Below are 56,905 nucleotides of genomic sequence, written 5' to 3' on the forward strand. Positions count from 1 at the left end.
TGCCCGGCGGCGGCCCGGCGGCGGTCGCGGCCCGCACCCGCGCCCTGTGCGTCCCGATCCTGCCCGAGGAGGGCCTGCCGGTGGAGGAGGCGCTGTACGGCGTGGCCCGCGCGGCCGCCGAGGGCGCCGCCGACCCCTCCGCCCCCCACTGCGTGGCGCACCTGCACACCCCGCCGCTCGCCGTGGCCGCCGCGGCGGACCTGGCGGCCTCCGCGCTCAACCCCTCCATGGACTCCTGGGACCAGGCGCCCGCCGCCGCGGTCGTCGAGGAGGAGGTCACCGCCGTCCTCGCCCGGCTGGTGTACGCCGGCCGCCCCGATCCCGACGCGGTCATCACCAGCGGCGGGACCGAGTCCAACCTGGTCGCCCTGCTGCTGTTCCGGGAACGGGCGCTCGCCGCCGGGGCCCGCGCGCCGCGGGTGTTCGTCGGCGCCAACGCCCACCACAGCGTGCGCCGGGCCGCGTGGCTGCTCGGCCTTCCCGAGCCGGTGGTCGTCGACTGCCCCGGCGGCCGGATGGACCCCGCCGCGCTCGGCCGGGCCCTGGCCGCGCACGCCGGACGCGACGGGTCCCCGGCGCTGGTGGCCGCCACGGCCGGGACGACCGACGAGGGGCTGATCGACCCCCTGCCCGAACTCGCCGAGGTGGCGCGCGCGCACGGCGCCGAGCTGCACGTCGACGCGGCCTACGGCGGCCCCCTGCTGTTCAGCGAACAGCTGGCGCCGCGGCTGGCCGGGATCGAGCACGCGGTGTCGGTCACCTACGACCTGCACAAGCTGGGATGGCAGCCGGTGGCCGCCGGGGTGCTGGCGGTCGCCGACACCGCCCTGCTGGAGCCGCTGTCGCTGACCGCGGACTACCTCAACGCCGACGACGACACCGAGGCCGGGCTGCCGGACCTGCTCGGCCGCTCCATCCGCACCTCGCGCCGCCCGGACGCGTTGAAGATCGCGGCGACGCTGCGGGCCCTGGGCCGCCGGGGCATGGCCGGCGCGGTCGAGCACTGCGTCGGGGTGGCCGAGGAGTTCGCCCGCGCCGTCGACGCGCATCCGGCGCTGCGCCGCCACGCGGGCTCCCCCGGCATCAGCACCGTGCTGTTCCGGCCGGTGGCGGCCGACGCGCTGGCCGAGGCGGCGGGCGAGGAGGCGGGCGACGAGCTCGTCGCGGGCGTCCGGCGGGAGCTGCTCGCCGAGGGGCGGGCGGTCCTCGGCCGGGCCCGGGTCGCCGACCGCGACGGACGCCGCCGCCTCTGGCTGAAGGTGACGCTGCTGCACCCGCGCACCACCGCCGCCGACCTCGACGCCCTGCTCAAGCTGGTCGCCGAGCGGGCGGAGAACCCCGCCCCGGCCGGTACCGGCCACTAGCGGCCCCCGTCCCCCAGCCGGGGACGCCCGGCGGCCGCGCGCCGCCGGACGCCCCGGCCGACCCCCGGAGAAGGACCATGACCGAACTGCTCACCGACGCGGGCCCCGCCCCCGTCTCCCTCCCGAACGCCCCGGCCCTGCGCATGGAGCGCTTCGACGGCCCGGCGGCCGGGGAGCGGCTCGCGCTGTGGGTGGACGCCTACGAGGACGTCTACGCCCACGCGCTGGACCTCAGCGACCACAACGACCCGTCGATCGCCGAACGCCTGGAACGCCACCGCGGGCGCCCCGGCTTCGAGCTGGTCGCCGCCTTCGACGGCGAGCGCGTCGCCGGGTTCCTCTACGGCTACACCCTCCCCGAGGACTCCCTGTGGTGGAAGGGCCTCACCCCCGCGCCCGACCCGGAGTTCGTCCGCGAGTACCCGGGACGCACCGTCGGGCTCTGCGAGCTCCTGGTCGGAGTGCCCTGGCGGCGGAGCAGCGTCGCCGCCACGCTGCTGGAGTCGTTCCTGGCCCGCCGTCCGGAGGAGCGGGCCGCCGCGCTGGTCGCCGACGGCAACGCCGTCGTCCTCGGCCGCTACGCCGCCTACGGGTTCACCCCCGTCGGCACCATGGAGCCCTACCCCGGCTGGCGCCCCCACACCATGATCGTGCGTTCGCTGCGCCCGGCCTGATCCGCGCCGCGCGCCCCGTCCCTCCCCGCGTCCCCTCCCACCAGCAAGGCAGCCGTCGTGTCCATAGAACTCCCCCCGTCCGCCGCGCCCCGCTCCGCCTACCCCGCCGACGTCGTGCCCGCGCACGTGCGGCAACGCGTCCTCGACCTCGCGCGGGCCGGGACACCGGTCGCGGCCTACCTGTACGACGGCCGGGTCGCGGCGGGGCGCGCCCGCGAGCTGCGCGCGGCGCTGCCCGCGTGGGCGGCCGTCTACTACGCGGTCAAGGCCAACGCCTTCCCGGGGATCGTCGAGGCGCTGGCCCCGCACGTCGACGGGTTCGAGGTCGCCTCGCTGTCGGAGCTGGCCCTGGCCACCGCCGCCAGGCCCGCCGCGCCCGGCTCCCCCGCGCCGGTCGTCGCGGCGGGACCGGCCAAGTCGGTGCCCGTCCTGACCGGGCTGGTCGAGGCCGGGGTCGAGGCGATCAACGCCGAGAGCCCGCTGGAGCTGCACCGCGTCAGCCGCATCGCCCGCGAGCGCGGCACGACCGCGCGGGTCGCGCTGCGCGTCAACCCCGCCGAGATCCCCGTCACCGGGTCCCTGCACATGGGCGGCGAGCCCTCGCAGTTCGGCGTGGCCGAACCGGACGTGGCCGACGCGGTCGCCCTCGCCCGCCGCCTGCCGGGCGTCGACCTGGTCGGCTTCCACATCCACGCCGCCTCCAACAACCTCGACGCCGAGACCCACGCGACCTACCTGCGCTGGTGCGTGGAGTGGAGCCTCGCCACGGCCGCCCGGCACGGCGTGGACCTGCGGCACGTGGACGTCGGCGGCGGCATCGGCGTGAACTTCGAGGGCGAGAAGCCCTTCGACGTGGCCCGGTTCGGGGAGCTGGCCGCCGACGTCGCGGTGCCCGAGGGGGTGAGGGTGGCGCTGGAGCCCGGCCGGTTCCTGGTCGCCGACTGCGGCTGGTACGCCGCCGAGGTCACCGACGTCAAGCACTCCTACGGGCGGTCGTTCGCCGCGCTGCGCGGCGGCATCAACCACTTCCAGCTCCCCACCTCCTGGGACATCGTCCACAACGTCGCGGTCCTGCCCGTCGAGGAGTGGCCGGAGGACTGCCCGCGCCCCGAGGCCGCCGACACCCGCGTCACGTTCGTCGGCGAGCTGTGCACCCCCGAGGACACGCTGCTGCGGGACGTGCGCGTGGACCGCGTGCGCGCGGGCGACATCGCCGTGTTCCCCTACGCGGGCTCCTACGGCTGGGAGTTCGCCATGCACTCCTTCCTCGGCCACCCCGTCGCCGACCGCGTCCTGCTCTGACCGGGCCCCGCCCGTTCCCCTCCCCGGAGTCCCCGATGCCCCTTCCGTCGCCCCCGCCGACCACGGTCGGCCCCGACCCCCTCGACCACCGGACCCCCGCCGGCGGGCCCGACCCGCTCGACCACCCCGACCCGGCGCGCGCCGCCGACGCGGCCGCCGTCGAGACGCTGCTGCGCGCCTACGTCCGGGAGACCGGCACCAGGGTGCCCGCCCCCGGCCGCGACCTGCTGCTCGACCTCCCCGCCAGCGGCCTGCGGCTGAGCGTGCCGGTCCGGTACCGCTCGGCCACCGGCTGGCACCGCTTCGGCGTGCCGGCCGTGCTCGGCACCGGCCGGGACGACGCGCCGCCCGCCGACGTGGCGCTGGTCGCGGCGGCGGCGGTCCGCGAGTCCACGACCGGCCGCGGCCACCCCGCCCACCTGGGCGCCGACGCCGTCGGCCGCGTCATCGACTCCGCCGCGCGGATCGCCGCCCACCTGGCGTCCCGCCGTGCCGAGCCCGACGGGGCCGCCGGGCCGACGCCGTTCCTGGACGCCGAGCAGGCGCTCCTGCTGGGCCACCCCTTCCACCCGGCGCCCAAGAGCCGCGAGGAGGCGACCGAACGGGAACTGGCCGACTTCTCCCCCGAGCTGCGCGGCTCGTTCGCCCTGCACTGGTTCGCCGCCCGCCCCGAGATCGTGGTCGGCGACAGCGCCGACGGCCGCGCGGTGGCCGACCTGCTGCGCCCGCTGGCCGACGGCGTCGACCTGCCGCCGGGCACCGTGCCGGTCCCCGCGCACCCCTGGCAGGCGCGGGAGGCGGCGCACCGGCCGGAGCTGCGGCGGCTCGTGGACGAGGGGCTGCTGATCCCGCTGGGGCCCGGCGGGGCGCCCTGGTTCCCCACCTCCTCGGTGCGGACGGTCCACCGGCCCGACGCCGAGGTGATGCTCAAGCTGTCGCTGGGCATGCGCATCACCAACTCCCGCCGCAACAACCTGCGCGGCGAGATGCGCCTCGGGGTCAGCGCCGCCCGGCTGCTGGCGGCGGGCCCCGCCGACTGGCTGCGCGCCGAGCACCCCGACTTCGCGATCCTGCGGGACTTCGCCTGGGTCTCGGTCGGCACCTCGGGCGCCGAGACCGGCCTGGAGACCGCCGTGCGCGACAACCCGTTCCGGGGCGGCGGCCGCGAGGGACTGTGCGTCGCCGGGCTGCTGGCCGAGCGGACCGGCCCCGGCGACGGGTCGGCGCCCCGGCACCGCAGCCTGCTCGCCGCGGCCGTGGCGCGGGCCGCCCGCGCCCACGGCACCACGGTCGCGGCGGCCGCCGCGCGCTGGCTGGAACGCTACCTGGACGTCCTGGCCGTCCCCCTGATCCGGTTGCAGGCCCGCTACGGGATCGCCCTGGAGCCGCACCACCAGAACACCCTGGTCGCCCTCGGCGACGACGGCCTGCCGGACGCGGGCTGGTACCGCGACAGCCAGGGCTACTACCTCGCCGAGTCCCGCCTCGGCGAGGTGGAGCGCCTGCTGCCCGGCGCGACCGACGACGTCGAGCTGGTCTTCGACGACGCCTTCGTCGACGAACGCGTCGGCTACTACCTCGGCATCAGCAACCTGCTGGGCCTCGTCGGCGCCCTGGGCTCCCAGGGCCTGGCCGGCGAGGGCGACCTGCTGGCCGTGCTGCGCGCGCGGCTGGAGCGGCTGCGCGCCGCCGAGCCCGGCGCCAAGGGCCTGCTGGACCTGCTGCTCGACGCGCCCACGCTGCGCTGCAAGGGCAACTACCTCACCTGCGTGGACGGGCTCGACGAACTCGTCGGCGACGTGCACACCCAGTCCGTCTACATCGACCTTCCCAACCCCCTCGCGGAGGAGCGGCGTTGAACCCCCAGACCCCCCATGACGCCCCGCACGACGCCCCCTACGACCTCGTCGGCGTCGGCATCGGACCGTTCAACCTTTCCCTGGCCGCCCTCGCGGACGGCGTGCCGGACCTGAAGGCGCTGTTCCTGGACGCCAAGCCCGCCTTCTCCTGGCACCCGGGCCTGCTGCTGGACGGCACCACCCTCCAGGTGCCCTTCCTCGCCGACCTGGTCACGATGGCCGACCCCACCAGCCCCTGGTCGTACCTGAACTACCTGCGGCACCACGACCGGATGTTCCCGTTCTTCTTCTCCGAGCGGTTCCTGATCCCCCGCCGCGAGTACGACCACTACTGCCGCTGGGTCGCCGAACGGCTGCCCTCCTGCCGCTTCGACGCCGAGGTCACCGCCGTCACCTGGGACGACGCCGCCGGGGCGTTCGCGGTGACCCACCGGTCGGCCGACGGCGCGACCGGACGGGTGCTGGCCCGGCAGGTCGTCCTCGGCGTCGGCACCACCCCGGTGGTGCCCGAGCCGCTGCGGCCCCTGCTGACCGACGCGCACCGGGGCCGCGTGCTGCACAGCGCCGACTACCGCGACCACCGCGACACCCTGGCGGAGGCCGACGACGTGACCGTGCTCGGGGCCGGGCAGTCCGGCGCCGAGGTCGTCCTCGACCTCATCCGCCGCCAGGACGGGGACGGGCGCGGCGGCCCGTTCGTCCGCTGGCTGGCCCGCACCCCCGCGTTCGCCCCGATGGAGTACTCCAAGATCGGGCTGGAGCACTTCACGCCCGACTACATCCGCTACTTCCGCGGGCTGCCCGAGGAGCGCCGCGAGCGGCTGGTCCGCGAGCAGTGGCAGCTCTACAAGGGCGTCAGCGTCGAGACCCTCGCCGAGATCCACGACGAGATGTACGAGCGCACCATCGGCGGCGGGCGTCCCCGCGTCGACCTGCACCCGGGCGTCGAGCTGCGCGCGGTCGAGGCCGACGGTGACGGGTACGCGCTGACCTGCCACCACGGCCAGCAGGACCGCTCCTTCACCTTCCGCACCTCGGCGATCGTCGCGGCCACCGGCTACGCCGCCACCCGCCCGGCGTTCCTGGACGCCATGGGCGACCTGGTCGACTGGGACGCCAGGGGCCGCTACCGGATCGACGACCGGTACCGGGTCGCGCTCGACCCGCGCGTCGGCGGCACGCTGTACGTCCAGAACGCCGAGATGCACACCCACGGCGTCGGGGCCCCCGACCTCACCCTCGGCGCCTGGCGCGCCGCGAAGATCCTCAACGCGGTGTGCGGGCGGACCGTCCTGCCGGTGCCCGAGCGGGCCGCCTGGACGACGTTCGGCGCGCCCGAGGGCTCCGCCGCCTCCGGCTCCCCCGCCGCCTCCGGCGACGACGTGCCCGTCCCGGCGGAACGCCTGCCGGACCCGATCGGACCCCGGCGGTGACCCCTTCCCGGGCGGCCGGGAAGGCCGACCCCGCGCGGCCCGGGGTGCCGCTGCGGGCCCTCCTGGTCGCGGTGATCGCGCTGTACCTCGTCGCCGAGACCGCGCTCGCCCCGTTCTTCCCCCAGCTGTTCGAGCGCCTCTACGACGTCGACGACCCCGAGGCGACCGGCCTGTACCTGTGGGTCTGCCGCATCATGGGGCTGGTCGCGCTCCCGCTGTGGGGGCTGGCGGCCCGCCGGTGGCCGCTGCACCAGTGCGTGGTCGCCGGGCTGTGCTCGGCCGCCGCGGTGGACGTGGTGCTGGGGTTCGCGCCGAGCTACGTCGCCTTCACCGCCCTGTCGGCCGTCTCGGTGGCGTGCAACGCCGCGCTGCTGCTGGCCTACCCGGCCTTCGTCGCCGAGTGCACCCGGAAGGCGGCCGAGGAGCAGGGCGACGCCGAGCACGCCGAGCTGGCCGCGGTGCGCTCCATCGTCGTGGTGTTCCACGTGACGGCGGTGGCGGCGACCCTGGTCGGGGCGGCCGTGCTCGCGCTGCCCGACCCGCGCCTCGGCGTGTCGGCGTTCGCGGTGGCCGACGTGCTGCTGGCGGTCCTGATCCTGCGGGCGCTGCGGCGGCTGCCGTCCGGCGAGCGACGGCCGGTGCCGTCGTCCGGGAACGCGGGCGGAGGGCGGGCCGCCGTCCCGCGCCGCCGCTGGTGGCTGCTGCTGGCGCAGGCGGCCCTGATCGGTGTCGCGTTCGACTTCGCGCTCGCCGTGGCGCGCCCGTTCTTCACCGAGTTCGCCGAGGGCCTCGGCAGCGGCTCGCTGGGCGGCGCGGTGCTGTTCTTCCTGCCGAGCCTGGGCGCGCTGGCGACGCTGCCGCTGGCACGGCGCTGCCACGACCGGTTCGGCCACCGGCTGCTGCCGGTGGCGGCCACGGTCTGCGCGGCCGGGTTCGTGTGGCAGTACGCGGCCGACGGTCTCCCGGAGCTGGTCTGCGGCCGGCTGCTGACGGGGCTGGGGCTGGGCCTGGCGCAGGTGGCCGTGGAGATGCGGATGTTCCACTCCACCGGCACCGCCGGGCCCGCCTTCACCGCCGTGGAGACCGTGCGTTCGGCCGGGCTGCTGGCGGCCCCGCTGGTGTCGGCGGCCATGGTCTCCCACGGCCTGGCCCTGCCGCTGACGGTCGCCGCCGTGGCGCTGCTGTGCGTCGCCGCGGCCGCCCTGCCGCGGGCGCGGGCGTCCGGTTCCCCCGTCCCCCTTCCGGCCCCGTCCGACACCGCTTTCGCCGCCGTCCCCGGCGAAGCGCCCGTGCACGCCCCCCTGCGAGTCAAGGAGTACGACCGATGAACCCCGTCACCCGAGACGCCTGGGCCGAGGCGGGCCGCCGGCTGCTGGTCAAGGCCGTCGAGGAGTTCGCCTACGAGGAGCTGCTGGTCCCCGAGCCGGATCCGGCGGGTGGCGCCGACGCCTACCGGCTGGACTTCGGCGACGGCGTCCGCTGGACCTTCCGCGCCGCCCGCGGGACCTTCGGCACCTGGCGGCTCGCCGGGCCGCCCGCGCGCCACCCCGACCCGGGCGACGGCGAGGCGGGCCCCGAACGGTTCCTGCTCGACGCCCGCGGCGTGCTCGGCTGGGACGGCCCCACCACCGCCGAGGTGCTGCGGGAGCTGACCGCCACGCGGCGCGCCGACGCCGGGTCCCTCGCCCGCGCCCTGCCCGCCGCCGCCCTGGCCGACCTGGACCACCTCGCCCTGGAGGCCCACCAGGACGGGCATCCCTGCATGCTGCTCAACAAGGGCCGGCTCGGCTTCTCCGCCTCCGACTCGGCGGCCTACGCGCCCGAGACCGCCGAGGCGGTCCGCCTGGTCTGGGCCGCCGTCCACTCCAGCCTCGCCGCCTACTCCGGCGTCCCCGGGCTGGACGCCGAGACCCTGCTGAAGGAGGAGCTGGACGAGGAGGTCCGCGAGCGGTTCGCCGCGGCGCTGGCGGCGGCCTGCGCCGGCGGCCCCCACCGTCCGGCCGACTTCGTCTGGATGCCGGTCCACCCGTTCCACTGGGACGAGGCGGTGGAGACGCTGTTCGCGCCCTACCTCGCCGAGGGCCGCATCGTGCGGCTCGGCGAGGGCCCCGACCGCTACCGCCCGCTCCAGTCGATCCGCACCCTCGCCAACCTCGACCACCCGCACCGCCGCAACGTCAAGGTGCCGCTGCTCATCCGCAACACCCTGGTCTGGCGCGGCCTGTCCACCGAGCCCACCTCCGCCGCGCCGGACGTCACCGCCTGGCTGCACGGCGTCCGCGCGGCCGACCCCTACCTGCGCGACGAGCTGGTCTTCCACCCCCTCGGGGAGGTCGCCGCCGTCGCGGTGGGCCACCCGCTGTACGAGTCGGTCCGGGACGCCCCCTACCGCTACCACGAGCTGCTCGGCGCCGTCTGGCGCGAGCCCGTGGACGCCCTGCTGGGCGACGGGCGGCGCGCCCGCACCATGGCGGCCCTGCTCAAGGTCGGCTCCGACGGCCGCGCCCTGGCCGCCGAGCTGGTCGCGCGCTCCGGGCTGCCCGCCGACCGGTGGCTGGAGGCGTTCCTGTCGGCCCTGCTGCCCGGCCTGCTGCACTACCTGTACCGGTACGGCGTCGCGTTCTGCCCGCACGGCGAGAACACCGTCGTCCTCTACGACGAGCGGGACGTCCCCGTCGGCATCGCCGTCAAGGACTTCGCCGAGGACGTCAACCTGCTGCCCGGCGACCACCCCGAGTACGCCGGCCTGCCCGAACGCGCCGACCGCGTCCTGCTGCGCTGGCCCGCCCACGAGCTGGCCCACTCCCTGCTCAGCGCGGTCTTCGCGGGGCACTTCCGGTTCTTCGCGCCGCTGGCGGCCGAGCACCTGGGCGTCCCGGAGGAGGAGTTCTGGGCCATGGTGCGCCGGGAGGTCGAGCGCTACCACGCCCGCTTCCCCGAGCTGGCCGACCGCTTCGCCGGATTCGGGCTGCTGGCCCCTGAGTTCGACCGGGTCGCCCTCAACCGCGAGCAGCTGCTCGGCGGCGGCTTCCACGACCGCGCCGAACGCGACGAGGGCTTCGACGTCGTCCACGGCCGCGTCGCCAACCCGCTCGCCACCGCGTTCCCCGAGGAGAAGTGATGTCCGCCCCCTCCTTCGACCATCTGCGCGCCGAGGCCGAGGCCGGCCGCCTGGAGGAGGTCGTCGTCGCGGTGCCCGACCTCCAGGGACGGCTGCAGGGCAGCCGCCTGTCGGCGCCCTACTTCCTGGACGAGGCCGCCGCCGGCGGTTTCAACGCCTGCGTCTACCTGCTGGCCACCGACGTGGAGATGGACACCGGCCCCGGCTACGCGATCGACGCCTGGCAGAGCGGGTTCGGCGACTTCGTGCTGCGCCCCGACCCCGGCACCGTCCGGCTGCCGCCCTGGGACCCGGGCACGGCCGTGGTGCTGGCCGACGCCTCCTGGCCCGACGGGCAGCCGGTGCGGGTCGCGCCCCGCCGCGTCCTGCGCGAGCAGCTCGACCGGCTCGCCGCCCTCGGCCTGACCGCCCTCGCCGGGACCGAGCTGGAGTTCCTGGTGTTCGGCGAGTCCTACGCGCAGGCCTGGGAGCACCGCTACCACGGGCTGCGGCCCGCCACCCGGTACAACGTCGACTACTCGTTGCAGGGTCTGGAGGGCGTCGAGCCGCTGGTGCGGCGCGTCCGCCGCGAGATGACGGCGGCCGGGCTGCGGATGGAGACCGCGCGGGCGGAGGTCCACCCCGGCCAGTACGAGATCGTCTTCCGGTACGACGAGGCGATGCGGACCTGCGACAACCACGTCTTCTTCAAGAACGGCGTCAAGCAGATCGCCGCCGCCGAGGGCCGCGCGGTCACGTTCATGCCCAAGTTCGACGAGGGCGAGGGCAACTCCTGCCATGTCCACCTGTCGCTGCGCGGCACCGACGGCGCGGCCGTGCTGGCCGACCCGGCGGCCGGGGACGGCATGTCCGACCTCATGCGGCACTTCATCGCCGGGCAGCTTGCGTGCATGGCCGACTTCGCGCTGCTGATGGCCCCCAACGTCAACTCCTACAAGCGGCTGCGCCCCGGGGCGTTCGCGCCGACCGGCATCGGCTGGGGCCGCGACAACCGCACCTGCCCCGTCCGGGTCGTCGGCGCCGGTCACTCCCTGCGCATCGAGCACCGGGTGCCCGGCGGCGACGCCAACCCCTACCTGGCGGTGGCCGCGATCATCGCGGCCGGGCTGCACGGCGTCGAGAACGAGCTGCCGCTGCCCGCGCCCCACCGGTCCAACGCCCTGGCCGACCCGGCGGTCCCGCGCCTGCCCGGGACCCTCACCGAGGCCCTGCGCCGCTGGGAGAACAGCCCCGTGGCGGGGAAGGTCTTCGGCGACGACGTGGTCGGGCACATCGCCCAGGCCGCGCGCGCCGAGCTGGAGGCGTTCGAGGGCGCGGTCACCGACTGGGAGCGGGTCCGGGGCTTCGAGCGGCTGTGAGGCGGGCCCGGAGGACGAGGGTGGCGGAAAGAAGGCGGCGGAAAGAAAAGGGTGCGGGAGCCGTCCCCCCGGCGACCCCCGCACCTTGACGCCGTGTTGGCGACGTCACCGGTGTCAACGCAGGCAGTAGGGGGTTTGTTCCAGTTGGCGCGGTTTTTACCCGGGCCCGTCGCCGCGCGGCGTCCGGGCGGGCCGCGTCACCGGCCGTGTCACCGGCCGAGGCGGGCCAGCGCGGCCCCGAACAGGCCCCGCGCCGAGGCCGCCAGGAGCGTGGCCCAGTCGAAGTGGTCCCGCCAGAGGGTGATCTCGCCGTCGTGGACCTCGAAGGTGCCGCAGACCCAGAACTCCGCGCGCCAGGGGCCCGCGACCAGGACGTCGGTGCGCTCGGTCAGCACGACCGGGCCGTCGGCGGCGATGTGGTGGACGCGGGCCTCGAAGCCGGTGCCGTAGCGGGCCATCGCGCGCAGCGTCCGTTCCACCGCCTCGCGGCCCCGGGCCGGAGGGAGGGGCACGTTCTGGTAGACGATCTGAGGGGCCGTGAAGGACAGCGCGTGGTCGACGTCCAGGGCCTCCAGCGCTCGGAGGAAGTCGGTGACGGCCTGGATCTCGGTGGGTGCGTCGGTCATGCCTTCGCACGCTAACCCCCCATCCGCGCCTCGTACACCGTGCCGGGCCATACGGAAGAATCGGGCCATGCGGTTCGGCATTCTGGGGCCCGTGGAAGCGCGCCGCGGGGACGACGTCATCGCGGTGGGCGGCCCGCGGGTGCGGGCGCTGCTGGCGTTGCTGCTGCTCGACGCCGGGCGGCTCGTCCCCGTCGAGCGGCTCATCGACGGGCTGTACGGGCAGGAGCCGCCGGCCGGGGCCGCCAACGCCCTGCAGTCGCAGGTGTCGCGGCTGCGGCGGGGGCTCGGGGACGCCGGGCTCGTGGAGGGGCACGCGGCCGGGTACCGGCTGGCCGTCGAACGCGACGACGTCGACGTCCACCGGTTCGAGCGGCTGGCCCGGGAGGGGCGCGAGGCCCTGTCGAAGGGGGCGCCGGGGCAGGCGGCCGCGCTGCTGCGGGAGGCGCTGGAGCTGTGGCGCGGGCCGGTGATGGCCGATCTGGCGGCTCCGTTCGCGGCCGCGCGGGCGACCCGGCTGGAGGAGGCGCGGGCCGCGGTCGTCGAGGACCTCGCCGAGGCGTCGCTGGCGATCGGGCGGCACCCGGAGGTGCTGGGCGCGTTGCGGGGGCTCGTCGCCGAGCACCCGCTGCGGGAGCGCGCCCGCGGGCTGCTGATGCGGGCCCTGTACCTGGACGGGCGGCAGGCCGAGGCGCTGGCCGTCTACGAGGACGCGCGCGCGGCGCTGGCCGAGGAGCTCGGCGCCGATCCGTCGCCGGAGCTGGCCGCGGTCCATCTGGCGGTGCTGCGGGGCGAGGTCGCCGCCGCTCCCCCGGCGTCGGTGCGGTCCCACCTGCCCGCGCAGCTCACCAGCTTCGTCGGGCGCGAGGAGGAGCTGCGGCGCGTGGGGGCGCTGCTGTCGGAGGGGCGCCTGGTGACGCTGCTGGGGCCGGGCGGGGCCGGCAAGACCCGGCTGGCCGTGGAGGCCGGGCAGCGCGAGCCCGGCGAGGTCTGCTTCGTCGATCTGGCGCAGGTCGGCGACGGGCGCGACCTCCCGCAGGCGGTGCTGGGCGCGCTCGGGCTGCGCGAGCACGGGATCCGGGACGGGGCCCCGCAGGGCGACCCGGTGGAACGGCTGGTGTCGGCGCTGGCCGACCGCGCCCTGCTGGTCATCCTGGACAACTGCGAGCACGTCGTGGCCGACGCGGCGCGGCTGGCGCACCGGCTGCTCAGCGCGTGCCCGGCGCTGCGGGTGCTGGCGACCAGCCGGGAGGCGCTGGGGATCACCGGGGAGCGGCTGTGGCCGCTGCCGCCGCTGCCGCTGCCCCCGGCCGGGACGGCGGCGGAGGACGTGCTCGGCTACCCGGCGGTGCGGCTGTTCGCCGACCGGGCGGAGGCGGTGCGCCCCGACTTCGCGGTCACCGCGGGCAACGTCGGGGCGGTGCTGCGGATCTGCGGCGCGCTCGACGGGCTGCCGCTGGCCATCGAGCTGGCGGCGGCGCGGCTGCGGTCGCTGCCGGTCGAGGAGGTCGCGGCGCGGCTGGACGACCGGTTCCGGCTGCTGTCGCGGGGGAACCGGGCCGCCGCGCCCCGGCACCAGACGCTGCGCGCGGTGGTCGAGTGGAGCTGGGACCTGCTGGACGAGGACGAACGGGCCCTCGCGCGGCGGCTGACGGTGTTCTCCGGCGGGTTCACCGCGGAGGCCGCCGCGCGGGTGTGCGGGCTGTCCGGCTTCGCGCTGGACGACCTGCTGGCCGGGCTCGTGGACAAGTCGTTCGTGCAGGTGGACGGGGTCCGGTACCGGATGCTGGAGACGGTGCGGGCGTTCGGCCTGGAGCGGCTGGCCGAGGCCGGTGAGCGGGAGCGGTTCCGGCGGGCGCACGCGGCGTTCTTCCTGGACCTCGCCGAGACCGCCGACCCCCGGCTGCGCTCGGCCGGGCAGCTCGACTGGCTGGCGCGGCTGGCCGCCGAGCACGGCAACCTGCGGGCCGCGCTGCGGTGGGCGGTGGCGGCCGATCCGGGGACCGGGCTGCGGCTGATGGCGGCCGCCTCGTGGTACATGTGGCTGCGCGGGCGGCGCGGCGAGCTCGGCGGCCCGGCGGCCGAGCTGCTGGCGGCGGTCGGGCCCGTGCCGCCGGAGGGGCTGGCCGAGGAGTACGTGACGTGCGTGGTGAACGCGCGCGCCACCGGCGCGCTGGGCGCGGACGGCGCGGCGCACCTGCGGGCGGCCGAGACGGTCATGGCGACGATGCGGGGCGTGCCCCGGCGGCCGGGCTGCCTGGTGCTGTGGGCGATGGTCAACCCGCTGCCCGCCGCCGACGACGTCGCCGAGCGGCGTTCCCACCTGCTGATGTCGGAGGACCCGTGGCTGCGCGCGCTGGACGCCTTCAGCATGGGCTACCAGATCCTGTTCGCCGGGGAGACCGAGCCTGCCGAGCCGCTGTTCGAGCGGGCCACCGTGATCTTCCGGGCGCTCGGCGACCGGTGGGGCATCGCCAACACGCTGGACGCCCAGTCCCAGCTGGCCGAGCTGCGGGGTGAGGTGGAGCGCTCGCTGACCCTGCTGGCGGAGGCCCTGGAGCTGGTCGAGGAGCTGGACGCGCGGGAGGACCAGAGCGACCTGCTGGTCCGGCGCGGCGACCTGCTGCTGCGCGGCGGCGACCTCGACGCGGCCGGGCGCGACTACGAGCGGGCGGCCGAGCTCGCCGCGCGGGCCGGCGCGCAGCCGAAGGCGATGACCGCCCGGCACGGCCTCGCCGAGATCGCGCGGCTGCGCGGCGACACGGCGACGGCGCGCCGCCTGTACGAGGAGGTCCTGGCGGCGCCGATCGCCGAGTGGGGCTGGAGCGGCGGGACGCCGGTGCGCGCGCACGCCGGGCTGGGCTGGCTGGCGCTGGCGGAGGGCGACCCGGAGCGGGCCAGGGGCCTGTTCCGGCGGGCGCTCGACGGGACCGGCGGGACCGGCGGGACCACGGTCGCCTCGCCGGGAGGCGACGCGGCGCTGGGGATGGCCGCGGTCGCCCTCGCCGAGGGACGGCCGGAGCGGGCGGCGGTGCTGCTGGGGGCGGAGCGGACGCTGCGCACCATCGGACGGCTGCTGTCCCCCGACACCGTCCGCGTCGCCGCGGCCGTGCGGGAGGCGCTCGGGGACGCCGCCTACGAGAAGGCGTTCGCCCGGGGAGCGGCGATGACGCGCGAGGAGGCGGCGGACGCGGTGCTGACGGCGTGACCGAGGACGGCGACCAAGAGCGGTGACCGCCCCGCGCCGCCAACGCCGCCCGCGTGAACACCGCGCTCGTCTCCCTCGCGCAAGCGGGACGTCTCCGCGGCACGCGCGTCGACCGTGTCGCCGCCCGCCCTCGTTGCGACGCGCCGCACCGGGCCGTCCCGCGCCGCACCGGGCCGTCCCGCGCCTGACCGCCGTCCCGCGCCCGGTGGCCGGATCGGGCCTCGGCGGGCGCCGCTGACCTCCCGCGCCATGACCGTTCCATCCGTTTCGTGTTGTTCGGTGGGGAATCCCTCTGGCGAAAAGTGATATCACTTTGCTAGATTGATGCCATACCCCAAGGAGGGCTCATGACAGAGCTGAACACGGAGGTCGCGCCGGTGGAGATGCCGCGACCGCAGATCGTGGAGCGTCCGGCGCGCAACGTCAGCGGCTGGCCGATGCTGGGACTGGCGCTGCTGTTGGTGCCGGGAGGGGTCGCGCTGTTCCTCTGGGGGATCTCCGCCGGGGGCGGCGCGGCGGTCGCCGGGGTCGTCGGCGGGGTGCTGCTGTTCCTGGCCGGGCTGGTGGTCGGCGCGGGGCTGACGCCGGTCGCGCCGAACCAGGCCCGCGTGCTCCAGGTGCTCGGCCGCTACACCGGGACGGTCCGCGAGGACGGCCTGCGCTGGGTCAACCCGATCACCGAGCGGCGGCGGATCTCGACCCGGATCCGCAACCACGAGACCGGGCTGGCCAAGGTCAACGATCTGGACGGCAACCCGATCGAGATCTCGGCGGTGGTGGTGTGGCAGGTCGAGGACACCGCGCGGGCGGTGTTCGAGGTCGACGACTTCGTGGAGTTCGTGGCGTTCCAGACCGAGGCCGCGGTGCGGCACATCGCCGGGAGCTTCCCCTACGACGCCGCCGACCGGACCTCGCTGCGCGACAACGCCGACGAGATCACCGGGATGATGTCGCGGGAGCTGTCGCTGCGCGTCGAGTCGGCCGGAGTGAAGATCATCGAGTCGCGGATCACGCGGCTGGCGTACGCTCCGGAGATCGCGCAGGCGATGCTGCGACGGCAGCAGGCCGGGGCCGTGGTCGCCGCCCGCAAGCAGATCGTGGACGGCGCGGTCGGCATGGTCCAGCAGGCCCTGGCCAGGCTGGAGGAGGACGACGTGGTCGAACTGGACGAGGAGCGCAAGGCCGCCATGGTCAGCAACCTGCTGGTGGTGCTGTGCGCCGACCGCGACGCGCAGCCGGTGGTGAACACCGGTTCGCTGTACCAGTGAGCCGCGAGCGCAAGAAGATCCTGCTGCGGCTCGACCCGGCCGTGCACGACGCGCTGGCCCGTTGGGCCGGGGACGAGCTGCGCAGCACCAACGCGCAGATCGAGTTCCTGCTGCGGCGGGCGCTGGCCGACGCGGGACGGATGCCCGGCGACGCCGGGCGGATGCGGCGGCCCGGCCGCCCGCCCAAGAACGACGATCCGGACGAGACCCCCGAGGAATAGGTCATGGTCCCCACCCCCGACTCCCTGCCCGCGAGGATGTTCCTGCTCGCCTACGACCCGAAGAAGCAGCGGCTCACGCGACGCGACAAGCTCGGCTACCTGCTGCGCGCGGCGGCGCTCACCGAGCTGTACCTGGACGGGCGGCTGGTCGACGACGGACGTCGCCCGCGCCCCGACACCCCCGGCGCGGACCCCTACGGGCTGTGCGCGCAGATCGCGGCGTCCCGGCCGAGGTCCTGGCAGCACTGGGTCCGCAAGGACCACCGCGCCATGGTCGCCACGGTCCGCGAGGAGCTGAGCCGGGGAGGCTGGATCCGGGTGGAGCGGCGCAAGGTGCTGGGGCTGTTCCCGGTGCACCGGGTCACCGTCCGCGACCCGCGCGTGGTGAAGACGCTGTGGGGCGGCGCGTCGGCGGCGCTGCGCGGCAAGCCGTCGGCGCACGTCAACAGCTACGACGCGGCGACGGCCGCGCTGGCGGCGGCGGCCGGCCTCAGGACGGTGCTGCCGCGCGGCGACCGGCGGCGGTACAAGCGGCGCATCGCCGAGCTGACGGCCCGTTCCGGTCCGGCGGTCAAGGCCATGCGCAAGGTGATCCAGGCGGAGGAGGCCGCCGCGGCGGCCGGCTGACCGGCGGGCCGGCCCGCGGGGGCACGACGTCACCGGCTCGTAAGATCCGGCGGCCCCCGGCGCGGTTAGCCTGCCGTCATGAACAAGCTCCTTCCCCTGGTCACCGGCGCGATCCTGCTCGCCGGATGCGGGGGCTCCGGCGGATCGGGCGCGGGCGGGGGCACCCCGTCCGCGCCCGTCCCGTCCGCCACGGCGCCCTCGCCGTCCGGCTCCCCGGCCAAGGAGCAGCAGAGGCTGCGCAAGCTGCCGGACAAGCTGCGGTTCGAGGCCACCACGCTCGACGGCAGGCCGTTCACCGGGGTGAACCTGGCCGAGAAGCCCGTGGTGTTCTGGTTCTGGGCGCCCTGGTGCCCCAAGTGCCGCGCCGAGGGCCCGGCGGTCGCGAAGGCCGCCCGCGCCAACGCCGGGCGCGTCGAGTTCGTGGGCGTCGCCGGGCTCGACCGGGACACCGCGAAGATGAAGGAGTTCGTCGCCCGGACCGGAACGTCGGGCCTGCCCCACCTGGACGACCGGAGCGGACGGCTCTACCGGCACTTCGGCGTCACCACGCAGTCGTCGTTCCTGTTCATGAGGCCCGACGGGACGGCCGAGCGCGCGTCCGGCCCGCTGGGCGAGGACGAGCTGGCGGCGCGGGTGCGGGCGCTGGCCGGTGGCTGACCCGGGCGTGCTGTCGCTGGCCCTGGCGGCGGGGCTGGTGGCGGCGTTCAACCCCTGCGGGTTCGCGCTGCTGCCGTCGTACCTGGCGCTGCTGGTCGCCGCGCCGGGCGCGGGCGGGGTGTGGCGGGCGCTGCGGCTGTCGGCGGCGATGACCGCCGGGTTCGTCGTGGTGTTCGGGGCGTTCGGGCTGGTGGTGACGGTCGCGACCACGTCGGTGCAGGAGTACCTGCCGTGGGTGACGATCGTGGTGGGCGCGGTGCTGCTGGGGCTGGGCGTCCGGCTGCTGGCGGGCCGCGAGCTGACGGTGCGGGTGCCCCGGCTGAGGGTGGGCCGGGTGGACGGCTCGGTCCCGGCGCTGTTCGGCTACGGGGCGTCCTACGCGGTGGCGTCGCTGTCGTGCACGATCGCGCCGTTCCTGGCCGTCACGGGGGTCGCGGCGGGCGGCACGGTGGGCGACGGCGTGCTGGCGTTCGTCGCCTACGGGGCGGGCATGGGCCTGGTGGTCGGGCTGCTGTCGATGATGGTCGCGCTGGCGCGGGGCGCGGTGGTCGCGCGGACGCGCCGGGTGCTGCCGTACGTGTCGCGGGCCAGCGGGGCGCTGCTGGTGCCCGCCGGGCTGTACGTCGCCTACTACGGCTGGTACGAGCTGCGCGTCAACGCGGGCGGCGCGGCCGACGACCCGGTGGTCGGGGCCGTGGCCGGGGCGCAGGGCGCGGTGACGGGGTGGCTGGAGTCGGTCGGGGCGGGGTGGGTGGCGGTCGCGTTCGTCGCGTGCGCGGCGGCCGGGTGGGCGGCCGGACGGGCGGCCCGCCGCCGCGCACGCGACCGCGACGTCACTCGATGACCAGTTCCACGGGGATGTTGCCGCGGGTGGCGTTGGAGTAGGGGCACACCTGGTGGGCGCGCTCCACCAGCTCCTTGCCGGTGCCGTCCTGGAGCTCGTCGGGGAGCTCGACCCGCAGCACCACCGCCAGGCCGAAGCCCCGCTCCAGGTTCCCGCCGATGCCGACCTCGGCGGTGACCGACACGTCCTTGACGTCCTGCCGGGTCTTGCGCGCGACGGCGGCCAGGGCGCTGGCGAAGCAGGCGGCGTACCCGGCGGCGAACAGCTGCTCGGGGTTGGTGCCGTCGCCGCTGCCGCCCATCTCGCGGGGCGGGGCCAGGGGCAGGTCGAGCCGGCCGTCGGAGCTGACGGCGCGGCCGTCCCGGCCGTTGGCGGTGGCGACGGCGGTGTACAGGGCGTCCATGGAACCTCCTTGAGTTGTGCGCAACTAAACATAGCACAACTCAGTTGTGTGCAATTGAATTGTAGGATGGAAGCCATGGACACCCCGACGAGCTGGGACGACGCCTCCCCCGACGAGCTGCTGAGCCTGGACGGGCAGCTCTGCTTCGCGGTGCACGCCACGGCCCGCGCGTTCGACGCGGCCTACCGTCCGATGCTGCGCGAACTCGGCCTCACCTACCCCCAGTACCTGGTGATGCTGGCGCTGTGGGAGCAGGGGGCGCTGACGGTCAAGGAACTGGGCCTGGCGCTGCGGCTGGACTCGGGAACGCTGTCGCCGCTGCTCAAACGGCTGGAGACCGCCGGGCTCGTGCGCCGCGAACGCGACGCGCACGACGAGCGCTCGGTCACCGTCTCCCTCACCGCGCAGGGCGCGGCGCTGCGCGGGCGCGCGGTGCGCGTGCCGCGCCAGATCCTGACCGCGACCGGCCTCGGCCCCGCCGAGCTGACCGAGCTGCGGGCCTCCCTGGAGCGCCTCACCGCCGCCCTGGACGCCGCCGCGCGCGACTGAGGCGCAAGCGCCGACCCCTACAAGATCGCAGGCGTTCCTTTTGTACGGCGTGGTCAGCGACCCGTCGAGTAACGGAAACCTAGCCTTCTCGGACATGACTCCCGAACGCCTGGTCTACCCCCTGCTGAAGCACGTCCTGCTCGGACCGCCGATGCGGCTGGCCTTCCGCCCCGAGGTGACGGGACTGGAGTCGCTGCCGCGCACCGGGCCGGTGATCCTGGCCGCCAACCACCTGGCGGTCTGCGACTCGTTCGTGCTGCCGCTGGTGGTGCCGCGCCAGGTGTTCTTCCTCGGCAAGCAGGAGTACTTCACCCGGCCGGGCGTGGCGGGACGGACGATGGCCGCGTTCTTCCGGGGCGGCGGCGCGATCGCGGTCGACCGGTCCGGCGGGCGGGCGGCGCTGGCCGCCCTCGACGCGGCGGCGCGGGTCCTGGAGCGCGGCGACGTGTTCGCCCTGCACCCCGAGGGGACGCGCTCCCCCGACGGGCGGCTGTACCGGGGGCGCACGGGGGTGGCGCGGCTGGCCCTACGCACCGGGGCGCCGGTCGTCCCGGTGGGGCTGGTCGGGACCGACCGGGTGCAGCCGCGCGGCCGGGTCGTGCCGCGGCCGGGCCGGATCGAGGTGCGCCTCGGGGAGCCGATGACGTTCGCCGGGCGCGGGCCCGCCTCGCACCGCGACGTGACGCGCGCGGTCACCGACGAGATCATGCAGGCGATCCGGAAGCTGTCGGGCCAGGAGTACGTGCCGTCCTACGCGCCCCGGCCCGGTTCCTGAACTTTTCCCCTCCCTCCGGAATAACACCATCAAAGCGGGTATGGCGGTGTCGAGCTGCGAAGGGAGAACGCGATGGCGAACCGTTCCGGAACCGGCGGGCTGGTGCTCGGGATCGTCTCGGCCACCTGCTTCGGATTCTCGGGGCCGCTGGCCCGGATGCTCATCGACGCGGGGCTGAGCGCCGTCCAGATGACGTGGCTGCGGCTCGGCGCGGGCGCGCTGGCGCTGCTGGCCGTCGGACTGCTGCTGCGCCCCCGCGACCTGGTCGTCCCCCGGGGGCACCGCTGGTTCGCCGTGCGGTACGCGCTCGTGGGCTTCGCCGCCGTGCAGGGCCTGTACTACGCGACGGTGGCGCGGCTGCCGGTGAGCCTGGCGTCGCTGCTCGAGTTCACCGCGCCCGTCATCGTGGTGGCGTGGCTGTGGCTGGCGCGGCGGGTGCGCGTCCCGGCGTCGGCCGCGGTCGGGGCGGTCTGCACGCTGCTGGGGATGGCCCTGGTCACCGAGGTCTGGACGGGGCTGGCCATGGACCCGCTGGGGCTGGTGCTCGGGCTGGCCACCGGCGTGACCGCCGCCGCCTACTTCCTGATGACGCAGAGCTCGGGGGAACGGCTGCCCCCGTTCACCGCCGTCACCTGGGGGCTGACCGGCGCGGCGCTGGCGCTGACGGTGCCCGCCCGCCCCTGGGAGATCCCGTGGGAGGTGCTGGCCGGGGACGTCCCCGCCGTCGGGCACCGGGTGCCCGCGCTCCTCGTGCTGGGCTGGCTGGTGCTGGTCACCACCCTGCTCGCCTACTTCCTCAACCTGGCGGCGATCCGGCGGCTGTCGGCGGCCGTCGGGGCGCCGGTGGCCGCGCTGGAGGCGGTGGCCAGCGCGGTGCTGGCCTGGGTGCTGCTCGGGCAGTCCCTCGGCCCGGCGCAGATCGCGGGCGGGCTGGTCATGCTGGCCGGGATCGTCGTCGCGCAGCGCGCCGTCGCCCGGCTCACCGCGCCGCGCGCGCCCGCGCCGGCGGAAAACCGGTCGTCCCGGGAGAAGGCCGCTCGGTAACTTGCCGACCATGGAAGAGACCGGGCGTTTCCTCAACGTCGTCGACGTCGAGGCCACCTGCTGGAACGGGCCGCGGCCGCGCGACCAGGTCAACGAGATCATCGAGATCGGGCTGTGCGTGGTGGACCTCAGGGAGCGAAGGCGGGTGGAGCGGCACGGCATCCTGGTGCGGCCGCAACGCTCGCGCGTCAGCGCGTTCTGCACCGAGCTGACCGGGCTGACGCAGGAGAAGGTGGACACCGGCGTCACGTTCGCCGAGGCGTGCGCGCTGCTGGAGCGCGAACACCGGTCGCACTCGCGGGCATGGGCGAGCTGGGGCGACTACGACCGCAAGCAGTTCGAGCGGCAGTGCCGGGAGACCGGGACGCGCTACCCGTTCGGCCGCCGCCACACCAACGCCAAGGCCCGCTACGCCGAGGCCCGCGAACTGCCGCGCAAGCCGGGAATGGCGGGGGCGCTGCGGCACGCGGGACTGCCGTTGGAGGGGCGCCACCACAGCGGCGAGGACGACGCGTGGAACATCGGCGCACTGGTGCTCGACCTGCTCGGAAGCGGGGCGTGGCCGTCCTGGGACGAACTGTCACACCGGTAGGCGAGGTTTGGTCCGCCGGGGACGGGCAGGGATGAGAGCGCGGGGCCACAGCAGGAGATGCCGAACGGGACGACGGAGGCGACGGTGGAACTCAATCTCGACCTTCGATTGCCGCGTGACGCGGCGAGCGTGCCCGCCGTCCGTCGGCTGCTGGACGCCGCGCTCCAGGCCCTCGGGGTCGAGGAGACGATCCGCGGCGACATCGAGCTGATGCTGAGCGAGGCGTGCGGCAACGTGATCCGGCACGCCCGGGCGGGCGACGACTACACGGTGAGGGTGACGATCCTCGGTGAGCGGTGCGTCATCAAGGTGATCGACTCCGGGCAGGGGTTCGACCCCGCCCGGGCGGAGGGGGAGGCGGCCGGGCGGTCCGACGGACGCGCCGAGCACGGCCGCGGCATGATGATCATGCGGACGCTCGCCGACGACGTGCGGTTCCGCAGCTTCCCCGAGAGCGGGGCGCTGGTGGCGCTGGAGAAGCACCTGCGCTACGGGCCGGGCAGCCTGGGCGGGCAGCTCCACGTGGACGAGTCGAACGGGCTGAGCAGTAGGGTGCGTTCCATGAACGGCACCGACTCCGACCTGGAAGAATTCGCGACCCGGCTGTTCGACATGGCCCGCACCGGGCAGACCGGGCCGCTGACCGCCTACGTGGACGCGGGGGTGCCGCCCAACCTCAGCAACGAGAAGGGCGACACCCTGCTGATGCTGGCCGCCTACCACGGCCAGGCCGAGACGGTGCGGGCGCTCGCCGAGCGGGGGGCCGATCCCGAGCGCCCCAACGACCGGGGCCAGCGCCCCCTGGCGGGCGCGGTGTTCAAGAAGGAGCCCGAGGTGGTGCGGGTCCTGCTGGACGTGGGCGCCGACCCGTGGGCGGGCGATCCGTCGGCGGCCGACACCGCGCGCATGTTCGGCCACTCCGAGTTCCTGGCGTGGTTCGAGGAGCGCGCGCCGCGCGGCTGACCGCGTCCACCGTTCGCGTCCGGCCGTTCGCGTCCGGTCGCCGTCAGTCGACGGCGACCGGGCGGGCGGCGGGGCGCACGCCGTCGTTCATGACGCGCAGCACCGGGAACGGGATCTCGATGCCCTCGGCCCGGAAGCGGCGGTGCAGGCGCTTGACGAACTCGTGCTTGATGCGGAACTGGTCGCCGAACTCGCTGGTGCGCAGGATGACGGTGAAGCCGATGCCCGAGTCGGCGAAGGTGTGGTAGCGCACCAGCACCTCGGTGTCCTTCACCCCGCCCTCGACCTCGGCCATGACCTCCTGGCCGACCTCGATGACGACCTTCTCGACGCTCTCCAGGTCGCTGTCGTAGGACACGCTGGCCTGGATGAGCAGGCCCATGTCCTGGGCGGGCCGGTGGTAGTTGGTGAGGATGGTGTCGGAGAACCGCTGGTTCGGGATGACCTCGATGTTGTCCGACAGGGTGCGGATCGAGGTGTTGCGCCAGTTGATGTCGACGACGTAACCCTCCTGGCCGGTGGCGAGCCTGATGTAGTCGCCGGGCTCGATCGTCTTGGACGCCAGCACGTGCACGCCCGCGAACAGGTTGGCCAGGGTGTCCTGGAGGGCCAGGGCGACCGCCAGGCCGCCGACGCCCAGCGCGCCGAGCAGCGGGGTGATCGACACACCGAGGCTCTGCAGCATGACGAGCATGCCGATGCCGAGCACCAGGACACGGGTGATGTTGGCGAAGATGGTGACGTTGGCCGCCACACCCTGGCGGGCCGAGGCGACCGAGGTGACGACCCCGGCGAACAGCCGGGCCAGCGCCAGCGCCACGATGATGATCGTGAGGGCGGTCAGCACCTTGCCGGTGTAGTCCAGCGTGCGCCGGTTGACGATGAGGATCTCGGCGGCGATCCAGGCACCGCCCAGCAGGGACATCGGCACCGCCAGGTCGTGCAGCAGCTTGGCGGCCAGGTCGTCCCAGGCCCACCGGGTGTCCCCGGCACGGCGGTTCAGCCGGCCCGCCAGCACGCGCGAGATGACGGCCACGGCGAGCGCGACCGCGAGCACCGCGGCCGCCGCGATCACCTTGGCCCAGTCCCACGACTCAGGCATGGTGAGGATCTCTCCTTGGATGGGGGATAGTTCGGATATCGCACGATCGTAAGTGAAGTGCCGCACCTTACCGGCCGGTCATGGAATGCCGGGGATACGATCTGTGGAGTGGTAGGCGAGGAGAAGGTGCGTCGGCTGGGGGTCACGGCGCTGGGCTTGCGGAACGGCCCCCATCAGGTCCGGGTCGAACGCGACCTGGAGGTGCCCACCACCGACGGGGTCGTGCTGCTGGCCGACCACTACGCGCCGGTCGACCTGGAGCGGCCGCCGACGGTCCTGGTGCGTTCGCCGTACGGGCGGCGCGGGCCGTTCGGGCTGATGTGCGGGCAGGTGTTCGCCTCGCACGGGTTCCAGGCCGTGGTGCAGAGCGTGCGCGGCGGGTTCGGCTCCGGCGGGGTGTTCGAGCCGCTCGACGAGCGCGAGGACGGGCTGGCCACCATCGAGTGGCTGCGGGCGCAGCCGTGGTTCGGCGGGACGTTCGCGATGCACGGGCCGAGCTATCTGGGCTACGTGCAGTGGGCGGTGGCCGCCGAGGCGGGACCGGAGCTGCGGGCGCTGTCGATGCAGGTCACCGCGTCGCAGTTCCGCGACGCCATCAACGTCGGCGGCATGTTCGCGCTGGAGTCCACGCTGACCTGGGTGGACCTGACGGCGCGGCTGAAGCACCCGCTGTCGGGCGTCACCACCGGGATCATGTCGCCGCGGCGGGCGCGGCGGGCCGCGCTGTCGGGCCGTCCCCTCGCCGAGCTGGACGTGCTGGCGACCGGCAGCCAGCAGAAGTTCTTCCAGGACCTGCTGGTCAACGAGCCCGACAGCCCGTTCTGGGACCGCCGCGACTTCAGCCCGAGCGTCGCGCGGGTCGAGGCCCCGGTGAACATGACCGGCGGCTGGTACGACATCTTCCTGCCGTGGCAGCTCAAGGACTACGCGGCGCTGCGCGCGGCCGGGCGGCGTCCGTACCTGACGATCGGCCCGTGGTTCCACGCCGACCAGCGGATGATGCGCGGGTCGGTCGGCGAGGCGATGCGGTGGTTCCGCGCGCACCTGCTGGACGACCCGTCTGAGCTGCGCGAGCAGCCGGTGCGGCTGTACGTGACCGGCGCCGACGAGTGGCGGGAGTTCCCCGACTGGCCGGTGCCGGGGATGCGCGAACAGCGCTGGAACCTCCAGCCGGACGGCGGGCTCGGCACCGCCGAGCCGCCGGAGTCGGAGCCGGACCGCTACCGCTACGACCCCGAGCACCCGACGCCGTTCCTGGGCGGGCCGTCGCTGCTGGGCGACAACAAGCCCGTCGCCGACCAGGCGCGGGTGGAGGCGCGCCGCGACGTCCTCGTCTACACCTCCGACGCGCTGGCCGAGGACGTGGAGGCGATCGGGCCGGTGACGGCCGAGCTGGTCGTGCGGTCCGACCGCGCGCACACCGACTTCGTGGTGCGGTTGTGCGACGTCGATCCCGACGGCGTCTCGCGGAACCTGTGCGAGGGCATGCGGCGGCTCGTCCCGGGCGTGAACGACCCCGGGGAGGACGGCGTGCGGCGCGTCCCGGTGGAGCTGTGGCCGGTCGGGCACCGGTTCAGGGCCGGGCACCGCATCCGCGTGCAGGTGTGCAGCGGTGCCTACCCTCGGGTCGCCCGCAACCCGGGGACGGGTGAGCCGATCGGCACCGCGACCCGGATGCTGACCGCCGGCCAGGAGGTGTTCCACTCCCCCGGCCGGGTCTCCTCGATCACCCTGCCGATCGTGCCCTGAGGGCCGCCAGCGCCCGGTCGGCGTGCGCGGCCATCTTGATCTCGCTCTTGACGATCTCGATGACCCGCCGGTCGGTGTCGATGACGAACGTCTGCCGCCTGGTCGGCATCAGCGCCAGGCCGCGCTTGACGCCGAAGCGGGCGCGGACCGTCCCGTCGGGGTCCGACAGCAGCGGGTAGCCGAGGGAGTGCCGGTCGGCGAACTCCTTCTGTCTGTCCACGCCGTCGGCGCTGATCCCGACCGGGTGCGCGCCGACGTCGGCCAGCTCGGCCGCCAGGTCGCGGAAGTGGCACGCCTCGGCGGTGCAGCCGGGCGTCATCGCGGCCGGGTAGAAGAAGAGCACGACCGGGCCCTTCTCCAGCAGGCCGGACAGGGTGCGGGGGGTTCCGGTCTCGTCGGGGAGTTCGAAGTCGTCGACGGTGTCACCGATCTTCATGCCCCGACGCTAGCAGTGCCGCGATCGCGGCACTGCTCCAGGCTCCGCGCGCGCCGGGGCGTCCGGCCAGGTAGGCGGCGGCGCGGTCGGGCCGCCAGCCGTGCGCCTCGCGCAGGCCGTGGCCGAGCATGGCCAGATAGGGGGCGGTCGGCGGGTTGAGCTCCGCGCCGTCCACCCCGTGCGGGGCGGTGAAGGTGAGCATGGGGTGGCCGTCGCGTTCCCCGATCTTCAGGACGGTCTCGTAGCGTCCGGGGCCGAGCCGCTGGCGGCCCTCGCCGAGCACCCGCGACAGGTCGGGGTCGGCCCCGGTCGCGCGGCGCATCTCCTGGGACATCACGTCGCAGAACTGCTGGAGGGTCAGCAGGTAGGCGCGCGCGGCGGTCCGGCCCGGCAGGTCGGGGTCGTAGAACGCCATGCCGCCGCCCCAGGTCAGCGACCGGTGGGCGAAGTAGATCCCGCCGGGCACGGTGACCGGCGCCTGCGCCCGGGCGGGGCGGGGGTCGCGGCAGCCGGTGTAGTGGCGCGCGCCGCCGGCGGGACGGCCGCCGGCCAGGTAGCAGGCGAAGCGCTCGGCGTGGAGGTTGGAGCCGTAGGCGACGTACCAGAGGCGCATGCCTTCCAGGATGCCCGGTCGGGAGCGGGTGGGCTCGGGAACGGGTGGGGTCAGGAACGGGTGGGGTCGGCGACGCGGGCCAGGAACAGCGGCTCGCCGGTCCGGGTGTCGCGGACCACCAGGACGTGCGGACGGTCAAAGACGATCTTCTCGCCGCGGGGCGGGGCGGCCAGGGCCTCGACGCCGCTGCCCGTCGCCGCCGCGGCCTCGGTGCCCTTCTCGTCGACGAGCAGGGTCGCGGCGTGCTGGACGAACTGGAGGCGCACCGCCTTCGGGGACAGGCCCCTGAGGTCGGCCTGCCCGCCGAACGCCTGCGCCATGCCCAGCTCGCTGAGCAGGGGTTTGAGGTCGGCCTGGGCCTTCAGCCTCACCTTGGGGATCGACAGGTCCACGGTGGTGGGGCGCAGGGCGCCGGTCAGGGCGTCGAGGGTGGCCGGGGACAGGTCGGGGCAGCCCTTGGCGCGGGCGTCGGGGAGCAGGGCCGTCATGGTCAGGCGGCCGTCCCGGTAGGGCAGGTCCACCGCCGTCCAGCCCCGGTGGCGGGCCACGCCGTAGTCGGTGGTCTTCCTCATCATCGGGGCGTCGACCGAGCGGCCCGCGGCGGTGGTGAAGCGGGCGGGCGCGGTGTCCTGCTTCTTGAACTCGGCGGCCCACCTCGCCTTCATGTAGAGGGCGTCGGTCAGGATCCAGCCGGTGTCCCCCTTGACCGAGTTCTCGGGGAGCAGCCGGGGGACCAGCCCCTCGGTGATCCTCTTGATCTCCTCGTTGACGGTGGCGCGGGCGCCCTCGGGGTCGCTGCGGATGTCGAGCAGCTTCAGCGAGGCGTCGTAGGCCGTGGCCACCCGGTCCAGGTAGTCCTTGTGGGGGGTGAGCGCCCGGTCCGACCACACCTGGTCGACCGTGCGCAGCTTCACGTCCTTGGTGTTGAGGGCCTTCAGCGCCTGGGTGCGGGCCCTCAGGCCCGGGAGCGGGTCGCCCGGCGGGAGCCGCAGGGTGCGGGCCATCGCGGCGGCCGTCTCACCGCGGGCCGCCTGGTGGACCATGCCGAGGCCGCTGGACAGGCTGCTGGGCGACAGCACCACGTTGGCGGACGGGTCCCGGCGGCACCAGGCGTCCAGGACGGAGAGGCCGAACGCGGAGGAGGCCCGCGCCAGGGGCCCGGGGTCCGCCGCGGCGACCGGGGCCACCGCGCCCCGGACCGTGCGGACCTCCTGGGTCGCGGCGCCGCACGCGGTGACGGCGGAGGCCGCGGAGACGAGCAGTGCTCCCGTGGCGAGTCGGTGGCTGCGTAGGAGTCCCATGGACATGGGACGCGGGCCGCCGGAACCGGGTTTCGCGGTACCAAGAACTTTTTTCGCGACGAATCGTCATTAGCGGGTTTGCTTTCACTCGGGGGTGGGGTAGACATGTGACTGTAGGTGTCCAAGACGGAGATACCTCCCAGTTGCTCATGCCTTGAGTACGGAGGATCCGTCATGCGCCACCCTCTGAACATCGCCCTTGTCACCGCCGCCGACCTCGACGCCGAGACCGTTCAGGCGATCGCGGTGCGGGATCTCGCCCGTGCGTTGGCCGCTCCGCTGTCCGAGGACGCCGAGGGCCACCAGGTCAGCGTTTACACCCGGCGGTGCAACCCCGCCGCCCGCATGCGTTCCCGCATCGCTCCCGGTGCCACGGTGTACCAGGTCGAGGCCGGTCCGGCCCGGCGGCTGAGCGATGACGACACGCTGCGGCACGTGCGGGACTTCGCCGACGCGCTGCGCCGCCGGTTCAGCGGCCCGGGGCGCCCCGACGTCGTGCACGCCCACGGCTGGATCGGCGGACTGGTGGCCTGCGCTGTCGCCAAGGAGCTGGACATCCCGTTCGTCGCCAGCTACCACGGGCTGGCCGCCGGCGAGCGGCGGCTGGGGCACGAGGTGCACCCGGCGCGGATGCGGCTGGAGACCGCCGTCGGGCGCGGCGCCGACCTGGTGCTGGCCGCGCACTCCGGCGAGCGCAACGCGCTGGTGCGGATGGGCGTCCCCCGGCCGTCGGTCGGCATCCTCCCCTACGGGGTGGACGGCGAGCTGTTCAGCCAGGTCGGCCCGGCCATGCCGCGCGGTGACCGGCAGCGCCTGGTGACGGTCTGCCGCGACCTGGAGGACGGCGGGGTCGCCACGGCGATCCGCGCGCTGGCGCACGTCCCGGACGCCGAGCTGGCGATCGCCGGCGGCCCGGCCCGGGAGGAGCTGGAGAACGACCCGGCCGTGCACCGGCTGACCCTGCTGGCCAAGGAGCTGCACGTCGCCGACCGGGTGATCTTCCTGGGGCGGCTGCCCCGCCGGTCGCTGCCCAAGCTGCTGCGCACCGCGCGGCTGGCGCTGGTGCTGGCGCCGTTCCAGCCGTCGTCGATGGTGCCGCTGGAGGCCATGGCCTGCGGCGTCCCGGTGGTCGCCACCCCGGTCGGCGGGAACACCGACAGCGTGCTGGACGGCATCACCGGCATGCACGTCCCGGCGGACCGGCCCGTGCTGATCGGCCGGGCGATCCGGCGGCTGCTGGCCGAGGAGACCACGCTGCACGGCTGGGCCATCGCCGCCGCCGACCGCGCCAACTCGCGGTACTCCTGGAAGCGCATCGCCGCCGAGACGCTGCGCGCCTACGAGCGGATCCTGCCCGCTCCCCCGGTCGAGGAGCCCGAGGTCGAGGACGAGATCGCGGAGCCCGTGGAGGCCGTGGAGGAGACCGAGCTGGCCGCCGCCCTGGCGGGCTGAGCCTCCGCCCCGGCGGGCCGAGGGACGGGCGGCGCCCGTCCGCGCACGACGGGCCCCGGTCCACGAGTGGACCGGGGCCCGTGCACGTTTTCGGGGTAGGTCACCTTCCAGACCATGATCCGTGCTCTGTGAACCGGGGGGTTTCCCATGCGCGCTGTCACCTACGACGCCTACACCACCGACGATTCCCGGCTGCGGGCGGGCGAGGTGCCCGATCCCCGGCTCGGCCCGGGGCAGGTGCTGATCGAGGTGCGGGCCGCCGGGGTCAACCCGGTGGACTGGAAGATCATGGCGGGCGGCCTCGACGCGATGATGGACGCGGTGTTCCCCGTCATCCCCGGCTGGGACGTGGCCGGGGTGGTGCGGGCGGCCGGGCCCGACACCCCGGAGTTCGCGCCGGGCGACGAGGTGATGGCCTACGCCCGCAAGCACGTCGTCCACGCCGGGACGTTCGCGCAGTACGTCGCGGTGGACGCCGCCGCGTGCGCGCGCCGGCCCGCGGCGCTCGACTGGAACCGGGCCGGGGGCCTGCCGCTGGCGGGGATGACCGCGCAGCGCACCCTCGACCGGCTGGCGGTCGGCGCCGGGGACGTGGTGCTGGTGCACGGGGCGGCCGGGGGCGTGGGGAGCCTCGCCGTCCAGATCGCGCGGGCGCGCGGCGCCCGCGTCGTCGGCACCGCCTCCGAACGCAACCACGACTACCTGCGCGGCCTCGGCGCCGAGCCGGTCGTCTACGGCGACGGGCTCGCCGGGCGCGTCCGCGACCTGGCCCCGGGCGGGGTGACCGCCGTGGCCGACTTCGTCGGCGGGCAGCTCGACACGACGCTGGCGGTGCTGGCCGGGGGCGGCCGCCACGCCTCCGTCGCCGACAACACCGTGGAGGAGCACGGCGGCCACTGGATCTGGGTGCGCCCCGACGGGGCCAGGCTGGCCGAGCTGGCCGCGCTGGCCGACAAGGGCGAGCTCACGGTCGAGGTGGCCGGGACGTTCCCGCTGGAGGAGGTCGGCGCGGCGTTCGCGGCCAGCCGGACCGGGCACACCCGCGGCAAGCTCGTGATCACGCCCTGACCGGAAAGCCGGTTCCGGGTGGGATACTCGGCGGATGGAGGAGCTGATGGGGGAGCTGGTCGGACGTGCCGCCGAGGCCGCCGCGCTCAGCGCCGCGCTGGACCGCGCCGCCGCCGGGAACGCCGGGATCGCGCTGGTCAGCGGTGACGCCGGGGTCGGCAAGTCCCATCTGGTGGGCGCGCTCACGCGGCAGGCCGCCCGGCGCGGCTGGACCGTGCTGACCGGGCAGTGCGCCGAGCTCGGCGAGTCCATCCCCTACATGCCGCTGGCCGACGCGCTGTGGCGGGCCGTGCGGGAGCCGGGGGCCGAGGTGCTGCGGGAGGCGCTGGAGACGCGGCCGGTGCTGGGACGGCTGCTGCCCGACGGGGACGGCGCGCCGGACGCGGCGTCGGAGCTGGGGCAGCAGCAGCTGTTCGGGGCCGCGCTGGGGCTGCTGGGCGAGCTGGGACAGCGGCGCCCGGTGCTGCTGGTGCTGGAGGACCTGCACTGGGCGGACCGTTCCACGCGGCATCTGCTGACGTTCCTCAGCCGCGTCCTGCAACGCGAGCGGGTCTGCCTGGTCGGCACCTACCGCTCCGACGACCTGCACCGGCGCCACCCGCTGCGCCCGGTGGTGGCGGAGCTGGTGCGGCTGCCGAACGTGACGGCGGTGGACCTGCGGCCGTTCGCGCCGAGCGAGACCGCCGAGTACCTGGCGTACCTGGACGGCGGGACGCCGCCGTCCGCCGAGGAGGTCGCGCGGGTCCACCAGCGTTCGGAGGGCAACCCGTTCTACGCCGCCGAGCTGCACGCCGCCGCCCGCACCGGCGAGGACCTGCCCGCCGGGCTCGCCGACCTGCTGCTGGCCCGCATGGAGCGGCTGTCCGACGACGCCCAGCGCGTGGTGCGGGTCGCCGCCGTCGCGGGCCGCCGCGTCAACGACGAGCTGGTCCGGCGGGTGTCGGGGCTGGACGAGCGGGCCGTCGGCACGGCGCTGCGGGAGATCGTCGAGCAGCGGCTGCTGGAGCCCGACGGGGCCGACGGCTACCGGTTCCGGCACGCGCTGCTCGCCGAGGCCGCCTACGCCGACCTGCTGCCGGGCGAGAGGACCCGGCTGCACGCCGCGTTCGCCGCGCTGCTGGCCGAGCCGCCCGCCTCGCTGCTGCCGCGCGCCGCCGCCGAGCGCGCCCACCACAGCCTCGCCGCGCACGACCTGCCGGTGGCGTTCGCGGCGTCGCTGCGGGCGGGGCGCGAGGCCGAGCGGATGGGCGCGCCCGACGAGGCCCACGACCACTACGACCGGGCGCTGGAGCTGTGGGACGCGGTCCCCGACGCCGACGCGGTCGCCGGGGCCGCGCGGGAGGAGATCTCGCTGGCGGCGGCGCGGGCGTCGGCCCGCGCCGGGGACACCCGCCGGGGCATCTCCCGGCTGCGCCGCCTGCTGGCCGTCACCGACCCCTCCGACCTGCGGCTGGGGGTGAAGATCCGCGAGCATCTGGGGTCGCTGCTGTACGAGCTGGACCAGGACGAGGAGTCCACCGCCGTGCTCCGCGAGGCCGTGGACCTGCTGCCCGCCGACCCGCCCACCCCCGAACGCGCCGGGGCGCTGGCCGCCTACCTGCGCACCCTGGTCTACAGCGAGGAGCACGCGCGGCTCTCGGCGCTGGCCGAGGAGGCGATCGCGGCGGCGCGGGCGACGGGGGCGACCGACGCCGAGGCCAGCGCGCTGATCTCCCTGGCGGTGTACCGGGAGTGGCGGGAGGGGGACGCCGACGCCGCCGCCCTGTTCGGGCGGGCCCGCGACCTGGCCCTCGCCGCCGGGAACTACCCGGTCGCGATGCGCGCCGCCTACCACTACGCGCGCGTCCCGTTCGACCGGGGCGAGCTGGCGGCGGCCACCGCGGCGGCCGACGACGGCGTGCGGCTGGCGCTGGACCACGGCGTCGAGTGGAGCACCTTCGGCACCACGATGCGCTGCCTCCAGTACCTGATCCACTACACCACCGGCGACTGGGAGCGGGCCGACCGGCTGGCGGACGACTTCGCCGTCCAGGTGGTGCGGGCGCCCGAGGCGCTCGTGTCGGCGTACGCGTTGTTCTGCGAGGTCGCGCGGGGAAGCGACGGCGTCCGGGAGCGGTTGCGGTGGATCGAGCCGCTGTGGCCGCAGGATTCGCTGCTGGTCTACATCTCGCGGGGGCTGGCGGCCGAGCACTGCCTGTGGAACGGCGACCCGGTCACCGCGCTCGGGCACGCGGAGGCGGCGCTGGCGGCGTTCGACCACCACGACCCGCCGTCCATCCGGGCGGCCGCGACCGTGCTGTGGGCGCACGCCGAGCGCGGCGGCGTCGACCGCGCCACGGCCGACGCGCTGTTGGAACGTGCCCGTGCGGCCATGGCCATCGTTCCGGGCGGCTATGCGCGCGTCTGGATAGGAGTGGAGGGGCACGCCTGGCTGGCCCGCGTCGAGGCCGAGCACGCCCGCGCGCTGGGGGCCAACGACCCCGAGCTGTGGCGCAGGGCGGCCGAGGCGTTCACCTACGGCGACCCCGACGGCGGGTTCGTGTACGAGGTGGCGCGGTCGCGGTGGCGGCTGGCCGAGGCGCTGGTCGAGCGGGGCCGCCGCGAGGAGGCGGCCGAGGAGTGGCGGCGGGCGGTGGCGACCGCCGAGCGGCTGGGCGCCGCTCCCCTGCTGGCGGCGCTGCGGGACCTCGGCGCGCGGGCCCGGCTGCGGCCGGGCGCGGCGCCGGGGGACGGGCCGGAGAGCGGGTCGCTGGCGGCGCTGACGGCCCGCGAGCGCGAGGTGCTGAAGCTCGTCGCCGAGGGCCTGGGCAACAAGGAGATCGCCGCCGCGCTGTACATCTCCCCCAAGACCGCCAGCGTCCACGTCTCCAACATCATGGCCAAGCTGGGCGTCACCAGCCGCGGCCAGGCAGCCGCCGTCGCCCACCGCGCCGGGCTGTGATTTTTGAAGTCCTGGCCTACGGCGCTCGCCCGGGGCTCGCGCCTCACCAGGCCTTGGCGAGCGCGACATCGCTTCGCGATCTGACCCGCGGGCCCTCGCCTTCGGCTTCGGGCCCGCCGGTCAGGTAACGCGCTCGCGTGCGTGGTCGAGGTTCGCTTCGAAACAGGTCCTAGGCCGCCGTCCGTTCGGCGAGGTGCCGTAGTTCGGCGGTGCACATCATGAGCCTGCGGGTCGGGAGGCGTCGCACGTAGTGGTCCAGGTCGGCGCCCAGGGCGAAGACGTGCACCGGGACCCCGGCGGCGTGGCCGGACTCGACGGCCTGGCGCAGCGCGGCCAGGACGGCCGGGTGCCGGGTCTGGTAGGTGGCGGAGACCAGGTGGTTGCCCCGGTCGGCGGCGAGGTAGAACTGGATGAGGTCCTTGGTGCCGACGAACAGCTCGCTGGCGCCGGAGGCGCAGAACGCGGCCGCCGAGTGCACGGCGGCGGGCGTCTCGACGAAGACGCCGAGCGGCGTGTCGCCGGCCAGGCCGAGGTGCCGCCGCAGCCGCACGAACTCGTCCTCGTCGTTGATGAACGGAACGGCGAAGCTCAGCCGGTCCGCGTCCGCGCCCAGGCGCTCCCGGACGCGGGCGCGCAGCGCCCGGAAGGCGCGGGGGTAGTGGCGCTCGTCCAGCAGCCAGCGGGCGCCGTGGCGGCCGAGTTCGGGGTTCGGCTCGTCGTCCACGTGCGCCCCGGTGGTGATCTTGGCGGCGTCGTCGGAGCGGAGGTCGAGCAGCCTCATGACCAGGCGCTGGCCGGGGAGCAGCTCGTCCGCCATCGCGCACAGCTCCGCGGCCACGGCGGCGCCGTAGCGTTCGGCCTCGCGCGGCCCCGCCCGGAGGGCGTCGATCGGGCTCAGCCCGGCGGAGAAGCAGACGAACTCCTCGCGGATGAAGTAGGAGTCCGCGTGCTCGACGCGCGGGGCGAGGGCGTTCGTCGACCGGATGTCGGTGGCGTCGGCGATGACCACGCAGATCGACTCGATGTCGCCGAAGGTGACGGCGGCGGGCCCCGGCGGCCGCGTCGCGGGTTCGGCCGCGCCGAGGACGACCGACCCGCGGTCGGGCAGGACGGTGACCTCGCCGGTGAGCGCGTCCAGCTCGGACGGGTCGATCCGCAGGACGGGGATCCCGCGCGACCGGCAGAGGGACTGCATGTGGCCGGTCCGGCCGCCTCGCGCGCAGACCACCGCGGAGCAGGCGACGATGGCCTCGTAGAGTTCGGGGCCGAGCCGGTCGGCCACCAGGACGGCGCCGTCGACCGGTTCCCCGGTGCGGTTGCAGGGGCCGTGAACGTACCGCCTGTGCGAACCGACGAGCACGACCCCTGGTATTTCGCGAGGGCTCATGGTCAGAGGTTGGCAGCCGCCCGGACGGTCACGCATCTTCCCGAATGCCGAGGCGATCTCCCGTCCGGTCCCGCTCCGCCGGCCCGTCGAGGCCGAGCAGCGCGCGGAGGTCCCGGGGCGTCACCGACAGGTCGCTGAGCCGCGTCATGGCGGCCGTGTTCACGGCGTACCGCAGCGCGCGGTCCGGCGCGGGGGCCCCGCCGCCGGCCAGCGCGTCGCGGACGGCCCGGAGGCCCTCCTCGAACCGGGCCGTCAGGGCCTCGCGGTCGCGGCGGCGCCGCGCGGCCATCCGGTGCACGTCGAGCAGGACCGCGCGGGCGAACGCCCCGGGCGCCCCCGCTTCGGCCACGGCCACGTCGCCGGCCCGCTCGTCGTAGTGGGATTCGAGCCGGTGCAGCACGGTCGCGGCGACGCCCACCGAATGGTTCTTGATCGCGGCGAGGTTGAACGCGAACGCGCCCATCCGGCCGTACCGCACGATCTCGTCGCCCTCCCGGGGGCCGCCGACCACGGAGATCGGGCCGGAGCGGGCGCCGTCCGGTCCGAGCAGGGCGCCGCGGTCGTCCACCTCGACGCCGCGCCCGGTGCGCCGGTGCCGTACGGCGATCCCCTTCCGCAGCAGGTTCGTCCAGAGCGCCGAGCCGGCCCGCTCGTAGTCCGGCTCCCGCCCGAAGTTCGAGATCACGAGGTCCGCCTCGATCTCCCGCTCCGCCGTCGGCCCGGACACCGACAGCCGCAGGGTGCCGGCCTCGGTGGCGACGATCCCGTCGACCCTCCCGGTCGTGAGGGCGATCGGCCCGCCCCCGGCCAGCGCGGCGTCGACGAGTTCGGTGATGTAGGCGACGGCGCCCACCCGCAGCGTGGCCAGCAGGCTCCCGTAGCCGTCGAGGAGCGCGCGGAGGTCGGCGGAGGGGACGCGCGCCAGGGCCTCGGGCAGGTGGGGCTCCCAGGACTTGGCGACCCGCTCGGTCACCACCAGGGGGTCCACGGCCGGGTGTTCCCGGGCGACGGCGGCGCACGCCCGTTCCCACTCGTCCCTGAGCCGCCGGACGAGGTCGTCGCGGCCCGCGTAGCCGCCGGCGGGCAGCCGGGGGTCCGGCAGGCTGAGGACCTGGTGCCGGTGGTCGGAGGGGTAGGTGCGGAGCGTCAGGCCGGACCGCGAGATCATGTGGATCCTCCCGGTGTGGCCGTTGCGCAGGAGGAGCGAGGCCGAGTCGTACGCGCTCAGCAGCGTGCCGACGATGGCGACCACGGCGTCCCGCCGCAGGCCGAGGATCCGTTCGATCCCCTCCTCGGAGTAGGGGTGCCGCACGAACGCGGGGTGGTCCCTCACCTCGGCCGCGAACGGGAGCTCGCGTTCCTCCAGGCCGGTCGCGAGGACGACGTGGTCGGCCCGCAGCGCCCTCCGGCCCGGCCCGGGGCGGTCCTCGACGACGACGTCCACGCCGTCCGCGGCGACCGTCAGGTCGACCACCTCGCCGTCGGCCTCCAGCAGGGTCACGCCGTCGAACGCCTCGCGCGCGGCCTCGGCGAGGCGGGCGGCGAGGTAGTCGGCGTAGATCCGGCGGGGCGCGGGCCCGGACTCGGTGAAGGTGAAGCCGCTCCACTGCGGGGGCCAGCCGGTCCGGTCGGCCTCGTGGTTGGCCCAGGACAGGAAGTCGTCGACGTCCTCGCGGAACATCGACATGCGGCCCGCCTGGATGTTGAAGACGTGGTGCCAGTGGTTGCCCGCCGGGTGGTAGGCCACGCCGGCGCTCCGGTACTCGGGTCGCCGCTCGACCACCACGACCTGGAGGGGCTCCCGGGCGAACCGCAGGAGGCGGACGGCGGTGGCGGTGCCGCCGAGACCCGCCCCGACGATCACCACCCTTCGAGGTCCGGTGGAGTCCACCGCAGCCACCCCCGCACGCGCCGAACGGTCACGGTCCCGCGGCAGGTGCTTCACCGCCGCCCGAGCGTATCCCGGGTGATCGCGCGGCCTCAACGGCGCGGCGGGCGGCGGCGCGGGCCGCCGGCGGGCCGTCAGCGGACCAGGCCCCGGCCGGGGATCAGCGGGAGGTCCAGGGCGGTGAGCAGGCCGGGCGGGGCCTGCACGACGGCGGGAACGGCGTTGACCAGGCGCATCGCGGTGGCCTTGAGGCCGGCGGTGTTGTGGTCGCCGTCGGTGCCGAGCAGCCGGAGGTCCAGGGTGTAGTGGGGCTCGCCGGTCACCTCGACGCGGTAGCAGCCCGCACCGGCCGGCTGTGGCCAGTCGGGGGCCAGGTCGTCGCGCAGCCGCGTGACGTGCTCCAGCACGACCACCGGGACGCCGTCGCGGACGCCCCGCACCTCGAAGCGCAGCGCGGCGGCGGTGCCCTTCTCGATGGTCCCGGCGTCGACGGTGAACGTCTCGGGCGCGGGCAGGCGGGTGTGGTGCTCGACGAGTTCGTCCAGCTCGACGCCCAGACCGGCGGCGATCTGCCGGACGACGCTGCCCCACGCCATGGTCAGCACGCCCGGCTGGAGCAGCATCGGGGTCTCGTCCAGGGGGCCGCCGAAGCCCATGATGTCGAACAGCACGGTGGCCTGGTCGTAGGTGGCGTAGTTGAGGATCTCCATGCAGCGGACCTGCTCGATCCGCTCGCTGATGCCGGTGAGGGCGAGCGGCAGGACGTCGTTGGCGAAGCCGGGGTCGATGCCGTTGACGAAGATCGAGGCGCCGCCCGCGCGGGCGGCCTCGCGGACCGGGTCGGCCATCTCCGGCGGCACGACCCGGTCGGGGAACTGGAGGAACACCGGGCTGCTGGAGACGACGTTGACGCCCGCGCGCAGGATGCGGCACAGGTCGTCGATCGCCTCCATGATCCGTACGTCGGCCATGGCGGTGTAGACGACGCAGTCGGGGCGCGCGGCGAGCAGCGCCGCCTCGTCGCCGGTGGCCGCCACCCCCAGGGGGTCCAGGCCCGCCAGCTCCCCGGCGTCCCGGCCGACCTTGGCGGGGGTGGAGGTCCAGACCCCGGCCAGTTCGAGTTCGGGGTGGGCGGCGATCCCGGCGAGCGCGTGGCGGCCGACGTTGCCGGTGCTCCACTGGACGACGCGGTAGACCATCGGGGACTCCTTACAGGTCGGGCAGGCCGAGGTCGAGGTTGGGCGTCTCGACGCCGCCGTCCACGCGCAGCACCGATCCGGTGACGTAGGCGGCGGCCGGGGAGGCGAGGTAGAGGACGGCGGCGGCGATGTCCCCGGGGTCGCCGATGCGGCGCAGCGGCGTGCCCGCCTCCATCTGGGCGCGCAGGTCGTCGTTGGTCATCACGATGTCCAGCGCGGAGGTGGCGACCGAGCCGACGGCGATGGCGTTCACCCGCACCTTCGGGGCCAGGTCGGCGGCGGCGAGGCGGGTGTAGTGGGCGAGGGCGGCCTTGGCGGTGCCGTAGGCCAGGAAGCCCCGGCCGGTGATGCGGCCCATGACCGAGGAGATGTTGACGACCGCGCCCCGGGACTCCAGCAGGTGCGGGAGGGCGGCGCGGGTGAGGGCGTGCGCGTTGCTCACGTTGAACTGGAACGCGTTCTCAAGATGCTCGGCCGTGGTGTCCTGGAACGGGCGGGGCAGGGCGCCGCCGACGTTGTTGACGACGATGTCGAGCCGTCCGAGGCCATCGGCGGCCCGTTCGGCGAGCCCGGCGGCGGCGTGCGGGTCCGACAGGTCGGCGGGGACGACCAGCGCCCGCCGCCCGGCGGCCTCCACCTCCGCGGCGACCTTGCGCAACTGTTCCTCGGTGCGGGCGGACAGCACGACGTCGGCCCCGGCCTGCGCGAGGGCGACGGCGCTGGCCGCCCCGATGCCGCGCCCGGCGCCGGTGACCACGGCGACCTTCCCGTCCACCCGGAAGCGATCCCAGATCATGCCCCGACCCTAGATCAAAGTAGAACGTGTTCCAATGGGCGGGCGGGGTGGAATCCGCGGCACCGGCCGCGTCCGGTCAGCCGACGTCCGGCCCGGCGTCCGGCCCGGCGTCCGGCTCGTCGTCGGCGCGCAGGTCGTGCGCCCACGCCGGGACGTCGGTCCGCCCCCGCCGCGCGCGCTGCTCCATCATGAGCCGCAGCCGGGACCGGTAGCGCGCGACGTCGGGCGACACGGCCGCGAACCAGCCGGTCACGCTCCCCCACGCGCGCCGCGCCTCCTCCCCCTCGATGACCAACCACACCGGCGGGTCGTCGTCGCCGAGGTCGGCCCCGTCGATGACGTGGTACTCGTACGCCTGGTGCTCGACCAGCACGAACATGCCGCCGGGGTCCGCCAGCGCGCCGCCGGCGACGGCCCGCGCGCAGCGCTTGGCCCGGGCCCCGTCCAGCCGGATCCCGAACGCGCTCCCGGCCAGCCACCGTCCCGGCCGCGCCCCGACGCGGCGCAGCACCTCCCGCACGGCCTCCGGCAGCCGGTCCACCCCCTGGGCGGCCGCCGCCGCGTCGATCTGCTCCTCCGACGCGCCCGCCACCGACTCACGCCGCAGCCCGTCGGCGACGACCTTCTCGAAGATGCCCCGCACCCGCTCCCGCGCGTCCGCCGACCGGTTCCCCATGCGGGCAGCCTAGGCGTTCGGCCGCACCCCGGCGAGGCGCGATGATGGGGGAGGACAAGGGACGGTGGATGACGTGCAGTGGTTGCTCGCTCGTGTGTGGAAGCGGTTGAGCGGCCGGGTCCAGTGGCGGTTGATGTGGCTGCGCAACGCCACGTTCATGGTCGGTGTGACCGGGGTGGTGCGGGACGCGCAGGGGCGGGTCCTGCTGTTGCGGCACCGGTACTGGCCCGAGGGGCGCGAGTGGGGGTTCCCCGGCGGGTACGCGGTGCGGGGCGAGACGTTCGAGGGCACCGTCGAGCGGGAGGTGCGGGAGGAGACCGGGCTGGAGGTGGAGGTCACCCGGCTCATCCATGTGCGCAGCGGCTACCGCCTGCGGATCGAGGTCGCCTACGAGGCGGTGCCGGTGGGCGGGACGCTGCGGCCCGACGGGACGGAGATCCTGGAGGCGCGGTGGTTCGATCCGGCGCGGCTGCCGGAGCGGATGCAGCCCTCGCACCGGGCGTTCATCCGCTGACCCGCGGGACGGGTGGGGCGGGCGGGTGTCAAGCCCGCTGACCGGTGCCGGGCATCTCGCGGGCAACCGCTGTGAACGCGGGACATCTCGCGCGTCCTGCGGTACACCGGAATGAGCACCCTGACGCGCCGGAGGTGGTGCCGCGATGACCCGTCGTCGATCCCGGCCACGCGGCCATCGCGCCGCCTGCCCCACGGGCAAGGTGAGGTTCCGGGACCGCATCGCCGCGACCCTGGCGCTGGCCACGATCCAGCGCAACGACCGTCCCGGCCGCGACAAGCTGGAGGCGCGCGTCTACCGCTGCCCCTCCTGCGGGGGCTGGCACCTGACGTCGGGCAAGTCGCGCGTGGCACGGTAGCGCCGCGGGCCGGCCGCCCGGCCGGGCCGGTCAGCCGAGGAAGTCGAACCGCGTGCCGACGCCCGCCTCGGCGGCGGCGCGGTAGGCGGTCCACGACAGCGCCAGGTCCTGCCAGGGCAGGCCGACCGGGGCGTAGACGGTGACCTCGCCGTCGCGGACCCGGCCGGGGGCCTGGCCGCGCAGCACGTCGTGCAGCGTCCCGGCGGCGTGCTCGACGCCCAGCCCGGCGGCGCCCAGCACCCCCGTCTCGACGGCCAGGGCGACGTCGTCGACGACGACGCGGGCCTCGCGCAGCAGGTCGGCGGCCAGTTCGCACTTGCCGGGCTCGTCGGCGCCGAGTGCGGTGACGTGCGCGCCGAGGGCGATGTCGGCGGCGTGCAGCAGCGGCCGCCGCGCCCAGGTGGCGACCACGACGATGGCGGCGTCCTGGGCGGCGATGCGGGGCTCGGCGGCGACGGAGGTGGGGATGCGCAGGCGCGCGCCGTGGCGTTCGGCGAAGTCGGCGGCACGGCCGGGGTCCAGGTCGCAGACGGTGAGGGCGCGCGGCGGGCGCAGCGCGGCCAGGCCGCGCATGACCAGTTCGGCCTGCGCGCCCGCGCCGACGACGGCGACCGTCCCGCCGCCGGGTCCGGGGTCGTGGCGGGCGAGGGCGTCGGTGCCGAGCGCGGCGGCCAGCCCGGTGCGCCAGGCGGTGACGGTGGCCGAGTCCAGCACGGCGAGCAGCTCACCGGTCTCCAGGTCGTGCAGGCAGACCACGCCGCGCAGGGCGGGCCGGGAGCCGGGGAACTTCGCGTTCACCTTGACGGTGTAGGCGGGCACGCCGGGGACCAGGCCCGGGATCAGGGCGGTGGCGCTGCCCGGGCCCGGCAGGGACGTGACGACGCGGCGCGGCGGCACCTCGCCCGTCTCGGCGGTGAAGCCGCGGCGCAACGCGGCCAGGCAGTCGGCCGGGTCGAGCAGGCGCTCCAGGTCGGACCGGTTCAGCAGCAACGTCACCGGACCATTGTCCATGGATGTCGGGCTTGTCGCGAACGGGTCATCGGGGGCGGCGGCGTTCGGCGACCAGCTCGTCCCACTCGGTCATCCAGTTGCGCCCCTCGTCGTCGATGAACGAGCCGGGCGGCGGCTTGACCCGGTGGCGGCGCAGCCACTCGCCGGGGCGTCGCATCGAGGGGCGGACCCGGCCGTCGCTGGGCATGAGTTGCGGCGGGATCGGCGCGGGCATCGCCTGGTAGGCGCCCTCGTCGTCGATCTGGGACTGGTCCTTCTCCTCGGCCATGCCGATGGGGCCCTGGCGGCGGGCGTTGAAGAACTGGTTGACCGCCGGGTGGGTGCTGGACAGGACCATCTCGCGCGGCCCGAACATCACCAGGCCGCGCCGGAACAGCAGGCCGAGGTTGTCGGGCAGCACCCGCGCGGTGCCGATGTCGTGGGTGACGATCAGGAACGTCGCGCCGAGCTCGCAGTTGAGGTCGACGAACAGCTGGTTGAGGTAGGCGGTGCGGACCGGGTCGAGGCCGGAGTCGGGCTCGTCGGCCAGGATGATCTCGGGGTCGAGGACCAGCGCGCGGGCCAGCCCGGCGCGCTTGCGCATCCCGCCGGAGATCTCGCCGGGCAGCTTGTCCTCGGCCCCGGTCAGGCCGACCATCTCCATCTTCTCCTGGACGATCCGCCTGATCTCGCTCTCGCTCTTGCGGGTGTGCTCGCGCAGCGGGAACGCGATGTTGTCGTAGACGTTCATGGAGCCGAACAGGGCGCCGTCCTGGAAGAGCACGCCGAACCTGCGGCGCATCTCGTAGAGCTCGCTCTCGCGCAGCCGGGGGACGTCGCCGTCGCCGACGTAGACGTGGCCCCGGTCGGGGCGCAGCAGCCCGATGAGGTTCTTCAGGAAGACCGACTTGCCGGTGCCGGACGGGCCCAGCAGCGCGGAGATCTCCCCGGCGGGGATCGTGAAGGTCACGTCCTCCCAGATGACCTGTCGCCCGAACGACTTCCTCAGCCCTTCCACCCGGATCTCGATGCCCATGGCGACTCCCACGGCGGGTGAACCGGGGGCGGGAGTTCCGCGTCCTACTTTCGGTTCCCACCGTTGCTCGACGATACGTCGGGACGCGGGCGCGGCCCAGGAGCGGACCGGTATTGGACAGCACGTCCACCGATGGACCGCCCAACCCGCCGGCCCTGCCCGCGATCCTCGGGCCCACCAGGCCCGCGAGCAGGCGCAGGTGGCGCGTGCCCTCGCCGACCGGCTCGGCGCGCGGACCGCCGGGTCCTACCCCGACCGGGCGACCGGGAGGCTGGTCGTCACGGTCACCGACGCCGACGCCGCGCAGGCCGTGCGCGCCGCCGGGGCGGAGCCGAAGACGGTCGGGCGCGGCCGCGCCGACCTGAAGAAGGTGGAGGCCGCCCTCAGGCGGGACGCCACCGTGCCCGGCACCGCGTGGGCGATCGACCCGGCCGCCAACCAGGTCGTCCTGTCCATCGACGGCACGGTCCGGGGCGCGAGGCTGGCCAGGGTGAAGAGGGCCGCCGCCAAGCACGGCCCGGCGGTGCGCACCCGGAGCGTGTCCGGGAAGTTCCGGCCGTTCACCTCCGGCGGCGAGGCGATCTGGACCAACGGCGGGCGCTGCTCGCTCGGGTTCAACGTGAGGAAGGGACGCGAGCACTACTTCCTGACGGCGGGCCACTGCACCGCCACCGGCAGGTCGTGGTTCGCCGACCAGGGCACCACGAGGAAGCTGGGCGACACCGCCGGGTCGTCGTTCCCCGGCGACGACCACGGCCTGGTCAAGTACACCGCCGCCCCCGAGGACACCAGGGGGGAGGTGAGCCTGTACGGCTCCACCCGCGACATCACCGAGGCCGGTGAGGCGACCGTCGGCCAGAAGGTCACCCGCAGCGGCTCCACCACCCAGGTCCACGAGGGCGAGGTCACGGCCCTGGACCAGACCGTGAACTACCAGGAAGGATCGGTCAGCGGCCTGATCCAGACGACGGTCTGCGCCGAGCCCGGCGACAGCGGCGGCGCGCTGTTCGCCGGCTCCACCGCGCTCGGCCTGACCTCCGGCGGCAGCGGCGACTGCTCCGCGGGCGGCACGACGTTCTTCCAGCCCGTCGGCGAGGCCCTCAGCCGGTACGGCGTGACGATCTACTGATCCTCGCGGAGCGGTCTCCGCTCCCGCTCCGCGACCCCGGCCCCCGGCGCGCCGCCCGCTGACAGCGACGCACCGGGGGCCACCCCTTTTCCGGGACCGCCGTCAGGGGGCGGGGCGTTCGTACTGGGGGCGGCCCGCGATGTAGGTCGCCTTCACCGCGCGGTCGTCGCCCAGGGTCGCCAGGACGAACAGCTTCTCCTCCAGGGATTCGGCGCGGGCCGTGCGGAACTCCAGCAGCGGCGTCGCGCGCGGGTCGAGCACGACCACGTCCGCCTCGTGGCCCGGGGTCAGGGTGCCGATGCGGTCGGCCAGGTCCAGGGCCTCGGCGCCGCCGAGCGTGGCCAGGTGGAACAGCCCCGTCGCGGGCAGGGGGAACGAGCGCAGCGCGGCGACCTTGTAGGCCTCGTTCATGGTGGCCAGCAGGGAGAAGCTGGTGCCCGCGCCGACGTCGGTGCCGAGGCCCACCGGGATCGGGCGCCGCCGGTCCTTGGCCTCCTTCAGGTCGAACAGGCCGCTGCCCAGGAACAGGTTCGAGGTCGGGCAGTGCGCCAGGGCCGCGCCGGCGGCGTGCAGGCGGTCGCGTTCGGCGGGCGTCACGTGCACCCCGTGCGCGAACACGGCGCGGCGTCCCACCAGGCCGTGGTGGTCGTAGACGTCCAGGTAGCCGTCGCGTTCGGGGAACAGCTCGCGCACCTGCGCGACCTCGTCGGCGCTCTCCGACAGGTGCGTGTGCACGTGGACGTCGGGGTGCTCCTTCCACAGGGCGCCCGCCGCCTCCAGCTCCGCGGGGGTGCAGCTCGGCGCGAAGCGCGGCGTGATCGCGTAGCCGGTGCGGCCCCGGCCCTGCCAGCGGTCGAGCAGGGCCCGGGAGTCGTCGTAGGCGCGCTGCGCGGTGTCCAGCAGGCCGGGCGGCGCGTCGCGGTCCATCATCACCTTGCCCGCGATCATCCGCATGCCGCGCCGGTGGGTCTCCTCCAGCAGCGCGTCGACGCTGCCGGGGTAGGTCGCGGCGAACGCCAGCGCGGTGGTGGTGCCGTTGCGCAGCAGCTCGCCGACGAAGAACCGCGCCGCCCGGCGGGCCTCGGCCGGGTCCCCGAGCCGCTGCTCCTCGGGGTAGACGTACTCGTCCAGCCACTCCATGAGCCGCCCGCCGTAGGAGGCGATCGCGCCGGTCTGGGAGTAGTGCACGTGCGCGTCCACGAACCCGGCGGAGATCAGGTGGTCCCGGTGGTGGTCGACCGGGGCGCCCGCGGGGAGCGCGTCCCTGACCTCCCGGTACGGCCCCACGGCGGTGATCATGCCGTTCCGGACGACGACCAGGCCGTCCTCGTGGTGCGTCAGGGCCTCGTCCCCCACGAGGAAGGGGTCGCCGGTGAAGTAGACGACCTCGCCGCGCAGGCCCCGGGTGTCGGGCGCCGTTCGTTCCGTGCTCATGTCCATCCCCCCGTCCCCACGATAGGAGCGGCGCCGGGGAGGGCGGGAGGGCGGGTCGCGTCGAACTGCCTGGACGCGACGACACGGCCGGGCCGGTGTTGGCACCACCGGCCCGGTCACATCATTCCGCTTCGGGTTCAGCGAAAAGGAATGTGTCGGGCTCCACAGTAGCCGCCCGCTCCGATGACCACCAGTTGGGGCCGGGGTCGCGCGAAGGGCGTGAAAATTTCACCGAAAGGCACGCTTCTCTGAGTCTGGTGGCACAGCATCGGACGGGCGGCCTCCTTACCGTGCGTTCCAAGGGAGCAGTTTCCGGAGGGCTGTTCGGTTCTCCGCGCGGGAGCCGGAGAACGTCCGGCCGGTGTTGGCACCACCGGCCGGGCGGACCGGGCGGCCTCGGGTTCAGCGAGGAGGTCGCGATGATCCAGAGTCAGGCGCCCCCGGTCGTGGTACCGGGGACGGGTGAGCCGCCGGCGCGGGACTCCGTGCGCGGGTGGCTGCGGTGGATCGGGTACCGGGTGTTCGCGGTGCACGACGCGCAGGCCCGGGCGATGGGGCTGGAGGTCGCCGAGAGCCCGACCGGGCTGCGGCGCGCCTACCGGGACCCCCGGTTCCACGGGCTGGCGGTCTGCGTGCGGGACGGCACGCACGTCGGCGAGGCCGGGACCGTCTGCGGGCGGTGCGGGGCGCGGTTCTTCCGGGAGACGGCGTGAGCGCGCGGGACCGCGCGGCGGCGCGGCTGATGGAGGAGATGCTGGTCCGGGGACGTCCGGCGGCGCGGCCGTACCCGTGGACGGTGGTGTGGCGGTGGCGGTACGAGCTGGCGGCGGCGGGCCTGGCCGGCGGCCTCTGGTACGCCGCCGGCGGCTGGGCGGTCGCCGTCCTGGCGGTGGCCGCGGCCGGGCTGGCGACGGTGCCGGCCGCGCGGGAGTGGGCGTGGGTCGTCGTCACCCCGCACCGGGTCCGCGCCGCGTGCGCGGAGCTGCGGATCCAGAACCACCGCGGGCGGCTGCCCGCGGTGGTGCGGACGAGCCGGGCGCCGTACGGCGAACGGGTGCTGCTGTGGTGCCCCGCCGGGACCGCGCCCGAGGACTTCGCGGCGGTGCGGCCGCTGCTGGCCAGCGCGTGCTGGGCCGGTGACGTGCGGGTCGTCGCCGACGCGCGGCGGCGACAGTTCGTGACCCTGGAGGTGGTGCGCCGGGGTCCCGACCCTTCCGTGGTCCGGATGGAGCCGGACGCCGGGAGGGAGGCGGGGGCCCGGAGGGAGCCGGGCGAGCGCGTGCCGACGGGGGTCGCGTACGGGAGTCGGCCGCGCTGAGCCCCGGGGGCCCGACCGGTCCCGTCAGGGGCCGGTCGGAACCTCCAGGATCCGCATGATCTCGGCGAGCACCCGGGACCGCTGCGGGACGAGGTAGAAGTGGTCGCCGGGGAACTCGCGCCGGGCGAAGGGCCCGTCGGTCAGCTCGCCCCAGCGGGCGGCGTGGGCCGCGTCCACGTGGGGGTCGCGGTCGCCGGTGAACGCCGTGAGCGGCACGGTGAGGCGCGGCTCGGGGACGTGCGTGTAGTTCTCGATCAGCGCGAAGTCGTTGCGGATGTAGGGCAGGACCAGCTCGCGCAGCTCGGGGTTGCGCATCGCCTCGGCGTCGGTGCCGCCCAGCCCGACGACCTTGGCGACGAGGGCGTCGTCGTCCTTGTCGGCGAGCCGCTCGCCGCCCCGGTCGTGCGGGGGGCGGGCGCCGGAGGCGAACAGGTGGACGGGAGTGTGCCCGCGCCGCTGGAGCAGGCGGGCGACCTCGTAGGCCAGGACCGCGCCCATGCTGTGCCCGAACAGCGCGAACGGCCGTTCGGTGAGCGGCGCCATCGCCCCGGCGATCAGGCGGGTGAGCTGCCCGGCGTCGGACACCAGGGGGTCGCGCATCCGGTCGGCGCGGCCGGGGTACTGGACGACGTGGACCTCGACGGCGGGACTGATCTCCTTGGCCCAGGCGCGGTAGAACACCGCCGACCCGCCCGCGTGCGGCAGGCAGAACAACCGCAGCGACGCCCAGGGCCGGGCCTCGGCACAGCGGAACCAGCTCATGACACCGCCCGGTCAGGACCGAAGAGCGTCACGCTCGCGAGCTCGCGGACGATCGTGAAAGCGACAGGGGAAGCCCCGGCGTCACAGCGCCAGGACCGGCCGCGCGGAAGCGCGGCGATGAGCAGGGTCATGGCGCCACCTCGTCTGAGCCGGGGAACGTCACGATCGAGAGCCTACGAGCAGCCGTATAAGCGACAAAAGAAGCCCCGGCGCCCAAGCACCAGGACCCGCCGCGCGGAGGCGCGGCGATCAGCACCGTCATGGCACCACCTCGTCAGGGCTGGGGAACGTCACGACCGGGAGCCTGCGAGTAGCCATATAAGCGACAAAGGAAGCCCTGGCGTCACAGCGCCAGGACCGGCCGCGCGGAGGCGCGGCGATCAGCACGGTCATGGCGCCGCCTCGTCTGGGCCGGGGAACGTCACGGTCGGGGGCTTGTGAGCGGCGGGTGGGCATGTCATGGAATCAGTTCTTCCTCCTCGTCGGTCCGGGCGGCGGTCCGGGGGTCGTGTGGGAGCGGCCAGGGGGCCAGCCGGGGGTCGGGGACGAGCTTGGGCCCGGTCCGCTCGGCGGAGACCTTGAAGCCGCGCCGCCGGTAGTTGGCCAACGCGTTCGGGTGGTCCAACGTGCTGGTCCGCAGCCACACGCGGGTGGCGGGGCCGGTGTGCTCGGCCCACAGCCGGCCGCGCCGCCAGGCGCGGCGGACGCACTGTTCGACCAGGTAGCCGCCGTGTCCCCGGCCGACGAACGCCGGGGTCAGCCCGACCAGGTGGATCTCGGTGTCGCCGGAGGGCTGGGCCTCGATCTCGAAGAAGCCCGCGACGGTCCCCTCGGCCATCACGATCCAGGTGCCCAGTTCGGGGCGTTCCACCCAGGCGCGCCAGTCGTCGTGGGACCAGGTGAACCGGTCGGTCCAGCAGACCCGGGCGCCGACCGCCGCGTACAGCGCGCGGTTGAGGTCGGGGGACGGCACCCGGGCCAGGGTGAAGGCCATCTCCACCGGGGGCAGCGGCGCGGGCCGCAGGTCGGCCGGGTCGCGCATCTCCATCACCCACTCGGTGACGGCGGGGACCTCCAGGGGCGGGGACGCCGTCGTCCCCGCCGCCCCGGTCCTACTCACCCATCGCCTCGATCAGGCTCTTGGGTCGCATGTCGGTCCAGTTCTCGTTGATGAAGTCCACGCACGCCCGCCGGGTGTCCTCGGCCTTGGCGACGCTCCACCCGGCGGGGACCTCGGCGAACGACGGCCACAGCGAGTACTGGCCCTCGTCGTTGACGAGGACGGTGTAGGTGGCCTCGGGGTCCTCGAACGGGTTCGTCATCGGTGTTCCTTCCGGGTCGGGGGGTCGGGTCGGCGGCGCGGCGGGTGGAGCCCGTCGAGGCGTGCGGCCAGGACCGCGCCCATCGCGGCGACGGGTTCGGGTTCCATCAGGTGGTGGTGCTCCACGTCCAGGGGATGGTCCTCGATCTCGCCGTCCACCAGGGGGCCCCAGTTGGCGCGGGCGGTGGGCGCGCCGGGGGCGCGGTCCCGCAGGGCGGTGAAGAACAGCAGGTCGCCGCGGAACGGGCCGGGGCGGTACTCCTCGGCCTGGCGGACGCCGTTGGCGTAGTTGCGGTAGACGTTGACCAGGGCGTTCTCGTCGAGGGTGGCCAGGGCGTCGCCGCGGGCGGCGAGCACGCCCATGATCTGTTCGAGGTCGGGGTGGCCGTCGGGGTCGAGCATGGTGGCGTCCACGCCGATGCCCTGGAGGAGCTCGGGCAGCACGTCGCGTTTCTCGGAGTCCAGGTCGAGGCCGTGGTAGGAGTCGATCAGGGTGAGCAGCGCGACCCGCTCGCCGTCCTGCTGGAGGCGGGTGGCCATCTCGTAGGCGATGAGGCCGCCGAGGGACCAGCCCGCCAGGTGGTAGGGGCCGTGCGGCTGGACGGCGCGGATCCGCGCGAGGTAGTCCTCGGCCATCTCCTCGACGGAGCCGGGCAGCTCGTCCTGGGTGAACGCGCGGGCCTGGAGGCCGTAGAGCGGCTGGTCGGGGCCCAGGTGCCGCTGGAACCGGAAGTACGGCCAGGCCAGGCCGCCCGCCGGGTGGACGAGGAACAGCGGCGGGCGCGTCCCGGTGGCGCGGATCGGCAGCAGGACGTCGAAGCCCGGGTCGGCGGGGGCGTCGGCGCGCAGCAGCGCCTCGACGGTCTGGCCGGTGAAGACCTGGCGGGGCGTGAGGTCGATGCCGCTCCGCCGGGCCAGGGTGCACAGCTTGAGCGCGGTGATGCTGTCGCCGCCCAGATCGAAGAAGCTGACGTCGGCGCCGACCCGGTCCAGACCGAGGACCTGCGCGAACAGCCCGCACAGGGTCTCTTCTCCGGGGGTGGCCGGGTCGCGGCCGAGGGCGGCCTCGTCGAACGCGGGGGCGGGCAGCGCGGCGCGGTCCAGTTTTCCGGTCGGGCCGGTCGGCAGCGTCTCCAGCGGGACGAACGCCGACGGCACCATGTACTCGGGCAGCCGGTCGGCCAGGTGGCGGCGCAGCGCCGCGGGGTCGGCCGGGGCGGCGGGGACGACATAGGCGACCAGGTGTTTCACGCCGGGGGTGTCCTCGCGGGCCAGGACGGCGGCGTTCGCCACGGCGGGGTGGTCGGCGAGGGCCGCCTCGATCTCGCCGAGCTCGACGCGGAAGCCCCGGATCTTCACCTGGAGGTCGGCGCGGTCGACGTACTCCAGGACGCCGCTCTCGGTCCAGCGCATCAGGTCGCCGGTGCGGTACATGCGTTCGCCGGGCTTGCCGAACGGGTCGGCGACGAACCGTTCGGCGGTCAGGGCGGGGCGGTCCAGGTAGCCGCGGCCGGTGCCGAGCCCGGCGATGTACGCCTCGCCGACCACGCCGGGCGGGACGGGCTGGAGGCCCGCGTCCAGCAGGTAGACGCGCATCCCGGCGCAGGGGCGGCCGAGCGGGGTGCCGTTGCCGGGCGCGGCGAGGGGGCCGCGCATCCCGAGGAGGGTGGCGAAGGTGGTGCACTCGGTGGGGCCGTAGACGTGGCCGACCTCGGTGCCGGGGCAGGCCGCCAGGACCTTGCGCATCGCCGCCGCCGAGCCCGCCTCGCCGCCGGTCAGCACCTCGGTGAGGGGCGCGAACGCGTGCGGGCGTTCCTCGGCGACCAGGTTGAACAGGGTGGTGGTGAGGAACAGGCCGGTGACCCGCTCGTCCCGGACGGTCCGTTCGAGGACGTCGGCGTCGACGCGGCCGGGCGGGGCGACGACGACGGTGCCGCCCGCGAGGAGGGGCACCCAGATCTCGTAGGTGGAGGCGTCGAACGCGTGCGGGGAGTGCATCAGGACGCGGTCGTGCGCGCCGTCGCGCATCCGCGGGTCGTCGGCCAGCGCGACCACGTCGCGGTGGCGGATCATCACGCCCTTGGGGACGCCGGTCGAGCCGGAGGTGAACAGCACGTAGGCGGTCTGGTCGGGGTGGGCGGGAACGCCGGGGTCGGTCGCGTCGCCGCTGACGTCGGTGACGTCGGTGACGTCGACGATCCGCGCGGTGGTGGTGAGGGCGGCGGCGCGGGACGCGGTGGCGGCGTCCACGAGCAGGACGGGGGCGGCCACCTCGTCGATCGCCCATTGGACGCGGTCGTCGGGGTAGCTGTGGTGGATCGGCGCGTAGGCGCCGCCCGCCTTGAGGATCGCGAGGGTCGCGACGACGACCTCGGCGGAGCGGTCGAGCAGCGTCGCCACGCGGGTCTCGCGGGTGACGCCGAGGGCGACCAGGTGGCGGGCCAGGCGGTTGGCGCGGGCGTCGAGCTCGGCGAACGTGATCGACGCGCCCGCGGCGCGGATCGCGACGGCGTCCGGGCGTTCGGCGGCCAGGCGCGCGAAGCGGCCGGTGACGGTGTCGGGCGACAGGCCGGTGTCGGCGCCCTGCCAGGCGGTGAGGAGGCGGTCGCGTTCGGCGCCGTCGAGGACGTCGATCGCGGCGAGCGGGGCGTCCGGACGGTGGGCGAGCGTCTCCAGGACGGCGGTGAGCCGGTCGGCGAGGCGTTCGGCGGCGGCGGCCGGGTACAGGTCGGCGCGGTGGTCCAGGCGCAGCGCCAGACGGCGGCCGGGGACGGCGGCCAGCGCCAGGGGGTAGTGGGAGGCGTCGTAGCCGTCGTGCGGGCGGACCGTGAGGCCGCCCAGGTCGGTTCCGGCGGCGTCCGGGTCGAACGGGTAGTTCTCCAGCACCGTCATCGTGTCGAACAGCGTGCCGACGCCCGACAGCCGCTGGATGTCGGCGAGCCCGACGTGGTGGTGGGCCATCAGGTCGGCCTGCTCGGCCTGGAGGCGGGTCAGCGCGGCGGCCACGGTGTCGGCGGGGCGGACGCGGACCCGGACCGGGATCGTGTTGATGAACAGGCCGATCATCCGCTCGACGCCCGGCAGCTCGGGCGGGCGGCCCGACACCGCCGCGCCGAACACCACGTCGGTGCGGCCGGTGAGGCGGCCGAGCAGCACGCCCCAGGCGAGCTGGAGGACGGTGTTGAGGGTGACGCCGTGCGCGCGGGCGCGGTCCTGGAGCGCGGCGGTCAGGTCCGCGGACAGCAGGCGGCGGACGCGGCCGGGCGCGGCGGCGCCGGGCCCGGCCGCGTCGGGGGCGACGAGGGTGGGCTCGTCGACGCCGTCCAGGGCGCGCCGCCAGGCGTCCTCGGCGGCGGCGCGGTCCTGCTGCGACAGCCAGGTCAGGTAGTTCTTGTAGGGGGTGGCGCGCGGCATGCCGGTGTCGTCGCCGCCCGCCAGGTAGAGCGCGAGCAGCTCGGTCTGGAGCACCGGGGTGGACCAGCCGTCCAGCAGGATGTGGTGGTTGGTGAACACCATCCGGTGCCGGTCGTCGGCCATCCTCACCAGCACGAAGCGCAGCAGCGGCGGCCGGGCCGGGTCGAAGGGGGTGGCGCGCTCCCGGTCGGCGATCTCGGTGGCGCGGGCCTCGCGTTCGGCCTCGGGGAGGGCCGACAGGTCGATGTCCCGCCAGGGCGGCTTGACCTGGCGGTGGACGATCTGGACGGGGGTGCCCTCCTTGCGCTGGCGGAACCCGGCGCGCAGGTTGGCGTGGCGGCGCAGCAGGGTGGCGGCGGCCCGGCGCAGGGCGGCGGTGTCCAGCGGGCCTTCGAGGTCGAAGACGACCTGCGCGGTGTAGACGTCGTCGCCGTACAGGGCGTGGAAGAACAGGCCCTGCTGGAGCGGCGACAGCGGCCAGACGTCCTCGAGCTGCGACTGCTTCCTCTGTTCCGCCATCAGTCGGGCTCCCCTTCGCCGTCGAAGCCGTCGTCGAACCCGTCGTCGAGTTCGGCGGCCAGTTCGTCGATCTCGTCCTGGTCCAGGTCCACCAGGGTCAGGTCGGAGGGGGTGAAGCCGCCGACGGGCCCGGCGCCGTCGCCGGTGACGTGCGCGACCAGGCCGCGCAGGGCGGCGGCCCAGCGGCCGGCCAGGTCGGTGAGGTCGGCCTCGGCGAACAGCGCGTCCGCCCACGTCCACTCGGCGGTCAGCTCGGGGCCGGTGGGCAGGTCGCGGGTGTGGGCGTTCACCTCGATCGCGTGGACCAGGCCGAGGGCGTCGTCCTGGCCGCCCGCCAGCGCGGCCGGGTCGGCCGGGGACCAGTCGGCGGCGTCCCCGGCGGCGGCGCGGCCCAGGTAGTTGAACGCGATCTGCGGGCGGGGGTGCGGTCCGACCGTGCCCGCGACGTGGCGGAGCAGGCCGTGGCCGACGCCGTTGTCGGGGATCTCGCGGAGCTGCTCCTTGATCCTCTTGAGCGCGGTGCCGACGGCCGGTCCACCGGCGTCCGCCTCGGCCCAGTCGACGCCGCCCGCGTCCAGGCGGACCGGGTGGATCGAGGTGAACCAGCCGACCGTGCGCGACAGGTCCACGCCGGGAACGACCTCCTCGCGTCCGTGACCCTCCAGGTCCACCAGGACGGCGGTGTCGTCGGTGATCCCGCGGGCGCGCCGCCACTCGGCGACGGCCAGCGCCAGGGCGGTGAGCAGGGCGTCGTTGACGCGGCCGTGGAACGCGGCGGGCACGTCGGTCAGCAGCGGCCCGGTGATCTCGGGGGGCAGCGTGATGGTGTGGTGGCGGGCGGTGCCGAACGTGTCGGCCGCCGGGTCCAGCGGGCGCGTGCCGAGGAGCGGGTCGGGGGTGGCGAGGATGTCGTTCCACAGCGCCGTCTCGGCGGTGCGGGCCGGGTCGGAGGCGGCGGCGGTCAGGCGCTGCGCCCAGCGGCGGAAGGAGGTCCCGACCGGCTGGAGTTCTCCCCCGGCCCAGGCGGTCACCAGGTCGGGCAGCAGGATCCGCCACGACACCCCGTCCACGACCAGGTGGTGGAGGGTGAGCAGGAGGCGGCCGGAGTCGTCGTCGCCCGCGTCGAACCAGACGAGCTGCGCCATGACGCCGCTCGCCGGGTCGAGACGGCGGCGCGCGGCCAGGGACTCGTCGTGGAGGACCCGGTCGAGGGCGTCGCCGGTGAGGCCGGTGACGTCCACGCGGCGGACCAGCGGGGCGGCGGCGACGGTGCCGGGCTCGGTGACCTCGAACGTCCACTCCGGGGTGGAGCGGTCGACGCGGAGCCGCAGCATGTCGTGGTGGTCGATGACCTTCTGGAGCGCGGCGGCGAGCCGGTCCGCGCCGAGCGCGGGCGGGACCCGGAGCAGCATCCGCTGGCTGTAGTCGTCCACCGGGCCGGTCAGCTCCTGGAACCACCGCATGATCGGGGTGGCGGGGACGACGCCGACGGCCGTTCCCGGGGGTTCGGCCTCGAACCGCTCGCCCTCGCCGACGGGCCGGGCGGCGGCGGCCAGTTCGGCGACGGTCTGGTGCTGGAACACATCACGAGGCGTGATGACCAGACCCGACTGACGGGCCCGCGACACCAGCTGGATCGCGATGATCGAATCACCGCCCAGATCGAAGAACCCGTCCTCCGCCCCCACCCGCTCCAAACCCAGAACCTCCGCGAACAACGCCGCGAGAGCCTCCTCCTCCGGAGTACGCGGGGCCCGGGAGGACACACGGACGGAGAAGTCGGGGTCGGGGAGGGCCTTGCGGTCGAGCTTGCCGTTGGAGGTCAGGGGCAGCGCGTCGAGCGGGACGACGGCGGCCGGGACCATGTGGTCCGGCAGCGTCCGGTTCGCGAAGCGGCGCAGTTCGGCCGGGTCGATCTCCGCGCCGTCGGCGGGCACGGCGTAGGCGAGCATCCGCCCGTCGCGGACGACGACGGCGGCGTCGGCCACCGAGTCGTGGCGGGCGAGGGCCGCCTCGACCTCGCCCAGCTCGATGCGGAAGCCGCGCAACTGGACCTGCTGGTCGGAACGGCCCAGGTACTCCAGGCGGCCGCCCGGCAGCCAGCGGCCGAGGTCGCCGGTGCGGTACATGCGCTCGCCGGACCTGGAGAACGGGTTCGCGACGAAGCGTTCGGCGGTGAGGCCGGGACGGTCGAGGTAGCCGCGCGCCAGGCCCGCGCCCGCGACGTACAGCTCGCCGGTCACGCCGGGGGGGACGGGCCGCAGGCGTTCGTCCAGGACGTAGATCTTCAGGTCGGGGATGCCGACGCCGATCATGCTGCCGGAGGCGGTGGCCGCGGAGGCACGGTCCAGGGCCAGGTACGACACGTGGACCGTGGTCTCGGTGATGCCGTACATGTTGACGAGGGTCGGGGCGTCCTCCGGATGCCGCGCGTACCAGTCGTCCAGACGGCCCAGCTCCAGCGCCTCACCGCCGAAGACGATGTAGCGCAGGGCCAGGTCCAGGCCCGGGTTGTCCCGGTCGGCCGCCATGAGCTGGTAGAAGGCCGACGGCGTCTGGTTCAGGACCGTGACCTTCTCCGCCGCCAGCAGCCGCAGGAAGTCCTCGGGCGAACGAGAGGTCAGGTAAGGAACGACGACCAGGCGACCGCCGTACAGCAGGGAACCCCACAGCTCCCACACCGAGAAGTCGAACGCATACGAGTGGAACAACGTCCACACATCGTCCGGCCCGAAATCGAACCACTGCTCCGTGGACCGCAGCAGCCGCACCACGTTCTGGTGCGGGACCACCACGCCCTTGGGACGCCCCGTCGAACCGGACGTGTAGATCACGTACGCGGGGTGCTCGGGGCGCAAGGGGCGGACGCGGTCCTCGTCGGTCGGGTCGCAGTCGATGTGGCCGAGCCGTTCGGCCTCCTCCATGAGGAGGCGGTCGATCGTGTCGGGCAGGACGGCGGCGGCCTCGCGCGTGGTGATGGCGAGCACGGGTTCGGCGTCGTCGAGCATGTAGGCGATGCGGTCGGCCGGGTAGTCGGGGTCGATGGGGACGTAGGCCGCGCCCGCCTTCAGCACCGCCAGCACCGCCACGACCAGCTCGACCGAGCGCGGCAGCGCCAGCGCCACGAACCGCTCCGGGCCGACGCCGCGTTCGATGAGCAGGTGGGCGAGGCGGTTGGCGCGGGCCTCCAGCTCGCCGTAGCTGAGGGTCGTGCTCTCAAACGTGACCGCCGGGGACGCGGCGTGCGCCGTCACCACCGCTTCGAAGATCTCGGGGATGGTGGTGCGCGCGTCCACGGTCGCGGTGCCGCCCGCCCAGGTGCGCAGGATCGTGCGGCGTTCGGCGCGGTCGAGGATCTCGGCGGTGCCGATGGGCGCGTCGGGGGCGTCGGCGAGTTCGCGCAGCAGGCGCTGGAAGCGGGCCGCGAGGGAGGCGGCGGTGTCGGCGTCGAACAGGTCGAGCGCGTACTCCAGCCCGGCGTCGATCCCGGCGGGGGCGCCGTCGGCGTCGTGGCGTTCCTCCAGGTGGAGGGAGAGGTCGTACTTGGCCGTGCCGGACGGCAGGGGGTGCGCGCCGCCGGTGAGGCCGTCGAGTCCGAGTTTCGCCTCGGGGTTGTTCTGGAACGTCAGCGCGACCTGGAACAGCGGGTGGCGGGCCATGGAGCGGGCCGGGTTCAACACCTCCACCAGGCGTTCGAAGGGGAGGTCCTGGTGGGCGTAGGCGGCCAGGTCGGCCTCCCGGACCCGCGCGATCAACTCCTTGAACGTCGGGTCGCCGCTGGTGTCGGTGCGCAGGACCAGCATGTTGACGAACATGCCGACCAGGTCGTCCAGGGCCTCGTCGGTACGGCCCGCGATCGGCGACCCGATCGGGATGTCGGTGCCCGCGCCGAGCCGGGTGAGCAGCGCGGCGTAGGCGGCCTGCATGACCATGAACAGGCTCGCGCCGGTCTCGCGGGCCAGCGCGAGCAGCGCCCGGTGGAGGTCGGGGTCCAGGTGGAACGGGACCGTGCCGCCGCGGTGGCTCGCCTCGGCGGGGCGGGGCCGGTCGGTGGGCAGTTCGAGCCGGTCGGGGAGCCCGGCCAGGGCGTCGCGCCAGAACGCGATCTGCTTCGAGATCAGGCTGCCGGGATCGTCCTCGGAGCCGAACAGCTCGCGCTGCCAGAGCGTGTAGTCGGCGTACTGCACCGGCAACGGCGCCCAGTCCGGGGCGCGGCCCTCGGCGCGGGCGGCGTAGGCGGTGATCACGTCGCGGGCCAGCGGCGCCATCGACCAGCCGTCCCCGGCGATGTGGTGCAGGACCAGCAGCAGGACGTGCCGGTCCTCCCCCAGCCGGAACAGCCGGGCGCGTAGCGGGGGCTCCACCGACAGGTCGAAGCCCCGGCCGGCCTCGGCGGCCAGCTCCGTCGGCAGGCGGGTCTCGTCGGTGGCGGTGACCGGCAGGCGCGGCCGGGCGGTGGCCGGGTCGAGGACGAGCTGCCGGGCGGTGCCGGAGGCGTCGGGGAAGATCGTGCGCAGGGTCTCGTGGCGGGCCACCACGTCGGCGAGCGCGCTTTCGAGGGCGGCGGCGTCGAGCGCGCCGTCCAGGCGGAGCGCGGCGGGCATGACGAACGTCGCC

General features: G+C 75.1%; 48 protein-coding genes (1 of these 48 cut by a window edge). 28 read left to right on the plus strand and 20 right to left on the minus strand.

The window, feature by feature from the left end; genetic code table 11:
* From AKI01S_RS00705 to AKI01S_RS00740, 8 genes are all read left to right on the plus strand, one after another.
* Nucleotides 1-1,364, plus strand: a 1,364-nt coding sequence (locus AKI01S_RS00705; protein WP_067811037.1) for a pyridoxal phosphate-dependent decarboxylase family protein, incomplete at its 5' end; no start/stop codon positions are given.
* A gap of 77 nt (nt 1,365-1,441) precedes the next feature.
* A complete protein-coding gene (locus AKI01S_RS00710) occupies nt 1,442-2,038 on the plus strand; it encodes a GNAT family N-acetyltransferase (RefSeq protein ID WP_083998703.1) in 597 nt (198 codons plus the stop codon).
* A 57-nt stretch (nt 2,039-2,095) separates the two neighbouring features.
* Entirely contained in the window at nt 2,096-3,340 is a 1,245-nt protein-coding gene (locus AKI01S_RS00715) for an alanine racemase (protein ID WP_245681428.1), read from the plus strand.
* Nucleotides 3,341-3,375: 35 nt separating this feature from the next.
* Nucleotides 3,376-5,199, plus strand: coding sequence for an IucA/IucC family protein (locus tag AKI01S_RS00720; RefSeq protein WP_083998705.1), 1,824 nt, complete (start codon nt 3,376-3,378; stop codon nt 5,197-5,199).
* Nucleotides 5,196-6,632, plus strand: a complete 1,437-nt coding sequence (locus AKI01S_RS00725) for a lysine N(6)-hydroxylase/L-ornithine N(5)-oxygenase family protein (protein ID WP_067811039.1) — start codon at nt 5,196-5,198, stop codon at nt 6,630-6,632. Before AKI01S_RS00720 ends, AKI01S_RS00725 begins: the two co-directional genes overlap by 4 nt.
* Complete coding sequence (locus AKI01S_RS00730; RefSeq protein WP_067811042.1) at nt 6,629-7,960, plus strand: MFS transporter; 1,332 nt, start codon at nt 6,629-6,631, stop codon at nt 7,958-7,960. Before AKI01S_RS00725 ends, AKI01S_RS00730 begins: the two co-directional genes overlap by 4 nt.
* Entirely contained in the window at nt 7,957-9,753 is a 1,797-nt protein-coding gene (locus tag AKI01S_RS00735) for an IucA/IucC family protein (protein ID WP_067811044.1), read from the plus strand. The genes AKI01S_RS00730 and AKI01S_RS00735 overlap by 4 nt, the downstream gene beginning before the upstream one ends.
* Nucleotides 9,753-11,111 carry a glutamine synthetase family protein gene (locus tag AKI01S_RS00740; RefSeq protein ID WP_067811047.1) on the plus strand — a complete coding sequence of 453 codons (1,359 nt, stop codon included), beginning with the start codon at nt 9,753-9,755 and terminating at the stop codon, nt 11,109-11,111. Before AKI01S_RS00735 ends, AKI01S_RS00740 begins: the two co-directional genes overlap by 1 nt.
* A gap of 209 nt (nt 11,112-11,320) precedes the next feature.
* Here AKI01S_RS00740 and AKI01S_RS00745 read toward each other — a convergent pair whose 3' ends face one another.
* Nucleotides 11,321-11,737: a limonene-1,2-epoxide hydrolase family protein gene (locus AKI01S_RS00745; RefSeq protein ID WP_067811050.1), complete on the minus strand. Its 417-nt coding sequence runs from the start codon at nt 11,735-11,737 to the stop codon at nt 11,321-11,323.
* Between the two features lie 91 nt (nt 11,738-11,828).
* Here AKI01S_RS00745 and AKI01S_RS00750 point away from each other — a divergent pair, with 91 nt between their 5' ends.
* The 6 genes from AKI01S_RS00750 to AKI01S_RS00775 all read left to right on the plus strand — a co-directional run bounded on the left by AKI01S_RS00750 (nt 11,829) and on the right by AKI01S_RS00775 (nt 18,559).
* Nucleotides 11,829-14,942, plus strand: coding sequence for an ATP-binding protein (locus AKI01S_RS00750; RefSeq protein WP_245681429.1), 3,114 nt, complete (start codon nt 11,829-11,831; stop codon nt 14,940-14,942).
* A 347-nt stretch (nt 14,943-15,289) separates the two neighbouring features.
* Nucleotides 15,290-16,210 carry an SPFH domain-containing protein gene (locus AKI01S_RS00755; RefSeq protein ID WP_067811053.1) on the plus strand — a complete coding sequence of 307 codons (921 nt, stop codon included), beginning with the start codon at nt 15,290-15,292 and terminating at the stop codon, nt 16,208-16,210.
* Nucleotides 16,207-16,431, plus strand: coding sequence for a type II toxin-antitoxin system antitoxin (locus AKI01S_RS00760; RefSeq protein WP_067811056.1), 225 nt, complete (start codon nt 16,207-16,209; stop codon nt 16,429-16,431). Before AKI01S_RS00755 ends, AKI01S_RS00760 begins: the two co-directional genes overlap by 4 nt.
* Before the next feature lie 3 nt (nt 16,432-16,434).
* Nucleotides 16,435-17,058 carry a GOLPH3/VPS74 family protein gene (locus AKI01S_RS00765; protein WP_067811058.1) on the plus strand — a complete coding sequence of 208 codons (624 nt, stop codon included), beginning with the start codon at nt 16,435-16,437 and terminating at the stop codon, nt 17,056-17,058.
* Nucleotides 17,059-17,136: 78 nt separating this feature from the next.
* The gene (locus AKI01S_RS00770; protein WP_067811061.1) at nt 17,137-17,715 is read left to right on the plus strand and encodes a redoxin domain-containing protein; all 579 of its coding nucleotides are present in this window, start codon (nt 17,137-17,139) and stop codon (nt 17,713-17,715) included.
* On the plus strand, nt 17,708-18,559 hold the full coding sequence (locus AKI01S_RS00775) for a cytochrome c biogenesis CcdA family protein (RefSeq protein WP_245681430.1): 852 nt from the start codon (nt 17,708-17,710) through the stop codon (nt 18,557-18,559). Before AKI01S_RS00770 ends, AKI01S_RS00775 begins: the two co-directional genes overlap by 8 nt.
* On the opposite strand, the gene AKI01S_RS00780 is transcribed toward AKI01S_RS00775, so the two are convergent.
* A complete protein-coding gene (locus tag AKI01S_RS00780; RefSeq protein WP_067811065.1) occupies nt 18,549-18,962 on the minus strand; it encodes an organic hydroperoxide resistance protein in 414 nt (137 codons plus the stop codon). The two genes, AKI01S_RS00775 and AKI01S_RS00780, sit on opposite strands and share 11 nt — an antisense overlap.
* A 75-nt stretch (nt 18,963-19,037) precedes the next feature.
* Between AKI01S_RS00780 and AKI01S_RS00785 the strand changes: the two genes are divergently transcribed.
* The 5 genes from AKI01S_RS00785 to AKI01S_RS54810 all read left to right on the plus strand — a co-directional run bounded on the left by AKI01S_RS00785 (nt 19,038) and on the right by AKI01S_RS54810 (nt 22,885).
* Complete coding sequence (locus tag AKI01S_RS00785) at nt 19,038-19,511, plus strand: MarR family winged helix-turn-helix transcriptional regulator (protein WP_067811068.1); 474 nt, start codon at nt 19,038-19,040, stop codon at nt 19,509-19,511.
* Nucleotides 19,512-19,605: 94 nt separating this feature from the next.
* Nucleotides 19,606-20,286, plus strand: coding sequence for a lysophospholipid acyltransferase family protein (locus AKI01S_RS00790; RefSeq protein WP_067811071.1), 681 nt, complete (start codon nt 19,606-19,608; stop codon nt 20,284-20,286).
* Nucleotides 20,287-20,358: 72 nt separating this feature from the next.
* On the plus strand, nt 20,359-21,330 hold the full coding sequence (locus tag AKI01S_RS00795) for an EamA family transporter (RefSeq protein ID WP_067811074.1): 972 nt from the start codon (nt 20,359-20,361) through the stop codon (nt 21,328-21,330).
* A gap of 10 nt (nt 21,331-21,340) precedes the next feature.
* Nucleotides 21,341-21,922 (plus strand): 3'-5' exonuclease, encoded by a 582-nt coding sequence (locus AKI01S_RS00800; protein ID WP_067811156.1) that lies wholly within the window; start codon nt 21,341-21,343, stop codon nt 21,920-21,922.
* 84 nt (nt 21,923-22,006) lie between these two features.
* Nucleotides 22,007-22,885, plus strand: a complete 879-nt coding sequence (locus tag AKI01S_RS54810) for an ATP-binding protein (RefSeq protein WP_439951653.1) — start codon at nt 22,007-22,009, stop codon at nt 22,883-22,885.
* A 43-nt stretch (nt 22,886-22,928) separates the two neighbouring features.
* Here AKI01S_RS54810 and AKI01S_RS00810 read toward each other — a convergent pair whose 3' ends face one another.
* Nucleotides 22,929-23,987 carry a mechanosensitive ion channel family protein gene (locus tag AKI01S_RS00810; RefSeq protein ID WP_067811077.1) on the minus strand — a complete coding sequence of 353 codons (1,059 nt, stop codon included), beginning with the start codon at nt 23,985-23,987 and terminating at the stop codon, nt 22,929-22,931.
* A gap of 126 nt (nt 23,988-24,113) precedes the next feature.
* On the opposite strand from AKI01S_RS00810, the gene AKI01S_RS00815 reads away from it, so the two are divergent.
* Nucleotides 24,114-25,736, plus strand: coding sequence for a CocE/NonD family hydrolase (locus AKI01S_RS00815; RefSeq protein ID WP_245681431.1), 1,623 nt, complete (start codon nt 24,114-24,116; stop codon nt 25,734-25,736).
* On the opposite strand, the gene AKI01S_RS00820 is transcribed toward AKI01S_RS00815, so the two are convergent.
* The 3 genes from AKI01S_RS00820 to AKI01S_RS00830 are packed head-to-tail and all read right to left on the minus strand — an operon-like array spanning nt 25,714 to nt 28,092.
* Complete coding sequence (locus AKI01S_RS00820; RefSeq protein ID WP_067811079.1) at nt 25,714-26,172, minus strand: peroxiredoxin; 459 nt, start codon at nt 26,170-26,172, stop codon at nt 25,714-25,716. The genes AKI01S_RS00815 and AKI01S_RS00820 overlap by 23 nt on opposite strands.
* A complete protein-coding gene (locus AKI01S_RS00825) occupies nt 26,159-26,785 on the minus strand; it encodes a histone deacetylase (protein WP_067811082.1) in 627 nt (208 codons plus the stop codon). Before AKI01S_RS00825 ends, AKI01S_RS00820 begins: the two co-directional genes overlap by 14 nt.
* Before the next feature lie 50 nt (nt 26,786-26,835).
* Nucleotides 26,836-28,092: a serpin family protein gene (locus AKI01S_RS00830; protein WP_245681432.1), complete on the minus strand. Its 1,257-nt coding sequence runs from the start codon at nt 28,090-28,092 to the stop codon at nt 26,836-26,838.
* Nucleotides 28,093-28,260: 168 nt separating this feature from the next.
* On the opposite strand from AKI01S_RS00830, the gene AKI01S_RS00835 reads away from it, so the two are divergent.
* From AKI01S_RS00835 to AKI01S_RS54130, 3 genes are all read left to right on the plus strand, one after another.
* Complete coding sequence (locus AKI01S_RS00835) at nt 28,261-29,538, plus strand: glycosyltransferase (RefSeq protein WP_067811086.1); 1,278 nt, start codon at nt 28,261-28,263, stop codon at nt 29,536-29,538.
* 147 nt (nt 29,539-29,685) lie between these two features.
* A complete protein-coding gene (locus AKI01S_RS00840; protein ID WP_067811089.1) occupies nt 29,686-30,606 on the plus strand; it encodes an NADP-dependent oxidoreductase in 921 nt (306 codons plus the stop codon).
* A 34-nt stretch (nt 30,607-30,640) separates the two neighbouring features.
* The gene (locus AKI01S_RS54130; protein WP_281185682.1) at nt 30,641-33,547 is read left to right on the plus strand and encodes a helix-turn-helix transcriptional regulator; all 2,907 of its coding nucleotides are present in this window, start codon (nt 30,641-30,643) and stop codon (nt 33,545-33,547) included.
* A 169-nt stretch (nt 33,548-33,716) separates the two neighbouring features.
* Here AKI01S_RS54130 and AKI01S_RS00850 read toward each other — a convergent pair whose 3' ends face one another.
* The 5 genes from AKI01S_RS00850 to AKI01S_RS00870 all read right to left on the minus strand — a co-directional run bounded on the left by AKI01S_RS00850 (nt 33,717) and on the right by AKI01S_RS00870 (nt 39,493).
* Complete coding sequence (locus AKI01S_RS00850; protein ID WP_067811092.1) at nt 33,717-34,934, minus strand: putative PEP-binding protein; 1,218 nt, start codon at nt 34,932-34,934, stop codon at nt 33,717-33,719.
* A 28-nt stretch (nt 34,935-34,962) separates the two neighbouring features.
* Nucleotides 34,963-36,825: an FAD/NAD(P)-binding protein gene (locus AKI01S_RS00855; RefSeq protein ID WP_067811095.1), complete on the minus strand. Its 1,863-nt coding sequence runs from the start codon at nt 36,823-36,825 to the stop codon at nt 34,963-34,965.
* A gap of 131 nt (nt 36,826-36,956) precedes the next feature.
* Nucleotides 36,957-38,021, minus strand: coding sequence for an NAD(P)H-dependent amine dehydrogenase family protein (locus tag AKI01S_RS00860; protein ID WP_067811098.1), 1,065 nt, complete (start codon nt 38,019-38,021; stop codon nt 36,957-36,959).
* A 10-nt stretch (nt 38,022-38,031) separates the two neighbouring features.
* Nucleotides 38,032-38,817: an SDR family oxidoreductase gene (locus AKI01S_RS00865; RefSeq protein ID WP_067811101.1), complete on the minus strand. Its 786-nt coding sequence runs from the start codon at nt 38,815-38,817 to the stop codon at nt 38,032-38,034.
* A gap of 76 nt (nt 38,818-38,893) precedes the next feature.
* On the minus strand, nt 38,894-39,493 hold the full coding sequence (locus AKI01S_RS00870; RefSeq protein ID WP_067811103.1) for a hypothetical protein: 600 nt from the start codon (nt 39,491-39,493) through the stop codon (nt 38,894-38,896).
* 73 nt (nt 39,494-39,566) lie between these two features.
* Between AKI01S_RS00870 and AKI01S_RS00875 the strand changes: the two genes are divergently transcribed.
* Entirely contained in the window at nt 39,567-40,007 is a 441-nt protein-coding gene (locus AKI01S_RS00875; RefSeq protein ID WP_067811106.1) for an NUDIX domain-containing protein, read from the plus strand.
* Nucleotides 40,008-40,152: 145 nt separating this feature from the next.
* A complete protein-coding gene (locus tag AKI01S_RS00880) occupies nt 40,153-40,365 on the plus strand; it encodes a hypothetical protein (protein ID WP_067811108.1) in 213 nt (70 codons plus the stop codon).
* Nucleotides 40,366-40,395: 30 nt separating this feature from the next.
* Here the strand turns inward: AKI01S_RS00880 and AKI01S_RS00885 are convergent, their stop codons facing one another.
* Both AKI01S_RS00885 and AKI01S_RS00890 read right to left on the minus strand, forming a co-directional pair.
* Complete coding sequence (locus AKI01S_RS00885) at nt 40,396-41,361, minus strand: ornithine cyclodeaminase family protein (RefSeq protein WP_067811111.1); 966 nt, start codon at nt 41,359-41,361, stop codon at nt 40,396-40,398.
* 40 nt (nt 41,362-41,401) lie between these two features.
* Nucleotides 41,402-42,391: an ABC transporter ATP-binding protein gene (locus tag AKI01S_RS00890; RefSeq protein WP_067811114.1), complete on the minus strand. Its 990-nt coding sequence runs from the start codon at nt 42,389-42,391 to the stop codon at nt 41,402-41,404.
* Here AKI01S_RS00890 and AKI01S_RS00895 point away from each other — a divergent pair.
* A complete protein-coding gene (locus tag AKI01S_RS00895; protein WP_083998707.1) occupies nt 42,390-43,520 on the plus strand; it encodes a S1 family peptidase in 1,131 nt (376 codons plus the stop codon). The genes AKI01S_RS00890 and AKI01S_RS00895 overlap by 2 nt on opposite strands.
* A gap of 102 nt (nt 43,521-43,622) precedes the next feature.
* On the opposite strand, the gene guaD is transcribed toward AKI01S_RS00895, so the two are convergent.
* On the minus strand, nt 43,623-44,954 hold the full coding sequence (gene guaD / locus AKI01S_RS00900; RefSeq protein WP_157419567.1) for a guanine deaminase: 1,332 nt from the start codon (nt 44,952-44,954) through the stop codon (nt 43,623-43,625).
* A 419-nt stretch (nt 44,955-45,373) separates the two neighbouring features.
* Here guaD and AKI01S_RS00905 point away from each other — a divergent pair, with 419 nt between their 5' ends.
* A complete protein-coding gene (locus AKI01S_RS00905) occupies nt 45,374-45,667 on the plus strand; it encodes a hypothetical protein (protein WP_067811122.1) in 294 nt (97 codons plus the stop codon).
* Nucleotides 45,664-46,272 carry a hypothetical protein gene (locus AKI01S_RS00910; protein WP_067811125.1) on the plus strand — a complete coding sequence of 203 codons (609 nt, stop codon included), beginning with the start codon at nt 45,664-45,666 and terminating at the stop codon, nt 46,270-46,272. Before AKI01S_RS00905 ends, AKI01S_RS00910 begins: the two co-directional genes overlap by 4 nt.
* A gap of 24 nt (nt 46,273-46,296) precedes the next feature.
* Here AKI01S_RS00910 and AKI01S_RS00915 read toward each other — a convergent pair whose 3' ends face one another.
* The 6 genes from AKI01S_RS00915 to AKI01S_RS00935 all read right to left on the minus strand — a co-directional run.
* Complete coding sequence (locus tag AKI01S_RS00915; protein WP_067811128.1) at nt 46,297-47,034, minus strand: thioesterase II family protein; 738 nt, start codon at nt 47,032-47,034, stop codon at nt 46,297-46,299.
* Nucleotides 47,031-47,165, minus strand: a complete 135-nt coding sequence (locus AKI01S_RS54135) for a hypothetical protein (protein WP_281185696.1) — start codon at nt 47,163-47,165, stop codon at nt 47,031-47,033. The genes AKI01S_RS00915 and AKI01S_RS54135 overlap by 4 nt, the downstream gene beginning before the upstream one ends.
* Before the next feature lie 326 nt (nt 47,166-47,491).
* A complete protein-coding gene (locus AKI01S_RS00920; protein ID WP_067811130.1) occupies nt 47,492-48,154 on the minus strand; it encodes a GNAT family N-acetyltransferase in 663 nt (220 codons plus the stop codon).
* A complete protein-coding gene (locus AKI01S_RS00925; protein WP_067811133.1) occupies nt 48,147-48,356 on the minus strand; it encodes an MbtH family protein in 210 nt (69 codons plus the stop codon). Before AKI01S_RS00925 ends, AKI01S_RS00920 begins: the two co-directional genes overlap by 8 nt.
* Complete coding sequence (locus AKI01S_RS00930; protein ID WP_067811136.1) at nt 48,353-52,288, minus strand: non-ribosomal peptide synthetase; 3,936 nt, start codon at nt 52,286-52,288, stop codon at nt 48,353-48,355. The genes AKI01S_RS00925 and AKI01S_RS00930 overlap by 4 nt, the downstream gene beginning before the upstream one ends.
* Nucleotides 52,288-56,905: the 3' portion of a non-ribosomal peptide synthetase gene (locus AKI01S_RS00935; protein ID WP_067811138.1), read on the minus strand. The gene runs 3,155 nt beyond the window's last position; only the last 4,618 of its 7,773 coding nucleotides appear in the window; its start codon lies off the right edge, out of view — the gene reads right to left on this strand; the stop codon is at nt 52,288-52,290. The genes AKI01S_RS00930 and AKI01S_RS00935 overlap by 1 nt, the downstream gene beginning before the upstream one ends.

The organism is Actinomadura kijaniata NBRC 14229 (assembly GCF_001552175.1).
GTDB lineage: Bacteria > Actinomycetota > Actinomycetes > Streptosporangiales > Streptosporangiaceae > Spirillospora > Spirillospora kijaniata.

Excerpts from the sequence above, each read along its gene's own strand:
- AKI01S_RS00840 (WP_067811089.1), top strand. The coding sequence starts at position 29,686 with ATGCGCGCTGTCACCTACGACGCCTACACCACCGACGATTCCCGGCTG.
- AKI01S_RS00830 (WP_245681432.1), bottom strand. The coding sequence starts at position 28,092 with ATGTCCATGGGACTCCTACGCAGCCACCGACTCGCCACGGGAGCACTG.
- AKI01S_RS00735 (WP_067811044.1), top strand. The coding sequence starts at position 7,957 with ATGAACCCCGTCACCCGAGACGCCTGGGCCGAGGCGGGCCGCCGGCTG.
- AKI01S_RS00930 (WP_067811136.1), bottom strand. The coding sequence starts at position 52,288 with ATGGCGGAACAGAGGAAGCAGTCGCAGCTCGAGGACGTCTGGCCGCTG.
- AKI01S_RS00800 (WP_067811156.1), top strand. The coding sequence starts at position 21,341 with ATGGAAGAGACCGGGCGTTTCCTCAACGTCGTCGACGTCGAGGCCACC.
- AKI01S_RS00850 (WP_067811092.1), bottom strand. The coding sequence starts at position 34,934 with ATGAGCCCTCGCGAAATACCAGGGGTCGTGCTCGTCGGTTCGCACAGG.
- AKI01S_RS00820 (WP_067811079.1), bottom strand. The coding sequence starts at position 26,172 with ATGAAGATCGGTGACACCGTCGACGACTTCGAACTCCCCGACGAGACC.
- AKI01S_RS00865 (WP_067811101.1), bottom strand. The coding sequence starts at position 38,817 with ATGATCTGGGATCGCTTCCGGGTGGACGGGAAGGTCGCCGTGGTCACC.
- AKI01S_RS00810 (WP_067811077.1), bottom strand. The coding sequence starts at position 23,987 with ATGCCTGAGTCGTGGGACTGGGCCAAGGTGATCGCGGCGGCCGCGGTG.
- AKI01S_RS00925 (WP_067811133.1), bottom strand. The coding sequence starts at position 48,356 with ATGACGAACCCGTTCGAGGACCCCGAGGCCACCTACACCGTCCTCGTC.
- AKI01S_RS00905 (WP_067811122.1), top strand. The coding sequence starts at position 45,374 with ATGATCCAGAGTCAGGCGCCCCCGGTCGTGGTACCGGGGACGGGTGAG.
- AKI01S_RS00785 (WP_067811068.1), top strand. The coding sequence starts at position 19,038 with ATGGACACCCCGACGAGCTGGGACGACGCCTCCCCCGACGAGCTGCTG.
- guaD (WP_157419567.1), bottom strand. The coding sequence starts at position 44,954 with ATGAGCACGGAACGAACGGCGCCCGACACCCGGGGCCTGCGCGGCGAG.
- AKI01S_RS00870 (WP_067811103.1), bottom strand. The coding sequence starts at position 39,493 with ATGGGGAACCGGTCGGCGGACGCGCGGGAGCGGGTGCGGGGCATCTTC.
- AKI01S_RS00765 (WP_067811058.1), top strand. The coding sequence starts at position 16,435 with ATGGTCCCCACCCCCGACTCCCTGCCCGCGAGGATGTTCCTGCTCGCC.
- AKI01S_RS00710 (WP_083998703.1), top strand. The coding sequence starts at position 1,442 with ATGACCGAACTGCTCACCGACGCGGGCCCCGCCCCCGTCTCCCTCCCG.
- AKI01S_RS00720 (WP_083998705.1), top strand. The coding sequence starts at position 3,376 with ATGCCCCTTCCGTCGCCCCCGCCGACCACGGTCGGCCCCGACCCCCTC.
- AKI01S_RS54130 (WP_281185682.1), top strand. The coding sequence starts at position 30,641 with ATGGAGGAGCTGATGGGGGAGCTGGTCGGACGTGCCGCCGAGGCCGCC.
- AKI01S_RS00780 (WP_067811065.1), bottom strand. The coding sequence starts at position 18,962 with ATGGACGCCCTGTACACCGCCGTCGCCACCGCCAACGGCCGGGACGGC.
- AKI01S_RS00895 (WP_083998707.1), top strand. The coding sequence starts at position 42,390 with ATGGCGACTCCCACGGCGGGTGAACCGGGGGCGGGAGTTCCGCGTCCT.
- AKI01S_RS00790 (WP_067811071.1), top strand. The coding sequence starts at position 19,606 with ATGACTCCCGAACGCCTGGTCTACCCCCTGCTGAAGCACGTCCTGCTC.
- AKI01S_RS00795 (WP_067811074.1), top strand. The coding sequence starts at position 20,359 with ATGGCGAACCGTTCCGGAACCGGCGGGCTGGTGCTCGGGATCGTCTCG.
- AKI01S_RS00825 (WP_067811082.1), bottom strand. The coding sequence starts at position 26,785 with ATGCGCCTCTGGTACGTCGCCTACGGCTCCAACCTCCACGCCGAGCGC.
- AKI01S_RS00860 (WP_067811098.1), bottom strand. The coding sequence starts at position 38,021 with ATGGTCTACCGCGTCGTCCAGTGGAGCACCGGCAACGTCGGCCGCCAC.
- AKI01S_RS00745 (WP_067811050.1), bottom strand. The coding sequence starts at position 11,737 with ATGACCGACGCACCCACCGAGATCCAGGCCGTCACCGACTTCCTCCGA.
- AKI01S_RS54135 (WP_281185696.1), bottom strand. The coding sequence starts at position 47,165 with ATGACCCTGCTCATCGCCGCGCTTCCGCGCGGCCGGTCCTGGCGCTGT.
- AKI01S_RS00880 (WP_067811108.1), top strand. The coding sequence starts at position 40,153 with ATGACCCGTCGTCGATCCCGGCCACGCGGCCATCGCGCCGCCTGCCCC.
- AKI01S_RS00770 (WP_067811061.1), top strand. The coding sequence starts at position 17,137 with ATGAACAAGCTCCTTCCCCTGGTCACCGGCGCGATCCTGCTCGCCGGA.
- AKI01S_RS00890 (WP_067811114.1), bottom strand. The coding sequence starts at position 42,391 with ATGGGCATCGAGATCCGGGTGGAAGGGCTGAGGAAGTCGTTCGGGCGA.
- AKI01S_RS00740 (WP_067811047.1), top strand. The coding sequence starts at position 9,753 with ATGTCCGCCCCCTCCTTCGACCATCTGCGCGCCGAGGCCGAGGCCGGC.
- AKI01S_RS00755 (WP_067811053.1), top strand. The coding sequence starts at position 15,290 with ATGACAGAGCTGAACACGGAGGTCGCGCCGGTGGAGATGCCGCGACCG.
- AKI01S_RS00915 (WP_067811128.1), bottom strand. The coding sequence starts at position 47,034 with ATGAGCTGGTTCCGCTGTGCCGAGGCCCGGCCCTGGGCGTCGCTGCGG.
- AKI01S_RS00835 (WP_067811086.1), top strand. The coding sequence starts at position 28,261 with ATGCGCCACCCTCTGAACATCGCCCTTGTCACCGCCGCCGACCTCGAC.